General features: G+C 64.2%; 50 protein-coding genes and 2 pseudogenes (2 of these 52 cut by a window edge). 28 read left to right on the top strand and 24 right to left on the bottom strand.

The features are described 5' to 3' along the window. Nucleotides 1-290 carry the 3' portion of a DUF2254 family protein gene (locus M2437_RS02965; RefSeq protein ID WP_309247846.1) on the top strand. 163 nt of this gene lie to the left of the window's left edge, so 290 of the gene's 453 nt are visible here — the last part of the coding sequence; its start codon lies beyond the left edge, outside the window; it ends in the stop codon at nucleotides 288-290. 250 nt (nucleotides 291-540) lie between these two features. Here M2437_RS02965 and M2437_RS02960 read toward each other — a convergent pair whose 3' ends face one another. Then, nucleotides 541-1,302 carry a hypothetical protein gene (locus tag M2437_RS02960; protein WP_253389334.1) on the bottom strand — a complete coding sequence of 254 codons (762 nt, stop codon included), beginning with the start codon at nucleotides 1,300-1,302 and terminating at the stop codon, nucleotides 541-543. Between the two features lie 174 nt (nucleotides 1,303-1,476). Between M2437_RS02960 and M2437_RS02955 the strand changes: the two genes are divergently transcribed. The 6 genes from M2437_RS02955 to M2437_RS02930 all read left to right on the top strand — a co-directional run bounded on the left by M2437_RS02955 (nucleotide 1,477) and on the right by M2437_RS02930 (nucleotide 9,237). Then, on the top strand, nucleotides 1,477-1,797 hold the full coding sequence (locus tag M2437_RS02955; protein ID WP_253389333.1) for a hypothetical protein: 321 nt from the start codon (nucleotides 1,477-1,479) through the stop codon (nucleotides 1,795-1,797). Between the two features lie 314 nt (nucleotides 1,798-2,111). Continuing rightward, nucleotides 2,112-2,717 carry a hypothetical protein gene (locus M2437_RS02950; protein WP_253389332.1) on the top strand — a complete coding sequence of 202 codons (606 nt, stop codon included), beginning with the start codon at nucleotides 2,112-2,114 and terminating at the stop codon, nucleotides 2,715-2,717. A gap of 621 nt (nucleotides 2,718-3,338) precedes the next feature. Beyond that, the gene (locus M2437_RS02945; protein WP_253389331.1) at nucleotides 3,339-4,025 is read left to right on the top strand and encodes a Tn7 transposase TnsA N-terminal domain-containing protein; all 687 of its coding nucleotides are present in this window, start codon (nucleotides 3,339-3,341) and stop codon (nucleotides 4,023-4,025) included. A 12-nt stretch (nucleotides 4,026-4,037) separates the two neighbouring features. Further along, nucleotides 4,038-6,254 (top strand): TnsB C-terminal domain-containing protein, encoded by a 2,217-nt coding sequence (locus M2437_RS02940; protein ID WP_253389330.1) that lies wholly within the window; start codon nucleotides 4,038-4,040, stop codon nucleotides 6,252-6,254. Nucleotide 6,255: 1 nt separating this feature from the next. Further along, nucleotides 6,256-7,308 carry an ATP-binding protein gene (locus M2437_RS02935; protein ID WP_253389329.1) on the top strand — a complete coding sequence of 351 codons (1,053 nt, stop codon included), beginning with the start codon at nucleotides 6,256-6,258 and terminating at the stop codon, nucleotides 7,306-7,308. Nucleotides 7,309-7,317: 9 nt separating this feature from the next. Next, nucleotides 7,318-9,237 carry a TniQ family protein gene (locus M2437_RS02930; protein ID WP_277570208.1) on the top strand — a complete coding sequence of 640 codons (1,920 nt, stop codon included), beginning with the start codon at nucleotides 7,318-7,320 and terminating at the stop codon, nucleotides 9,235-9,237. A gap of 508 nt (nucleotides 9,238-9,745) precedes the next feature. On the opposite strand, the pseudogene M2437_RS02925 reads toward M2437_RS02930, so the two are convergent. Continuing rightward, nucleotides 9,746-9,958 (bottom strand): annotated as a pseudogene (locus M2437_RS02925) (ArsB/NhaD family transporter); the annotation flags it as partial. On the opposite strand from M2437_RS02925, the pseudogene M2437_RS02920 reads away from it, so the two are divergent. Further along, nucleotides 9,937-10,245 (top strand): annotated as a pseudogene (locus tag M2437_RS02920) (NADPH-dependent FMN reductase family protein); the annotation flags it as partial. The pseudogenes M2437_RS02925 and M2437_RS02920 overlap by 22 nt on opposite strands. A gap of 128 nt (nucleotides 10,246-10,373) precedes the next feature. Here M2437_RS02920 and M2437_RS02915 read toward each other — a convergent pair. After that, the gene (locus tag M2437_RS02915) at nucleotides 10,374-11,186 is read right to left on the bottom strand and encodes an IS5 family transposase (protein WP_060768287.1); all 813 of its coding nucleotides are present in this window, start codon (nucleotides 11,184-11,186) and stop codon (nucleotides 10,374-10,376) included. A 110-nt stretch (nucleotides 11,187-11,296) separates the two neighbouring features. Between M2437_RS02915 and M2437_RS02910 the strand changes: the two genes are divergently transcribed. Further along, nucleotides 11,297-11,440, top strand: coding sequence for a hypothetical protein (locus M2437_RS02910; RefSeq protein WP_277570206.1), 144 nt, complete (start codon nucleotides 11,297-11,299; stop codon nucleotides 11,438-11,440). Between the two features lie 683 nt (nucleotides 11,441-12,123). On the opposite strand, the gene M2437_RS02905 is transcribed toward M2437_RS02910, so the two are convergent. Continuing rightward, nucleotides 12,124-12,489, bottom strand: coding sequence for a PRC-barrel domain-containing protein (locus M2437_RS02905; RefSeq protein ID WP_015950041.1), 366 nt, complete (start codon nucleotides 12,487-12,489; stop codon nucleotides 12,124-12,126). Nucleotides 12,490-13,703: 1,214 nt separating this feature from the next. On the opposite strand from M2437_RS02905, the gene M2437_RS02900 reads away from it, so the two are divergent. Then, nucleotides 13,704-14,453, top strand: a complete 750-nt coding sequence (locus M2437_RS02900) for a potassium channel family protein (protein WP_253389328.1) — start codon at nucleotides 13,704-13,706, stop codon at nucleotides 14,451-14,453. A gap of 82 nt (nucleotides 14,454-14,535) precedes the next feature. Here M2437_RS02900 and M2437_RS02895 read toward each other — a convergent pair whose 3' ends face one another. Continuing rightward, entirely contained in the window at nucleotides 14,536-15,348 is an 813-nt protein-coding gene (locus M2437_RS02895) for a hypothetical protein (RefSeq protein ID WP_253389327.1), read from the bottom strand. A gap of 484 nt (nucleotides 15,349-15,832) precedes the next feature. Here M2437_RS02895 and M2437_RS02890 point away from each other — a divergent pair, with 484 nt between their 5' ends. Beyond that, entirely contained in the window at nucleotides 15,833-16,033 is a 201-nt protein-coding gene (locus M2437_RS02890) for a YetF domain-containing protein (RefSeq protein ID WP_499006455.1), read from the top strand. A gap of 354 nt (nucleotides 16,034-16,387) precedes the next feature. On the opposite strand, the gene M2437_RS02885 is transcribed toward M2437_RS02890, so the two are convergent. Together M2437_RS02885 and M2437_RS02880 are read right to left on the bottom strand one after the other, a co-directional pair. Continuing rightward, complete coding sequence (locus M2437_RS02885; RefSeq protein ID WP_003601428.1) at nucleotides 16,388-16,774, bottom strand: RidA family protein; 387 nt, start codon at nucleotides 16,772-16,774, stop codon at nucleotides 16,388-16,390. Nucleotides 16,775-16,872: 98 nt separating this feature from the next. Continuing rightward, the gene (locus tag M2437_RS02880) at nucleotides 16,873-17,973 is read right to left on the bottom strand and encodes an oxidoreductase (RefSeq protein ID WP_253389325.1); all 1,101 of its coding nucleotides are present in this window, start codon (nucleotides 17,971-17,973) and stop codon (nucleotides 16,873-16,875) included. A 105-nt stretch (nucleotides 17,974-18,078) separates the two neighbouring features. Here M2437_RS02880 and M2437_RS02875 point away from each other — a divergent pair, with 105 nt between their 5' ends. From M2437_RS02875 to M2437_RS02865, 3 genes are all read left to right on the top strand, one after another. After that, nucleotides 18,079-19,002 (top strand): LysR family transcriptional regulator, encoded by a 924-nt coding sequence (locus M2437_RS02875; RefSeq protein WP_277570205.1) that lies wholly within the window; start codon nucleotides 18,079-18,081, stop codon nucleotides 19,000-19,002. Between the two features lie 298 nt (nucleotides 19,003-19,300). Beyond that, nucleotides 19,301-19,864, top strand: coding sequence for a phospholipase A2 family protein (locus M2437_RS02870; RefSeq protein WP_056113921.1), 564 nt, complete (start codon nucleotides 19,301-19,303; stop codon nucleotides 19,862-19,864). A gap of 863 nt (nucleotides 19,865-20,727) precedes the next feature. Continuing rightward, nucleotides 20,728-21,210, top strand: a complete 483-nt coding sequence (locus M2437_RS02865) for a hypothetical protein (protein WP_253389323.1) — start codon at nucleotides 20,728-20,730, stop codon at nucleotides 21,208-21,210. A 29-nt stretch (nucleotides 21,211-21,239) separates the two neighbouring features. On the opposite strand, the gene M2437_RS02860 is transcribed toward M2437_RS02865, so the two are convergent. Then, a complete protein-coding gene (locus tag M2437_RS02860; protein WP_165301574.1) occupies nucleotides 21,240-21,386 on the bottom strand; it encodes a hypothetical protein in 147 nt (48 codons plus the stop codon). A gap of 773 nt (nucleotides 21,387-22,159) precedes the next feature. Further along, nucleotides 22,160-23,062, bottom strand: a complete 903-nt coding sequence (locus M2437_RS02855) for a LysR family transcriptional regulator (RefSeq protein WP_253389322.1) — start codon at nucleotides 23,060-23,062, stop codon at nucleotides 22,160-22,162. A gap of 116 nt (nucleotides 23,063-23,178) precedes the next feature. Between M2437_RS02855 and M2437_RS02850 the strand changes: the two genes are divergently transcribed. The 5 genes from M2437_RS02850 to atzF are packed head-to-tail and all read left to right on the top strand — an operon-like array spanning nucleotide 23,179 to nucleotide 28,537. Beyond that, nucleotides 23,179-24,135, top strand: a complete 957-nt coding sequence (locus M2437_RS02850; protein WP_253389321.1) for an ABC transporter substrate-binding protein — start codon at nucleotides 23,179-23,181, stop codon at nucleotides 24,133-24,135. Next, on the top strand, nucleotides 24,132-25,013 hold the full coding sequence (locus tag M2437_RS02845; RefSeq protein WP_253389320.1) for an ABC transporter permease: 882 nt from the start codon (nucleotides 24,132-24,134) through the stop codon (nucleotides 25,011-25,013). The genes M2437_RS02850 and M2437_RS02845 overlap by 4 nt, the downstream gene beginning before the upstream one ends. After that, nucleotides 25,006-25,785, top strand: a complete 780-nt coding sequence (locus tag M2437_RS02840; protein ID WP_015821744.1) for an ABC transporter ATP-binding protein — start codon at nucleotides 25,006-25,008, stop codon at nucleotides 25,783-25,785. The genes M2437_RS02845 and M2437_RS02840 overlap by 8 nt, the downstream gene beginning before the upstream one ends. Next, nucleotides 25,785-26,615, top strand: coding sequence for an alpha/beta hydrolase (locus tag M2437_RS02835; RefSeq protein ID WP_253389319.1), 831 nt, complete (start codon nucleotides 25,785-25,787; stop codon nucleotides 26,613-26,615). The genes M2437_RS02840 and M2437_RS02835 overlap by 1 nt, the downstream gene beginning before the upstream one ends. Nucleotides 26,616-26,638: 23 nt before the next feature. Further along, entirely contained in the window at nucleotides 26,639-28,537 is a 1,899-nt protein-coding gene (atzF, locus tag M2437_RS02830) for an allophanate hydrolase (protein WP_253389318.1), read from the top strand. Between the two features lie 209 nt (nucleotides 28,538-28,746). On the opposite strand, the gene M2437_RS02825 is transcribed toward atzF, so the two are convergent. Beyond that, nucleotides 28,747-29,790, bottom strand: a complete 1,044-nt coding sequence (locus M2437_RS02825; protein ID WP_056502726.1) for a YihY/virulence factor BrkB family protein — start codon at nucleotides 29,788-29,790, stop codon at nucleotides 28,747-28,749. Nucleotides 29,791-30,086: 296 nt separating this feature from the next. On the opposite strand from M2437_RS02825, the gene M2437_RS02820 reads away from it, so the two are divergent. Next, entirely contained in the window at nucleotides 30,087-31,052 is a 966-nt protein-coding gene (locus tag M2437_RS02820; RefSeq protein WP_253389317.1) for an SDR family oxidoreductase, read from the top strand. A gap of 175 nt (nucleotides 31,053-31,227) precedes the next feature. Here the strand turns inward: M2437_RS02820 and M2437_RS02815 are convergent, their stop codons facing one another. From M2437_RS02815 to M2437_RS02795, 5 genes are all read right to left on the bottom strand, one after another. Then, a complete protein-coding gene (locus M2437_RS02815) occupies nucleotides 31,228-32,730 on the bottom strand; it encodes an HWE histidine kinase domain-containing protein (protein ID WP_253389688.1) in 1,503 nt (500 codons plus the stop codon). A gap of 303 nt (nucleotides 32,731-33,033) precedes the next feature. After that, on the bottom strand, nucleotides 33,034-33,762 hold the full coding sequence (locus M2437_RS02810; RefSeq protein WP_253389316.1) for an SDR family NAD(P)-dependent oxidoreductase: 729 nt from the start codon (nucleotides 33,760-33,762) through the stop codon (nucleotides 33,034-33,036). Continuing rightward, nucleotides 33,759-34,394, bottom strand: coding sequence for a DUF938 domain-containing protein (locus tag M2437_RS02805; RefSeq protein WP_253389315.1), 636 nt, complete (start codon nucleotides 34,392-34,394; stop codon nucleotides 33,759-33,761). The genes M2437_RS02810 and M2437_RS02805 overlap by 4 nt, the downstream gene beginning before the upstream one ends. Nucleotides 34,395-34,666: 272 nt before the next feature. After that, the gene (locus tag M2437_RS02800; protein ID WP_253389314.1) at nucleotides 34,667-35,320 is read right to left on the bottom strand and encodes a methyltransferase domain-containing protein; all 654 of its coding nucleotides are present in this window, start codon (nucleotides 35,318-35,320) and stop codon (nucleotides 34,667-34,669) included. A 300-nt stretch (nucleotides 35,321-35,620) separates the two neighbouring features. After that, on the bottom strand, nucleotides 35,621-35,869 hold the full coding sequence (locus M2437_RS02795; RefSeq protein WP_253389313.1) for a hypothetical protein: 249 nt from the start codon (nucleotides 35,867-35,869) through the stop codon (nucleotides 35,621-35,623). 218 nt (nucleotides 35,870-36,087) lie between these two features. Between M2437_RS02795 and M2437_RS02790 the strand changes: the two genes are divergently transcribed. Further along, on the top strand, nucleotides 36,088-37,998 hold the full coding sequence (locus M2437_RS02790; RefSeq protein ID WP_238508794.1) for a potassium transporter Kup: 1,911 nt from the start codon (nucleotides 36,088-36,090) through the stop codon (nucleotides 37,996-37,998). 58 nt (nucleotides 37,999-38,056) lie between these two features. On the opposite strand, the gene M2437_RS02785 is transcribed toward M2437_RS02790, so the two are convergent. From M2437_RS02785 to M2437_RS02775, 3 genes are all read right to left on the bottom strand, one after another. Continuing rightward, nucleotides 38,057-38,518: a DUF2867 domain-containing protein gene (locus tag M2437_RS02785; protein ID WP_253389312.1), complete on the bottom strand. Its 462-nt coding sequence runs from the start codon at nucleotides 38,516-38,518 to the stop codon at nucleotides 38,057-38,059. Between the two features lie 95 nt (nucleotides 38,519-38,613). Beyond that, nucleotides 38,614-38,811 (bottom strand): SDR family oxidoreductase, encoded by a 198-nt coding sequence (locus M2437_RS02780; RefSeq protein ID WP_277570204.1) that lies wholly within the window; start codon nucleotides 38,809-38,811, stop codon nucleotides 38,614-38,616. A 69-nt stretch (nucleotides 38,812-38,880) separates the two neighbouring features. Continuing rightward, the gene (locus M2437_RS02775; protein ID WP_253389310.1) at nucleotides 38,881-39,873 is read right to left on the bottom strand and encodes a DUF6662 family protein; all 993 of its coding nucleotides are present in this window, start codon (nucleotides 39,871-39,873) and stop codon (nucleotides 38,881-38,883) included. 821 nt (nucleotides 39,874-40,694) lie between these two features. Here M2437_RS02775 and M2437_RS02770 point away from each other — a divergent pair. Together M2437_RS02770 and M2437_RS02765 are read left to right on the top strand one after the other, a co-directional pair. Beyond that, nucleotides 40,695-41,747 (top strand): alpha/beta hydrolase family protein, encoded by a 1,053-nt coding sequence (locus M2437_RS02770; RefSeq protein WP_253389309.1) that lies wholly within the window; start codon nucleotides 40,695-40,697, stop codon nucleotides 41,745-41,747. Between the two features lie 35 nt (nucleotides 41,748-41,782). Further along, a complete protein-coding gene (locus M2437_RS02765) occupies nucleotides 41,783-42,916 on the top strand; it encodes a metallophosphoesterase (RefSeq protein ID WP_253389687.1) in 1,134 nt (377 codons plus the stop codon). A gap of 403 nt (nucleotides 42,917-43,319) precedes the next feature. On the opposite strand, the gene M2437_RS02760 is transcribed toward M2437_RS02765, so the two are convergent. Beyond that, the gene (locus tag M2437_RS02760) at nucleotides 43,320-43,679 is read right to left on the bottom strand and encodes an ATPase inhibitor subunit zeta (RefSeq protein ID WP_253389308.1); all 360 of its coding nucleotides are present in this window, start codon (nucleotides 43,677-43,679) and stop codon (nucleotides 43,320-43,322) included. Nucleotides 43,680-43,920: 241 nt separating this feature from the next. Here M2437_RS02760 and M2437_RS02755 point away from each other — a divergent pair, with 241 nt between their 5' ends. Then, nucleotides 43,921-44,151: a hypothetical protein gene (locus tag M2437_RS02755; RefSeq protein ID WP_003603602.1), complete on the top strand. Its 231-nt coding sequence runs from the start codon at nucleotides 43,921-43,923 to the stop codon at nucleotides 44,149-44,151. Between the two features lie 90 nt (nucleotides 44,152-44,241). Here M2437_RS02755 and M2437_RS02750 read toward each other — a convergent pair whose 3' ends face one another. From M2437_RS02750 to M2437_RS02740, 3 genes are all read right to left on the bottom strand, one after another. Further along, nucleotides 44,242-44,514 carry a hypothetical protein gene (locus M2437_RS02750; RefSeq protein ID WP_253389307.1) on the bottom strand — a complete coding sequence of 91 codons (273 nt, stop codon included), beginning with the start codon at nucleotides 44,512-44,514 and terminating at the stop codon, nucleotides 44,242-44,244. Beyond that, entirely contained in the window at nucleotides 44,515-45,012 is a 498-nt protein-coding gene (locus M2437_RS02745; protein ID WP_253389306.1) for a YciE/YciF ferroxidase family protein, read from the bottom strand. Nucleotides 45,013-45,381: 369 nt separating this feature from the next. Then, entirely contained in the window at nucleotides 45,382-46,866 is a 1,485-nt protein-coding gene (locus tag M2437_RS02740; RefSeq protein ID WP_003603598.1) for a DUF2252 domain-containing protein, read from the bottom strand. Nucleotides 46,867-47,333: 467 nt separating this feature from the next. Here M2437_RS02740 and M2437_RS02735 point away from each other — a divergent pair, with 467 nt between their 5' ends. Both M2437_RS02735 and M2437_RS02730 read left to right on the top strand, forming a co-directional pair. Beyond that, a complete protein-coding gene (locus M2437_RS02735) occupies nucleotides 47,334-48,173 on the top strand; it encodes a formate/nitrite transporter family protein (protein WP_003603596.1) in 840 nt (279 codons plus the stop codon). Between the two features lie 67 nt (nucleotides 48,174-48,240). Next, nucleotides 48,241-49,956 carry a bifunctional protein-serine/threonine kinase/phosphatase gene (locus M2437_RS02730; protein WP_253389305.1) on the top strand — a complete coding sequence of 572 codons (1,716 nt, stop codon included), beginning with the start codon at nucleotides 48,241-48,243 and terminating at the stop codon, nucleotides 49,954-49,956. Between the two features lie 881 nt (nucleotides 49,957-50,837). Here M2437_RS02730 and M2437_RS02725 read toward each other — a convergent pair. Continuing rightward, nucleotides 50,838-52,856, bottom strand: coding sequence for a glycosyltransferase family 2 protein (locus M2437_RS02725; RefSeq protein ID WP_253389304.1), 2,019 nt, complete (start codon nucleotides 52,854-52,856; stop codon nucleotides 50,838-50,840). Next, nucleotides 52,838-54,073, bottom strand: coding sequence for an HlyD family secretion protein (locus M2437_RS02720; protein WP_253389303.1), 1,236 nt, complete (start codon nucleotides 54,071-54,073; stop codon nucleotides 52,838-52,840). Before M2437_RS02720 ends, M2437_RS02725 begins: the two co-directional genes overlap by 19 nt. 1,732 nt (nucleotides 54,074-55,805) lie before the next feature. Here M2437_RS02720 and M2437_RS02715 point away from each other — a divergent pair. Both M2437_RS02715 and M2437_RS02710 read left to right on the top strand, forming a co-directional pair. Continuing rightward, on the top strand, nucleotides 55,806-56,171 hold the full coding sequence (locus tag M2437_RS02715) for a PRC-barrel domain containing protein (RefSeq protein ID WP_253389302.1): 366 nt from the start codon (nucleotides 55,806-55,808) through the stop codon (nucleotides 56,169-56,171). A 129-nt stretch (nucleotides 56,172-56,300) separates the two neighbouring features. After that, nucleotides 56,301-57,154: the 5' portion of a DUF4344 domain-containing metallopeptidase gene (locus M2437_RS02710; RefSeq protein ID WP_253389301.1), read on the top strand. It continues 28 nt past the right edge of the window; only the first 854 of its 882 coding nucleotides appear in the window; the start codon lies at nucleotides 56,301-56,303; the stop codon falls past the right edge of the window.

The following is a 57,154-nucleotide window of genomic DNA, read 5'->3' as shown; positions in this document are numbered from 1 at the left end:
GCCCCGTTCTGGCCTGTCCGGTGACGGACTACGACGGGCTGTGCAATGCCATGTTCCACATCATCCGCCAGAACGCGGCCGGTTCGGCCTACGTGCTCGGACAGATGCTCGACGTGCTCACCCGCGTGGCCGAGGTCGAGCGGTTCAAGGAACGTGCCGCCGAACTCGCCCGCCATGCGGATCTCGTAATCGCCGCCGCACGGCGCGACGTGGCGGACCCGTCCGACTTCGCCGACCTGGAAAACCGTCACCGCGGGTTCCGCGTGACCGCACCGGTCGCCATCGCCTGACGCCCGGACGGGCGCTACGTCCCCTCGTTGGGGATGTTGAGCAGGTGGCGGCAGGCCTTGCAGTGTACGGCGTCCGACTCGTGGCGCTGCAGCCCACAGGCCTCGTCTGAGTACTTCCATGCCAGTATGCCGATAGAGAGTAAGGAGGCGCCAGATCCCGGCCTCGGACATCCGCCAGTCCAGGAAGCTTCGACTTGCCATCCAATCGTCGAGCTTGAAGAAGCAGCACAGTCGACGATGTTACCGCAGGTCAGGCCGTCCGTCGCTGTTCGGACGGACAGGGAGCGACCATCACATCGCCGTCCCAAGTCCATATCCTGAGATTGAAGCTGCGCTCCGTCGCCCAATCCACTCGAATGGCGTGATTTCGGAGACTCGTTCGATCGACTTGGATTGCAAACTCCTGGCGGACGATGCCTTCGAGTGCGATCAGGACCTTTTTCCTTCGCATCAGCGTGTCCGGTCGCGCCTCGACATCCGTGAAGGCGCCTCCATGGAGATCGAGCCGCACCTCGTCTCCGATATCCATTTGCGTCCGAGCAGCATGAAGGAAATCGGGAAGCAGATGTCCATCGTTTGCGTTGCCATTGAAACGGAGCAGACCTGCCGCCCTTCGAGTCAAGTTCCTGAAGCTGACGACGATACAACCTCGAACCTTTAGAGATTCAATCTCTATCTGTTGCTCACTCCTGAGCGCAAAGGCGAACTGACTCTTATAGACTCTGACACCGCACCCCAACAATCTGAGCCTGCGGCGATCATCTGCCACCATCTCGTCGACTACGCTCTCGTTGTCCGCCTCCGCAGCAAGCCCGTATCGCACTTTTCTGACGAGCCTTCTCCCGACTGCCGGGGCTCCGGTGGCGTCGAGCGGGGAGTGAACGTCATCTCTGAAAACGTGATAAACTACCGGTCCCTCAATCGAGGGGGCGCCGCCGCGATTCGACGTTCCTTGGATGGCGATCTGCCGACCGTCCCGTTCCTTCCGTTTGCTTCTGTTTCCGAAGGCCATGGGTCGGAGTATCCCGGATATGCAGTGTCGCGTTTCTGCCGTTCCTTCGTCATATGTTGCGACAATCGTGTGCGACGCGTTACGAGAGGCGATGCCCGATGCGGCTCCTATCGCTCGAACCGCTCTGGTCGAAGCGGCATGACTGGATCGGAGTTCAAGCACAGGCTGCGTCTTATGGGACGGACGCAGGTCGGCTTCGCATCGGAAGTCGGCGTGACCGAGAGGACGGTACACTACTGGACGAGCAAGGGCCCGCCAGCCGAGATCTGCTATCTTGTCGATGTTCTGACGACTGTTGAGATGCCGTTCGGCCCGAATATCGATCTCGTCGACGATCCGTGCGCGGCGGCGGCGTTCGCGCGGGCGACCACGCAGATCATGGACCAATTGGCGGATCGTGCCGCCCACAGGGGCGCCAAGCGGGAGTTCATTGATGCCGTGCGGCTCTGGATCGACCGGGAAACGAACGGGGCCGCGGCTGGGATCGCGGATTGAATGGTCGGCTTCCCCCGATCGTCGCTACCGGATTTAGAATCTCACGATCCAGCAATGTTGAATATTTATTTCATGCTGCGGGATTTTAATAATAATTTCCCCGATCTTCACCGATTGCCGGCTATGGATCTTTTACCTGAAAAATTTTCCTGTTACGGTCCGATCCTAGCTGATAATTGACTCTCGCCTGAGTTCCGGGCCCAAGACTACGGCCTTCTGACGCCAGGACTGATCAACATGCACAACATCCTCCATGTCGACCGTCGTTGGAAAGATCCGCGGCGATCGAGCATTACCATCGAAAGTCGATCACCATGCAGATCGCGACCTTGGATTCAAGCAAAGGCATCGATACACCCGCAATTGGCCAGCACCCCGGCTTCAAGTCATACAAGACGATCCGGCCGATCCCGTACCCGTCACGCTGGCATCGCGATTTACTGATCCAGGCCACGCTGGACCCGGGGGTCGACGAGATCGACCACATCCATCCTACCGACGCGGGCGACGGCTCCCTGAGCCTGTCCATGACCGCCAACGGATCGCAGGTCCGCGTGAAGGCCGTCCGCGACGCCGGAGGCCCATTGCGGCAACAGCCCGACGCGGACGAGATCCTGCTCACGCGATCCTTCGTTCTCGCCGAGCCCCGGGCATCCGATGCCAGGGCGGTCTGGGCGACACGCAATCTGAAGGTCAAGGTCGGCGACCGCCTCAGGATCCTAGTCGCCCTCGCGGACGGTCGGGAACGTCGCATCTCCGATCTGGTATCGTGCATCCGCGACGCCGACGCCGATCCGTTCGAGGCCATCCTGTCGCTCGCCTGCCGCGGAGTTCTTGCAATCGATCTGCGTCATGGCTTGCACCCGAATGTCTGCGTCGAGAGATCGAAGCACATGATTACGTCACGCGCATCCAGCTGACCGAGAACGCAACCGTCGCGGGTCAGGCGGCATTAACCAATAGGCAAGGAGCCGTGAGACTCCGGTTGCCACCGTTCGTCTTGCCTGGCACAGCTTCGAGACGGCCGAATTCTTTCGGAGGCGCCAAGGTTTCCGGCGCCACGGCCGACCGTGAGGTCCCAGCACACCTGAGCATTCTCCGAAGCTCGGGCGAGGCAAGGGTCGCGAAAGCGGCCTGGACCGTGCAGCCCTCGGGCAACCCGATCATAGCATCCGACGCCCTACACAAGGGCTGGGCCTTTCGCGCCTGCAGAGCCCGCAGCAACGCTGCGGTGGAGCCATGCATGTCGTGGAAGTATTTTCTGAAGGTGCGCGGTCCTGGCAGACTGCGCACCTTCAAGAGCACCCAGAGGATCTTCGGCCCGACAGCTGACAACTGCGCCGATCGATCCCGCCACCGGGGCATCCGTTGGTCACGAGCAGGCATCCCGCCCGCTCGACCGCCGAGTCGTATCCGCATCGCGGACCACTTCGGTATCTCACCTTCGGTCTCCCCTCGCAACACGCAATGCGGGCTCAAGAGGCTCGCGTCGAGGCTTTCGGCAGCGCTGGTTAACGCGCGCCTGATCATGGAGACCGACTTTGGCAATCGAACCTGTCAATCGCATCTGGGAACATGTCTTCCGGTACCCCCTGCCTTCGCTGGCAAGCCGAAAGCCGCCGCTGAAGTCCACCGCGTCGTTTCGCGGCCATACGGTCGGACTGGACGATCGTATCCGGTACTTCGAGTCCGAAGGAGAATCTAAGATTTGCGACGTCCTATCCGTTCGTCAGGATGTCGTCGAGATCGTCGAGCAGCCTTCCGCTATTCGATACATTGATCAGGACGGCAAGGATGCAAAGCACACCTTCGATTTCAGAGTTCGCTACGTCGGCGATCATGTAGATTTCCTGGCATATCGGCCGACTGAAAAGCTTACCGACGGCAGGTTCGAGAGCCGCATGCGCCTGCTTGCGGCGCAGCTCTCGCGGTCGGTGGCCGACGAGGTCGCCATCGTGACCGAAGCGGACGCCGATAACACGGACGTTTTCAACGCTAGGCTGAAGCAGGCCTGTCGCCGCGACCCGCCCTCGGATGTCGACGGGATAGTCGCCGAAATCGTGGACGGCCTTCTGGGCGCCGTCCACGTCGCCTGGATCGTCGACCGCGCGGGCACTGGCTCGGCCTTCCGTTCCGTCGTGAGGTGCATCGCGGCCGGCATTCTCGTACCGACGACCCCGGCCCGGATCACACCTGCTCTCAAAGTCCACCGCAGCAGTGGCAAGTAAGGAGTATGTGCCATGTCCAAATTCCCAACACCCATCGTTCTAATCCAGCGCCATGATCTCATCTCGATCTGTAATATAGCTTATTGTTTGCACAATAATTACCCAGATGGCTATATTCTTGAGCGGCGATACGCCCCAGATCTAAGGGAGGAGTTCTCTCATGACACCATCTGGCAGTATCAGGTCGAGGGTCGTCTCGAGATCACGCGCGGCTACTTCTGCGATACGGCGGCGGGCGCCCGCCTAACAAGCGCCTTCGGTTCGTTCGCTGATCTGCCGCGCGAAACGCAGCTTAAGGTGCTCGAGAATCAGTGGTACTGCGACGAATTCCTGGCGCTGAATGGCAGCGATCGGGATACCTATCCGAAGACGCTTAAAGGCTTCCGGGCCGCCCTCGAAATCCTGATCCCGAAGCGGACTGGGCAGTACGTCGGCGCGCGGCGCTCCGAACCCCGCAATCCCGCCACGGCACCTTCCGCGAACGGTCCGAAGGAAAGCCGCCCGAGCGGAGGCGAGGAGATCGTGTACCGCCGTCCGCCGAGTGAATATACCCTCCAGCGGAAAACGAAGCTCTATATCGCAGCCGGTCGCAATCCCCTCGCTCTAGTCGATCACTACAACAACTGCGGGCGCCGAGAGTCTCCGGTCGATCCCGAGGTTCTCGCGATCATGCCGATGTATGTCGCGGCCTATGCGGACGAGCGACGCCCTTCGAAGGCGAAGGTCTACTCCGATTTTCTCGCCGGTATCGACAAGCTGAACGTCGCGCGGGCCAACGAGAGGAAGAGACCTCTCGTCCCGTGCAGCGAGAAGACTTTCCGCAAGGCGATCAACAAGCTCGATCGCTTCGACGTGCTCGCGGCCCGAAAGGGGATCGAGGCCGCGAGGCGGGAATACGCGATCGTCGGACCGGGGGTCGAGGCGCCCTATCCGGGGGCCTTGGCCTATATCGACGAGGGCCGCCTGTCCCTCATGACGCTGCTCAAGCAGACGGGAGTCTGGGCGATGCTGAGCCCGGATCGGCAGGAACTCCTGAAGAAGAGCGGCACGCTTTGGGTGGTCCCGGTGATCGACCACGCGAGCCGCTGCGTGCTCGGCCTTTCGGTCACCCGCACGCCCAACGCTGCGGCGGCTCTAAACGCGGCTCATCTCGCGGTCATCGACAAGAGCTTCCTCGCGGCGGCATCATCATGTGGGGCGCAGTGGCCAATGCACACCGGGATCGAGACCGTCGCCACGGATTCCGGCAGTGCGTTCATATCCGACGAGTTCCGGCTGGCGCTGGCCGGACTTCGCGCGAAGCATCTGATCGGACCAGCGAAGAATCCACAGTTCCGCGGCACGATGGAGCGCCTGCTCGGAACGCTGCACACCGGGTTCGTCACCAACTTCACGGGTCGCACCTTCCACAACGTCGTGGAGAAGGGCGACTACGATGCGGAGACGCGCGCCTCGCTGGACGACGACGAACTGTCTCTCTCGCTCGTTCGCTTCATCGTCGACATCTACCACCACACTCCCCACGAGGGTCTCAAGGGCGAGACACCCATGGACGCTTGGAAGCGCCTCGTCTCGACCGTCGGGATGCCGCCGCCGCCGAATCCGAACGCGGTTCGCGTGATCTTCGGCATCCGCCTCAAGCGCAAACCGGATGCTCGCGGCATCGTTGTTCTCGGCAACCACTACCAGAGTGATGCCTTGCAGAAGTGGCGTCGCGTGAATGGCGATGGGGTGCTCCAAATGTCGCTCGATCAGTTCGATCTCGGCATGATCAGCGTCAAGTTCGGCGAAGACTGGGTGGCTGTACCTGCCGTAGACGAGATGCTGACGGGAGTCCCGCTGACGCTCCACGTGCAGGCGTTGGCAACCCTCCGGAAGAAGTTCGGTGCGCAGGCTGAAATCCATGCCGCCATCGTCCACGCAGCTCGCCGCGAACTGATGGAAACGAGCGCCGCGGCAATCGCGCGCGCCGCTCTCGGACCGACGCGCCCCGATGCCAAGCTCGTCGCCTCGGCCGAGCGCCGCCTGGGGATCACCATCAGGTCGACGGAGGCCGCGAAAGCGGCCGTCCAAGACGGGGTATCCCTTCGGAAAGCGCTCAGGTTCGCCACCTCTGCAGGGGAGAGCTCGATGCCCGTTGCGCAGGAGGTGCCGGTCCAGGCTGTCGTCGAAGCCGCGAAGCCGCTGAAGCCTCGCAAGTCCCGCTGGATCATTAAGGACGCCAAGTAGGATGGATCTGCGGAGCAAACTGATCGAGACCCTCTCGGTCCAGCGCGTCCAACTCGGTCTCCTGAAGACCTACTCGGAGACGCTCAGAGCCCGGGGCAATCCCAAGCTCGCACAGATCGTGGAGGGCGAACACCGTTCTCTCTACGGACTCGTCTATGACGCGCCGTTGCCGGCGGAGGAGTACGACGCGTCCGATCTGGTTCCGGTGCCCGACCTCACCGCACCGGTCATGTTCGTTTCTGGATATTCCGGAGCCGGCAAGTCCTTCGCTATCAAACGGTCGATCCGCGAATTTCCCCAATTTTTCCCGGGCTACCGCGTGACTGGGTCCGATTGTCCGGTGAAGACGATCGACGTCCCCTCCGGATGCACCTTCAAGGGCCTGGGACTCCACATCCTCTCGGCGCACTTTGACATGTCCCTGCCGCAGTCGCAGAGCGAAACTGTTGTTTGGGAGAAGTGCATCCGAGCCCTCCGCGCCAGCGGAACGCACATCCTCCACTTCGACGAGTTCGCACACGTCGGACGCATCAAGACAGATGCTGAGTTGAGGAAGGTCCGCGATAAGATAAAGGAGCTGCCGGACCGGATGGACTATCCGTTCGGTCTGATCCTTTCAGGGCTCCCGGAGATCGACAGGATCATTGAGGGCGACGGGCAGGCCTTCAGGCGCGTCATCGCCTCGATCGAAATTCCGGAGATGTCCGACGACGAGTTGTCCGAGTTGCCGCCCCTCATCAACGAGTTGGCCAAACTCGCCGGAGTTGCGATCGACATCGCCTTCGAGGAGGACGAATTCCTTCATCGTCATCGCCATGTCTGCCGGGGCATGTTCGGCAGAAATGTCGATCTGATCAGATACGCGATCGAAGCCGCGAAACTGTCGCCGGACCGGACGTTGCGCGTCGCCAGTTTCGCTGCAGCGGTCCACACCGCCGTCGGTTGGCCCGACGAGCTCAATCCTTACGTCTGTAACAGGTGGGAGACCGTCGACACCCTCAAGCTGTTCGATCACGGGCGCCCGGCTGACCCGTTCGCTCAAGTCGCGATATAGGGGGCCATCATGTTCCGGAAGATGCATCGCAGCATTCCACTTGGCTACGGCGAGAGTGCTAGCAGCTATGTCTCGAGGCTTGCACGACGCTACGGCGCCCTCTCGGCATTCGAGTTCTGTAGGGACATGGGAACGAGCTTCCGGGACGTTTTCGACGGTACCGAGACCGTACTTAACTCGCTTGCCTTGGGCTCTGGCGTCAGTGCGGCCGAGCTCCTTCTGCATTCCATCAGACGTACCGCCCGAAATTCGTTTGTTCTTCAAGGAGTCGAACTGCCGCTTGCAGCTTTGGAACGGACGAATATCCGTGCTTGCCCGCTTTGTATCCAAGAGGATGTCGGCCTCGGTCGGGACGCATGGGCACCGGTAGCCTATGGGCGGGGATGGTGGCAGATTTCGTCACTGAGGACCTGTGCCATTCATAGGTGTGCGTTGGTAGACATCGGTCACGAGAGCAAACCTGAGCGAGCACATGATTTTACGCTCGTCTCGAGATCAGCTCTGGGCCGGCTCCCCGAGATCGCAACCGCCGCTTCCAAGCGCGAGGCCTCACCTCTCGAACGCTATCTCCAAGCACGTCTGGACAGCCGCGACGGTTCGAACGCTTTTCTTGACGCCCTCCCCTTTTACGTTGTCGCAAAAACATCCGAAGCGATCGGCGCGGTCGACATCTTCGGCCGCGATGTCTCTTTCCGTAGTTTGAGTGGTGAAGACTGGTGGCAGGCTGGCTGCGCCGGCTTCGCAATCTTATCTGCCGGACCCTCGGGACTCGGTGCCTGGTTGGCGAGCCAGCGCGACAACTATCCTCGGAGGCATACCCTGACCCAGAAAGCTCAAGCTTACTTCGGCTCGTTCATGGGATGGCTCCGAGCCGCACCCGACTCGTTCGATCCAATTCGCGATATCGTGGCTGAGCATTGCTTCTCGACGATGCCGCTGGAGCCGGGCAGCATTGTTTGCGGTCGAGTACTGGCGAAGCGACGCATCTATTCGGTCTATACAGCATCGCGCGCTACAGGTCGGGTCGCGAGACCGTTGCGGAAGATGCTCGTTGAGATCGGCGTCGTCGACGAGCGGCCCGACCTCAGGGATCACGAACTGCTATTCCCTGCGGATGAATCGACCGAAGCGTTCCTTGCCAAGGCTGCGAATTGCCTTTCTTTAAAGGCGACCCAAGCCTACCTCGGCATCACCAGAACGCACGTCGTTTCATTTCTCGCACATGGCCTGATCCGTCCGTTCCAGCGGCCGACGACGGACATCAGCTCGTTTTCGTTCGAACAAGGTCACATCGAGGAGCTTCGTCGAACCGTACTTTCAAAGGCGAACCTCTTCGAGCGGCTCAATCCGGACGTGAGCTGGGTCAACGTGATGCAGGCCTCGCGCAGAGCGAACTGCTCACTGGCCGAAGTCGTGCAACTGATACTGAGCGACCGCTTGTCAAATATTCGAAGATTGCGCAGCGCAGCAAGTCTTCTCGAAATTGAAGTTAATCTCATCGAGGTAAAAGATCTCGTTCGAGGATCCACTCTCCCTGGTGTCACAAAGAGCTGCCTGAAGCAGCGCCTCAGGATCTCGGATGAGGCAATGAGAAAGTTTTTATCGACGGGTGTGCTGCAAACCATTGATGCCCGCCATCCCGTAAAAAGACAATCAATAAAAGTGGTGCCGTATAATACCCTTGAAACGTTCGAGCGCGAGTATGTTTTGCTGACGGCTTTAGCACGTCAGCTCTGTATATCACCCCGAACGTTAAAGATTGGGCTCGATAGAACAGGCATTGGCCCAGTATTCACTTTTGGATTGAACGGAGTAGATGCCTACAAAAGGACTGATATCGAAAAACTAAGGGGTGTAGAGATAAACTTTCGAACGGGCCGATCAAATGTTAGAATGGATAAATACGGAGACAAGGCAGTAGTTTTTTAATAATATAATACATTCAAGCAACCCCGCGGCTTCGCCCGCGGGTTTTTTGTTGCCCTTAGCTGACCATAGCGAGCGAGGTGAGGCTGGTCGCTTTCCAACGATCCAAACTTTAGTGCCTGCCGGGATCAAACTCTACCAATAATTTTCCTTGGACTTACACTAAAAATCAATATCTATCAGCTACTTATGAAACCCGTCGAACAAACTCCGCTTCCGCCCACAACTGCTGTGAATGAGGGCGTAAGTTGAGCATCGCGCGAGGCAAAAGTTGCCATGTGATGCGCTCAGTTATCGGTCTTCAACCTAGCGGGTCCTGAATCGCTAGCGAGTTGGCGGACATTTGGGACGGTACTGGCAAGGAGGGCGCCTGATCGGCGTCCTCCCCATGCTGCGGAGAACAAAACAGATACGGACCAGCTTAGGGCGGAGCGGCTTCGGACCGCACTTCGCCAAAGCTGGATCCAACCAGCAGCACCCGCGGCGTAATGATCAGGCCGACCTTCATCTACTGGTCCCAGGTGATGCGCTGGCCCTTGCTCGCCAGCACGTGCAGCCAGAGCAGGGTGGCGAGGTTGCCGCTGGGCATGAAATTCGGCCCAAGATCGCAGCCGATCACGTCGGCGTAGACCATCAGCTCGCGGGTCAGCGGCGACAGGTCCGGGGCTTGCTGGATCGAGAGCGCCCCGACCAGCACGCTCGGCATCCGGCGGCTCGCAGAGCTTCAACGCCGTGAACAGCCTGCGCATGCTCGGGCGCTGGATGCGGATGATCATCGACCCGAATCAGTCTTCGGTGACGATGGCCTACAAGGAGTTCGACGAAGCCGGCCGCAAGAGGCCGAGGCCGCTCTATGACCGGGCGGTGGATGTCTGCGAGGAGCTGATAAAGTTCACGCTGCTGACCCGCGAGCGAACGGACTACCGAGCGGATCGCTACAGCGAGCGGAAAGAGCAGGAGCCGGAGAGCCTGAAGGCGGTGGCGGCCGACATTGGTTTTGTGAAGCGGTAGGCAAGCGCTTGACCTTCCCCCTATGGGAAGGATCACAATCAAGCTGCATCCTGCGGAGGACACCAAGCCATGAAGAACCTGATTGCGAGCGCGACAGCCTTGCTACTGCTAAGAGTCCGTCCGATAAGTCATGATGCTCGCCCGAGCCTTCGGACGAGGATCATGACGGCGGCGGCGTAGAGGAAGGCCTGGGCCGAGGCGAGGGTCGCTTCCGGGTCCTTCCAGAGGCGTCGGTTGCGGCTGATCCATCCGAAGAAGCGTTCCACCACCCATCGGCGTGGATGCACGGCGAAGCCGACCTGATCCTTCGGTTTGCGCACGATGTCGATGGTGATGACGGTGGCGGTCGCGGGTCTGTCGCCGGCATAGCCTGCATCGGCGAAAGCTCTGACGATGAACGGGAAGGTCCGCCGCGACAGGCGCAGCACCGGTCCAGCCCCATCGCGATCCTGAATGTCGGCGGTCTGCGGATCGAGCACGAGGGCGCGCCCGTCCGTGTCGACCAGGGCCTGACGCTTGCGGCCCTTGACCTTCTTTCCAGCGTCGTAGCCGCGCGGGCCGCCGCTCTCGGTGGTCTTCACGCTCTGGCTGTCGAGCACGGCCGCCGTCGGCGAGGCCTCGCGACCGGCCCGCTCCCGGTCGGCCATGACCAGGGCGTGGTTGATCCGCCCGAACAATCCCTCGTCCCGCCAGCGGCTGAAGTAGCCGAACGTCGTGCTGCGCGGAGGGAGATCCTTTGGGATCAACCGCCATGCGATGCCGCCGCGCAGCACGTAGAAGATCGCGTTCAGGACCTCCCGCATCGTCCAGACAGGCGGACGACCACGCGAGGCGGGCTCTGGCATCATGGGCGCGATCACCGCCCATTCCGTATCCGTCAGGTCGGTTTCGTATCGAAGGCGCGCACGGTTATGCTGCCGGCGAGTGGTCGGGGTCCACATGGCACGTCCAGATGAGGCTTCAGCACCCTTCTGGAATCACCGCCATTCCGGCCACTCAACCCCTGCCGGACGTTATCGGACGGGCTCTAAGCGCTGCCCCTGCTCTCGCCATGAGCTGCTGCGGTGGCAGCAAGGGCAAGGGCGCGATGATGTGCGGGAAAGGCAGCATGGCGATGAACCACGCCCAGAAGGGCAAGAAGGGTGGTTGCTGCTGCGAGGGTATGAGCGGCGGCAACATGAGCAAGCGTACCTGAGCTGCGCCACGTCGTGCCCCAATCAGGCCGGGCCGACTGCCCGGCCTTTTTTGCGCGTGCCATTGGTCAAAACTCGTCCCAACGTGCACGCAGCACTCACATCTGACCGACAAAGCTGATGCACCAGCGGCGCGGCGCAGCTAGGCGAAACTTCATAATTCAAGATTTCCGGATGGCCCGCGGTAGGCGTTATCAATCAGGCACTTGGAAGGCGCAAAAGTCTCGACCGAAACTCAACTCATTGGTTCCGATTTCCACACGCTCAAGAGATTGGGCTGTGGCTATTCACAAGTCCGACTGGGGTCGAAAGCGGCCCCGGCTCAGTATTCGATCGATGAGTTGACGGCCTGCTCCTTTCCGCGCACGGCGCCCGCATCAACTTTGGGGTCTCCCCAGCGAACGTTGTGATCGGTCCGATGGATATCCTGCGCTCGATAGGTCGGTCGGCGCGAGGCTCAGGCGGTTCGCGGGTGTGCCGGGCTGCGCGAACGAGGGAACGGTCGCGCCGGCCGTAGACCGAGCGGAAAGCGTCGGGCTCATGATGGGCCTGCCGCCCGCCTTGGCTCGATGAGACAGCTTTCAGGCGGGTGGCAGACCTGATGCAGGGTAGCTCACGATCAGGTTGTCGAACTGCGGGATATCAGAGCGGCTCCTCGCGTACACAGGGACGGCAAGTGCAACCACTACAAGGGTCCTGCGTAATATTCAGCAAGCAGTTCCCACTCCTGTCCGGAAATTAGATGGTCATCGCGCCTTGAGAACTCAGGCGCGTTATGCAGCTGCTCCTCCGTGATGTTTGTGCGATAGCCTTGCAGGCCTAAATCGTAATGCAGATAATTCCACGGAATTGTGTGACTGTCTGAGCTTCCGCCAATAAATTTTCTGAACGAGGTGACTGCATAAGCGACATTGCCATTTACCTTCTCAATCACAAGGCGCTTGATTATCCCAATTTGTTTTCCGTTTGCGTCGTACACAGCAGTGCCTTCGACACGACTGCTCTCGATGAACGGGTGGCTCGGAGCTGACGTCGTATGCGCGTCTGACATAGTTCATCTCCCTTAGTTCTGCGCCAACACAGACAGTAAACGCGCACTGCCACTTTGTTGTGCCGTCTCAAGGAGCATCAGGGCCATCGGTCCGAGAATCGTGAGCCCGCCGATGAGGCACCTTGATGAGCTGGTCTCCCTCGTGTCAGGGGGGCTGAGGATGCGATCCGCCGCACTCAGTTCCGAAGCACCTTGTCCGTCGCGATAATTTCAGCCTGTTGGCCGTAGCGACCGTGTCGGCGTATGAGCACAGCGCCGGAACTTAATCCCATTGCCACATACCCGAACCTGCGATGACGTAGCCGCCGCTGACGGACCGCTTCTGCCTCGGTAGTGGACGTTCGAAGCGACCGCGGGGGAAGTCCGCAAGGGGCCATGAGTTCGCGTGCGGCGAGGACATGCTAAAGGTCCGAGTGTAGCCGGAAGCGGCCATGAATGGCTATCCGTTGAAAGTGCACCTATCGCGAACCGGCGGCGCTGGTCTTCAGCCGCATACAGAAATCGAACCGACGCCAGCGCACGGATATCAGAGCGTCAGCCCACGCAACCACAACGCAATCGGATCGTTACGATATCTCGGGGGCGTTCTCCAGTAGAGGAGCGTGCCGTGACGAGATCAGAAGCAAAGTTCCTGGATTACATCAAGAAAAAACCTGGGATGCCAGATGCCAGTGAGCTTGAGCGTCTCCGGGATCTATTGGATCGGATGCAATGGCAGCACATCTTTAGCTGGGTGGAGCCGAAGAAACCTGCACGTTCTGATTGAGAATGATGGGAGGGGCATGTGCCTTTTGGTAGGCCCCCTCCCATACCCAAACTGAACCATGCGGGACGGCTGCCTCAGGTAGCGAGCGGCCGCCCCGGCCGAAGGTCCGCTGGTGGAACGTTACCGTCTGTCTGGGATATGCCTACCGAAGGAGCACTGGTGTCGCACAGCCGCATAAGTGGCAAGCGAACTTCTGACCCCTTCCGGATAAGGGAGGCTGCTCAAGAAAGTCCGTTCAGGTCGCGGGACCTGACATCCATCCCGCTGAACGTGTCCACCAAGTGGATCGCTCCCTCGCTCTACCAGACAGCCAAACGAACGTGAACATGAGCTCGATCAACGAGGAGGCGAGGGTCGCGCACCGGATCGGGCTGCGTTCGAGGAACGTTTATTTCCCTGGAGCGAAGCGGCGGACGTGTCTCTACACATGGTGACCTGGAAGCGGAGGATGTGGGAGCTTTACGAGGGCGATAGCGACCGCGCGCATCGGTTTCGTTACGGCCTGCTCGCCTTTGACTTGACCACCCTCCTGTTCATCGTCGTGTCCTCGTTCATGCCCCGCCCCCCATGGGTCGAGGTGGTCGATATTCTCATCGGTGCCGCGGTGGCTGCCGACTTCCTCTCGCGACTGTCGATCTGTCCACGACCGGCCCGAGAGTTCCTGCGGCCGACGACTTGGGCGGACGTCGCCGCTATCGCCTCGTTCCTGGCGCCGATCGTCGGCGAAGGCGCCGGATTCCTGCGCATCCTTCGCACGCTGAGGCTGCTGCGGACCTACCAACTGCTGGATCGGCTGCGAGCAGACTTTCCGTTCTTCCGCCACAACGAGGAGGCGATCATCGCGGTGCTGAACCTCGCGGTGTTCATCTTCATCATGACCAGCATCGTCTATGCGACGCAGCATCGCACGAATCCAAATATCGCCAACTACGTTGATGCGCTGTATTTCACGGTGACCTCGCTGACGACGACGGGCTACGGCGACGTCACTCTACAGGGGACCAGCGGGCGGCTGATCTCCGTCGTCGTGATGATCTGCGGCGTGACCCTGTTCCTGCGCCTCGCCCAGGTCCTGTTCCGGCCCAACAAGGTGCGCTTTGCCTGCCCGACCTGCGGCTTGCAGCGCCACGAACCGGATGCGGTTCACTGCAAGGCTTGCGGCACGACCTTGAACATTCCCGATGAGGGCGCCGATTGAAGGTCGGAGCGGCCGCGGTGCTGTCTTAGACATCAACGTTCGATGCCGCGAGCCTGACCACCCTGAGCATCATGCACCTGCCTTACTTCGAGGCGCCAAGCTCCCATTGAACGGCAAGCGCGACTTGGAACTGCGGTGTGTTCCGGTTGAGTCCGAAGCCCACGGCTGCACCGAGGATCGCACGCTGGTCTCTCAGGCGGTGTCGCACACCCGCCTGCGCCAAGCTGTAATCTGGCTGACCCTTCTCCTGCTGCTCGCGTGCGTAGGTGATGACCAGAGCCGTGTCGCGGGTGAGAGCCCGCCCGGCTGAGGCGTTGACGAGATAGCGGGTCATGCGCTCCGCAGGGGCTGGATCGAAGCGGTGGACGGTACCTATGTTCAGGCTCACGCCGAGCGGACGCTCGCCAGCAATGAGCGTCTTGCCGAAGAGGGCTGTCGCTTCGGTTTCGTACGCCGTGCCACCCGGTCCGTAGAGGGAGCGCACGCGGCCAAGCAAGCCGACAATCGGCCAGGAGCCGCTCTCCTCCGTCAACTGGTAGAGCGCACCCAGCCGGGTCGTTCCGCCGAGAGCTGCACGCTCTTGCTCCGAGCCGGCTCCACCCACTTCGGTCGACACCGTTCCGAGGCGACGGCGCACGTCCAGGTTACCGTAAGCGCCTGTTTGGCCGATGCGGAGGTCGAGATTGGGTGACACGCCGTAGCTCAGTTCGGTCTCGGCGCCCCAGGTGCTTCGCACGCGGCCTGTCGCGGCTCGTTCATAGGATCCGACGATGGAGTAGGCCGCCTCACCGGGCGGCGTGGCGTGCGGGTCGGTGACCTCGAAGGGATCATCCGCCAGGGTGATCGGCTCGTCCTGTGCCGCAGTCGCGCTCGGAAATGCCAGTGCGGCCGCCAAGGCAAGCCCCCAGGCAGCCGTGACGGACGGAGCCCGGCATCGCACTCTGCCGCCTCGTGGTGCGTTCTTCATCGGGTCGGAGCTTACCCTTAAGCACCCAGCTGCGCGATGGCAGGATCCGATGACCCGAGGCGGTTGAGCGTTGCGGAGGTCTTGATGCCCGATTGGCAGGCACTGTTCGTGCCGGAGCACTCCCTGCTGGAGATCGCCCTGCGCGGCACGATCATGTACTTGGCCCTGTTGCTCGTCATGCGGTTTGTCATGCAGCGCCAGGCGGGCGCCGTGAGCCTGGCCGACCTCTTGGTCATCGTGCTGATCGCCGACGTCTCGCAGAACGCCTTCTCGAACGAGTACAAGTCGCTGACGGAGGGGCTCCTGCTCGTCCTGACCATCGTTGGCTGGAACTACGCCATCGACTGGCTGGCCTTCCGCGTTCCTGCCTTTGAGCGCTTCATCACGCCCAAGCGCCTGCCGCTTGTCGTCGATGGCCGCATCTGCTGGCGGAACATGCGCGCGGGAGATGATCACGCACGCCGAGTTGATGAGCCAGCTTCGCCAGCAAGGCATCGACGATCCCGTCCTCGTTCGGCTCGCCTCGCTCGAAGGCGACGGTTCCATCAGCGTGATCCGCCAAGATGATGAGGAGCCGAACGGCAAGCCGGAGGATCGACGTGCTGTAACGTGAGGCGGCGTGCAATTCGGAAAGGCTGTCGTCGACGGATAGACTGCTACGCGTAGATCGAGCCTCATTGACGTATCAACTTGGCCGAGCGCCTGCGAAGCGCGCTCGTACAGCAAGCGTTGCATCCGATTGGGCTTGCGTTCAGTCATTGGGCCGGAGTGCGCAACGAGACGAATGCCCGCAACGGGCCGCAACCAGCGGTTCAGCACTTTACCGATCCAAAGTCGGCTTTTAGTGCAGAGGCGATTGAGAGATGTGTGAAATGCGATTCGGCAGACGTCATGGCCTACATAAAGGTCTGCCGAAGTCGTGTTTCATTGGAGTTGCGGCCGCAACACACAGTCCGGATCGGTGACATCAGGGAGTGTGGACGGCCGCGATAGCCTCGATCTCGATCATCGCCGCAGGATCGTAGAGCGCCTTAACCTCCGCAATCGTGTCGGCTGGATAGGGTTCGGAGAAGAACTGTCGCCGCAACTCGACCACATCCTTGAAGTGGCTCATGTCGGTGACGAAGATCGTCACTTTGACGACATCCTTCAGGCTCGATCCACCGGCCTCAAGTGCGCGGCGCAGGTTGGCGAAGGCCTGTTCGCCCTGTGCCCGGAAGCCGCCCTCGACGATCCTGCCGTCATCCGCGGCGCCCGCTTGGCCAGAGATGAAGAGCAGGTTTCCGTAGCGGATGCCCTGCGAGAGCAGGAACGGCGCATAGTTGTCCGGTTCGGTGACCACACGTTCCAACATCGTCTATCTCCTGTCGCTGCGTTATGGCTGCGGGCCGTGCTGGAAATATCCGCGGTCCGGCGACGGCACACGCATGCGCCGATCCGCGGAAGCGCGTGTCAGGCCGCGAGCTCGCTCGGCTTGATGTTGGCGATGGGCCCGAGGATGGCGGGGTCGAACGCGGTCACCTCCCGCTCGGCCCGGACGCGGTTTGGGAAGTCCGGGTTCGCGAGCGCGGCCTTGCCGAGCGCCACGATGTCGGCCCCCGCGGCCATCACCTCCTGCGCCCGCGCCGCATCCTGCACGCCGCCGTTGGCGATCAGCGTGACATGCGGTGCGTAGCGGCGAGCCAGGGCAACAAGGCTGTCGCGACCTCCCTCGAAGGCAGGCTCCCACACCTTGTGCTCGGTGACGTGGAGGTAGCTGGCTCCGGCCTCGGCGAGTGTGCCGAAGATGGCCTCGGCGTCCTGCTCGCGACCCGCCCACTTGTGGCTGAAGTCGTTGACCTTGCCCTGCGAGATGCGCACGCCAACCGGGATGCCGGCCGGGACCGTGGCCCGAACTGCATCGAACACGGCGCGCACGAACGTGGTGCGCCGGCGCGTGTCGCCGCCCCACCGGTCGTCGCGCCGGTTGGCGCAGTCGGTCAGGAACTGGTCGATGAGGTAGCCGTTCGCGCCGTGGATCTCGATGCCGTCGAACCCGGCCGCGACCGCCCGTGCCGCCGACGTGGCGAAGCCTTCGATGGCGTCCGCGATCTGCTCCTCGGTCATGGCGGCGGGCATCGGATAGGAGCCCTTGCCGTAGTAGAACTCCATCTGGTGACCCTTGGGCTGCACGGCCGAGGGTCCGACGGTGGTGTCGCGAAAGCGGTTGCCCTGGCTGATCGCACCCGCATGCATGAGCTGCGCGAAAATGCGCGCGCCATGCCGATGCACGGCGTCCACCACCGGTCGCCAAGCCTGAGACTGTGCCTCGCTGGTAATGCCGGGCTGGCGGAGGTAGCCCTGGGCAAACGCCTGGTCCGTATAGATGCCTTCGGTGACCAGGAGCCCGAAGCCGCCACGGGCGAAGCGCTCGTAATAGCGGGCCATCGTCTCCGTGGCAGTGCCGTCCTCGGAAGCGCTCACGCGTGTCATCGGAGCGACCGCCAAGCGGTTACGAAGAGTCAACCCGGTTATATCAGTGGCGGTGAAAAGGCCGTTTGCGTCCTTGCTCATGTTCGGCTTTCGACCTGCTCTCGCTGCTCGTTTGACAGCCAGATAGCTGCATGGTCGGCCATTCAGTAGCCGTGATGGACGATAAGCATTTTATCGGTCAGTGATATGCCGATGAATCTCTCGGATGTGGCCCTGTTCTGCGCCATTGTCACGACCGGCAGCCTCTCGGCCGCCGGGCGGCAGGCGGGACTGTCTCCGATGGCGGTCAGCCGGCGCCTTGCAGCACTGGAACACGAGCTCGGGGTGCGCCTGATCCACCGCACCACGCGCTCCGTCGCGCTGACAGCGGACGGCGAGACGTTCCTGCCGCTCGCTCAGACGATGCTGGAGGCGCAGGAGGCGGCGACGGCGGCCTTCTCCGAACAGCACGAGGGCTTGAGCGGGGTCCTGCGCGTGACCGCGCCCCATCGCATCGGCCGGGCTCTCGTCGTACCCCTGGTCGTCCGGCTGATGGCCGAAAACCCGCGCCTCAAGGTCGACTTGACCTTCTCGGACGGGATCGTGGACATCGTGGCCGCCGGTATCGACGTGGCGATTAGGGTGGCAACCCTGCAAGCGTCCGAGCTGGTAGCCGTTCAAGTGGCGGACAACCCACGGATCCTGTGTGCCGCGACAGCCTATCTCGCTGCGCACGGATGCCCCGAGCGTCTCGCCGACCTCGACGCACACGCCTGCCTGACACTGCACGCGATGGACGCCTGGACGTTCCGCCAAGCCGGGCACCCCATTGCCAAGCGCATCAAGGGCAGACTGGCCGCCAGCAGCGTCGATACGGTGCATTCCGCCTGCGTCGCCGGAGTTGGGCTCGCGTTGCTGACCTATTGGGATGTGGCACAGGACTTGGCCAATGGCACCCTCAAGGCCCTAACCCTCAACGATGCCGAGCCGGAGCAGCTGGCCATCTGGGCCGTGCTCCCAACCCGGCAACACATGCCGGCGCGCGTGCGACGGTTCATTGACGGGCTCAGGTCCGCGTTGATGGTGTCTCTTCCAAACGTACCGACATCAGAAAGCCTCTTCTCATCCTGATGGACGGGTCAGAAAGCCTGAGGGGCGGGAACCGTTGCACGCACTGATCTCGGCGGCGTCCCAGCAAGAGATCCTTTCCGCCCAGACGCGGTCGGCGGAACGATTTGGCCCTGTTCCCCGTCTCTGGTTGACGCTCGTCTTCCTACCGTTTCGCCTCCTGCGCGGGCCCATACGGCGTCGCCCCACGGTCGCCGCCTCTCCATGACCGCGGCGGGACGTTCCCCGGAACGGTAAGGTTGAGCTTCGAGTTTAGGCGGCGCCAATCCGGGGGGCTTCCTTGAGACCATCTCTTCTCGCAATGTTGGGGCTGCTGCTTGTGGCCGACCCGAACACTTCCAGCGCACAAGGCGTTCAGGAAGTACCCGCCGCGTCCGTCGAGGCGGACGAACCGCGCCCTGGGCCGCCTCCTCCGTTACCGGACATTTCAGACCCGAACGGCCGGGCCGGCGAGGCCCTGAACGAACCAGGCGAGCGCTCCGGCATCCCGAAGGCCCTACGCGCCTCGGGCTCCAAGGCGGGCGGGCCAGCCAACGACCTCAACTCGAGCGGCCGGGCCGAGGCACCGGCACCGCCGAAAGGAAACCTTAGCCGGGTCGTCGCCGGGAAGGAGCTGTTCCACGGGAACTACTGCGGAAAGGGCCAGCGGGGCGAGGGTCTGCCGCCGACGGACGACCTCGACGCCGCGTGCATGCGCCACGACGCCTGCTACGACACCGCCGGGTACAGCTCATGCGCCTGCGACGCGACACTGAAGCGGGACGCAGCCATCGTCTCGGATAGCCCAAGCGTATCGCTCGAAGTCCGGCGAAGGGCCCTTAGCGTCATCGAGGCGGCAACCGCGATGGACTGCCGCGCGCCGTGACCCCGGCCGGGTGATTGGAGCTGCAAACCAATACTACTCAACTTTGGACGCCTGCCATCCGCCGTCGCCGGAACCGAAATTCTTCGTCAGGTGTTGAATTCCGAGCCCTCATTCACTTTTAGCATAAAGACTGCAGATGCCTGCTTTCTCAAAGCCACGCCTTATGATTGCATTAGCATTTGCGGCTGGAGCAGCTTCCACTGCAGCCTTTATTGCAACCGGGACTGACAGAACTATGGCTCCACAGGAGGGAACGGAAGCAAGATTGCCCGCCTCGGCCATTGCCTCTCCAGCTGAGTCCGGCTTGGGTAGCTGGGTAGATCCCAATCAACCCGCTACAACGAAGCATGCCGCCGGTGTTGTCTCGCCGAATCTGGTATTCCAAGCTGACGCTCCAACAGAGGAGCCTCGAGATGTTCCTGATCAAGCGAACAAGCTGGCATCTAGGCTTGCTGTACCCGTGCCTCCCCGCAGACCAGAGCATTTCCGCATTATCGCGAACTCAGCCGATCGAAATGCCCGTACGCTTGTAACCGAAGATCGCGTCAGAAAGATTGTTGTTCCCAATCAAGCTGATAGCACTCCTCGAAACAAGAAAGCGGTACAATTCAGCGTACAGCGCCATGCTGGAACTAAGGAGGATACGGCCAAAAGAGAGATACCTGAGCCCAGGCAGCACGTCACCTCGACTCAGCCTAACGGGGTGATGCAGTGGCTCATTGAGCCTTCTCGCTTCTAAAACGGCAATTCCCCCGACAGATGCTGCTGGAGCGAGACATATAAGGACGGCTCGGCGCCTCAACGGCGTCCATCAATAAGTGCAGTCTTATGGATTATTCTTCAGATGTTTAGCGGAACAGCGGATGAAAACTTACAAGTTGATAGCGATTCTGGCTCCGTTTGCTGCATGGTCGTCCTCCGCTCAAGCCATCAGTCTGGCTGAGATGCGGGAACGCACGGCAGTCATTGCCAGCCGCTATCTCGAAATTTGGTCTGCCAACAATGCGAGTCCGATTTCAGGCGTGCCATACATGTACGGACCAACAGTGGTTTTCTACGGCAAACGGTATACTCAGGCCAATCTGATTGATGAAAAACGGCGAGCTATACGTCAGTGGCCGGTGCGGAAATACGTTCATCGACCTGGAACACTCAAGATCGACTGCAATGCATCCACACTGAAGTGCGCCGCGCGTTCGACGATTGATTTCGACGTGGGCAATCCTAGCAAGGGCACGTCCAAATCTGGCTCAGCTAAGTTCGATTTGGGTGTCTCCTTCGCTGACCGTCATCCTGTTATTCTCTACGAGGGTGGGAGCCTAAACAGCCAACGTGCCGGCAGATAGGCGTTCACGGCTCGAAGAAGCAATGGGCCTCAGACCCCCCGGAAGATCCCGATCAGGATGACCGTGAGCAGCACGGAGATTAGGATCGAGCCGAGACAGCCCAACCGGTTGGAGAAGAAAAAGAACATGCCCGGAATACCGCTGCGGACAGCAGGTGGTTCCGTGAGGATCAGCAACAGTGGCAATCAGGCTAAGGCCGGGGTCGCTCGAGTCTGGTCCGTTCGCCCAAGCAACAGCTGTCGGTCCTCAGGTTACGGTTCTTTCGTCCGAAAAGCGCCACTTCCAGACCTTCAAACATGGCTTCTGGAATGGCCGCTCTTGTCACGCACGCTGCCACTGCCCGGAATGTTCAAGCCGGGAGACGCGAGATCCTGATGTCGTGACCGCCGCTCAAAGGTCCGCTTCTTCCGACCAAGCGGACGTCTCGGCCGGCAGGCTTGAGGGTCTGCCAGGGGCCAGGAGTTCGCCTCCACCTTGTTCAGCTTTGCGCCGTTCGCAGACCCTCGGCCTTGCCCTCTAAAGGTCCGCTCATGATCCAAGTCCGGACCTTATCCAGTTCTGGGGAGCTGTATCTTCAGCTGATCAGACAGAGGCTCGCGGCTCGACACAGACCAGGCCGGGGCGCAGCGAGTCTCCGGCGCAGTCCAAGCAGCAGGCGCGCTGCTCGGGAGCCTGTCGGCAGGGCTCGACGCAGGGGCCGTCACGGTCAGCAGCGGCGTGGCCGCGGGCGTCCGCACGGGCGGGGGCCCGCTAATCCTCTACCGCCTCGCCGGTACGGCGCTCCACGGGGCCGAGGCCTGCCGGCGCAACCAAACCCGCTACGCATGTTGGCCCCGTGCCGAGGAGGGCAGCAAGTCCGCGACATTCCGTTCCGAGCCGGCTCACCGCCTCGGCAATCCAACGATCACGCCGTCCTAACCCACCCGGCTTTGACATCCTCGAGAGTCGGTCAGGCTGTGGTCACCTGACGGTTCAGGCGTGCGGCGAGTTGGTCGGCGAATTTGCTGGCGGCGACCGGGAGCAGACGTCCGCGCAGTTGCGCCAGCACGACGCTCATCGGTTCGAGGTCGCGGGCATCGATCAGACGGCTGCGCAGGCGCGGATCGTCCGGAATGCCGCTCGGCACCTGGAAGCTGACGACATCCTCCCGCAGGACGACGTTGCGCAGAAATTCCAGCGATCCCGATTCCACGGTCGCGCGCATCTCGACCCCGCGCCGGGCGAGCGCCTGCTCAATATGGTGGCGGATGGCGAGCGAACGGTCGGGCAGCGCCAGGGCGTGGCCGAGACAGTCGCGCAGCCGGATCGGCCCGTCCTCGGAGGCCAGGGGATGGCTCGCCCGCATGAGGGCGCACAGGGACTGACGGCCGGCATAGAGCGCATGCAGCTCTGCCGAGGGCGGCGGCTGGAGGATGAGCGCGAGGTCGGCCTCGAACGAGGCGAGGGCGGCCACCGCCTGAACGTGATCGCGCACCTGCACGGTGAAGGCGACTTGGGGAAACTGTGCCCGGTAGGTCTCGACCTCCTCCGGGATCATCCGGGTGACAAAGGCTTGACTGCAGGCAAGCGCCACCTGGCCTCGGCGCACGCCGGAGAGATCGGCGATCTGCGAGCGAACCCGGTCGAGGTCCGCGGCCTGATCGCGGATGTGCCGCGCCAACAATTCCCCCGCCGCGTTCAGGCGCATCCCTTGGGCAAGGCGCTCGAAGATCGGCGTTCCGAGCTCGTACTCGATGTCCTGGATCTGCCGGGTCAGCGCCGAGGGCGTGATGTTGAGGCGCTCGGCTGCCCGCCGGATCGATCCGCTGCGAGCGACCTCGGCCACCGCGGTAAGGCTGCGCAGATGCTTCATCCCGGTCCTCCCGCACGGTGTTGCCAAAAATTCAACAGCGCCGTCAAGAATTAGCACTTCCCGGCAACAGTCCTGCTTCCTAGGCTCATGGCATCGGTACATGCAGGAGCCGCCCGATGATCGACCGCCGCAGCCTCCTCGCCGGTCTCGGAGCCGGCCTCGTCGCGAGCTCACTCCCCGGCCGCGTTGCGCGGGCACAGTCCGCTCCGACCGTCATCCGGATGGGCTCGCTCAAGCTCATTCACTCGATCGCGCCCCACTTCTACGAGCGCTTCACGCCCGAAGGCGTGCGGGTCGAGGTCATCCCGTTCGAAAGCCCGACCGAGGGCAAGAACGCCGTCGTCACGAAGTCGGTGGATTTCGGCATGTTCGGGCTCGCGGCGGCGACGCTCGGGGCCGCGGCGGGCGAGCCGATCGTCGTGATCGCCTCCACCTGCAACCGCGGCATGGGGGTGATCGCCCGCAAGGATTCCGACATCCGGACGATCAAGGACCTGCGCGGCAAGCGCGTGGCGATTTGGCCCGGCAGCACGCAGGAGGTGTTCGCCCTGGAGCGGATGCGCATGGAGGGACTGTCCGTGAAGGACATCACCCCGGTGCGCATCTCCTTCTCGGAGATGCACCTCGCGCTCGCCCGCGGCGACGTCGATGCCTATGTCGGTGCCGAGCCCGCCCCCGGCGTCAGCCTCGCTTCGGGCATCGGCCAGCTCGTCGAGTACCCCTACGGCACCGAGATGGGCTCGCTCAACATGGTGTTCGGCGCCCATCGGGACACGCTGGCCGAGCGGCCCGACCTAGTGCGCACCATGCTGCAGATCCACCGCAAAGCCACCGAGTTCGCGGCCAAGGACCGGGAGGCGATGATCGCCATGGCGGTGGCCAAGCTGGGCCAGAAGCGCGAGGCGCTGGCGATCTCGGCCCCGAACGTCGAACTGACCTGGAAGCTCGGGCCCGACGAGGTGCGGCAGGCCAAGATCTATGCCGATCGCATGCTGGCACTGAAGCAGATCAAGCGCCTTCCCGAAGACGGCTTCATCGACACCCGCTTCGTTGATGCCATGAGGGACGCGTGAGCGCCGCGATCGAGGGCGCCGCCCTCCCCGCCGACTTGCCGACCGCCATGCCGGCTCAGGGTCCGAGCCCAAGGCCGAACGCTCCGCTCCGCAACCTTCTCGACCGCTTGCGCGGCCCTGTCCTCGCGCTGGTGGTGCCGCTGGCGGCCCTCGCGCTCTGGCACTTCGCCACCGCGAACCGGCCCTACAGCCTCGTCCCGCCTCCCGCCGAAGTGTGGCTAGCCCTGAGCGACATGGCGTTCGGCGGGATCAACGACGACGCCTTCAGCGCCACTCTCTGGTCCCATCTCTGGGCCTCGCTGTCGCGGGTCTATGGCGGCTTCGCATTGGCCGCCGTGGCAGCCCTGCCGCTCGGGCTGATGATCGGGCGGGTGCCCCTGGTCCGGGCGCTCCTCGATCCCGTGCTGCAGATCCTGCGCCCGATCCCTGTCACCGCGTGGCTGCCGCTGGCCATGATCCTGTTCGGGCTCGGGGCCACCTCGGCCTTCTTCCTCGTGTTCCTGGGCGCCTTCTACCCGATCCTCGTCAACACCGTGTTCGGCGTCCGTTCGGTGGAGCCGCGCCTGTTCGAGGCGGCCGCGATGCTGGGCTGCACGGGTCCCGCCCAGTTCCTCCGGGTGGTGCTGCCCGCCGCCCTCCCCTCGATCTTCACCGGTCTGCGGCTCGGCCTGGGCTTCGCCTGGGTGGTGATCGTGGTCGGCGAGATGACGGGCGTCCAGACCGGCCTCGGCGCCGTCATCATGGAGGCACGCCAACTCTCGCGCACCGAGATCGTGATCTGCGGCATGGGCGTGATCGGCGTCGCCGGCTTCGTCTCGGACTGGATCGTCATGCGCATCGGCCGCCGCCTCCTCTCGTGGAGCCCCTCCCATGGCTGAGCCCACCGTTCCCATTCTGACGATCCGGGACGTCTCGAAGACCTACACGGCGCAAGGCCGACGGACGGAGGCCCTGCGCGGCGCCGGCCTCACCGTCCAGCGGGGGGAGTTCGTCTGCCTGCTCGGCGCCTCGGGCTGCGGGAAGTCGACCCTGCTGCGCATCGCTGCCGGCTTCGAGGCGCCGAGTTCGGGCCAGGCCCTGATGTGGGACAAGCCGATCGCCGGTCCTGCGCCGAGCCGCGGCATGGTCTTCCAGGATTACGGCCTGTTCCCCTGGCTCTCCGTGCGCGACAATATCGGCTTCGGCCCCAAATCGCGGGGCCGCCCCGCGGCGGAGGTCCGCGACACCGCGCGCCGCTATATCGATCTGGTCGGTCTCGGCCGCTTCGCCGACGCCTATCCGCACCAGCTTTCGGGCGGCATGAAGCAGCGCGTGGCCATCGCCCGGGTGCTCGCCAACGAGGCCGAGATGGTCCTCATGGACGAGCCGTTCGGTGCCCTCGACGCCATGACCCGCGAGCGCCTCCAGGACGAACTCCTCGACCTCTGGGCCCGGACCGGCCTTACCGTGCTGTTCGTCACCCACGCCATCGAGGAGGCGATCTTCCTCGCCGACCGGATCGTGATGATGTCGCCGGGGCCGGGCCGGATCGAGGCCGTCCACACCGTCGACCTGCCGCGGCGCCGGGACGTGTCGAGCCCTGCCTTCAACGATCTGCGCCGCATGCTGTCGGCTCAGCTCCACAGCCACCACGCGCCGAAGGCCGCCTAATGGCCGCGGCCGATGCCGTGCACTGGCGCGACCTCGGCCGCGCCGGGCTCACCCGGGCCTACGACAATTCGGGGGCAGTCCGGGACAGCGCTGCCCTCGTGGCGGGTTGGCGCGTCCGCAGTGCCGCCTTCCGCGAAGGCAAGGCGGGGCAGACCTTGGCCTACGGCCCCGGCCCGCGGCAGGCCCTCGATCTCTACCGGTGCGGCGCGGCGGGGGCGCCCTGCCTCGCCTTCATCCACGGCGGCTACTGGCAGCGCAACGCCCGCGAAGACTTCACCTGCATGGCCGAGGGGCCTCTCGCCCTCGGCCTGGATGTGGCGCTGGTGGGCTACACGCTGGCGCCGGAGGCAAGCCTCACCCAGATCGCAGGGGAGGTCGGGGCGGCATTGCGCCTGCTGCGGCAGAAGATCGGACTCTCGCGCCTCGTCGTCGCGGGCTGGTCGGCCGGTGGCCATCTCGCGGCGCTGATGACAACGCTCGCCGCCGACACAGTCGATGCCGCCCTGGCCGTGAGCGGGATCTTCGATCTCGAACCGATCGCTGGGACCGCACTCAACGACGCGCTGCGCCTCACCGATGGGGAGGTCGCCGAGCTCTCGCCCATCCGCCGCCTCGCTCCGGACGGGCCGCCCGTCTCGGTGATCTATGGCGGGGCCGAGCTGCCCGAGCTGTGCCGCCAATCCGAGGATTACCACGCCGCCCGCAGGGCGCTGGGCCTCGCTGGCGATCTGCACGTCGTGCCGGGAGCCGACCATTTCCGGGTGCTCGACGCCCTGATTGCGCCGGACGGCCCAATCGCCCGAGAAGGCGCCCGCCTCGCAGGCCTGTGACATTTAACGACGAGGACGGACCCGTGCCTCCCTTCCCGACAATCTCCGCCCTGCACGCGGCCTACGCCAGCGGCCTCGGCCCGCGAGAAGTCCTGGCCGAGACCTACCGGCGACTCGCCGCCATCGACGATCCGGGTATCTTCCTCACCTTGCTGCCTGAGGCAGAGACTTTCGCAGCCGCGGCGGCGCTCGGGCCCTTCGACCCGACCGAAAAACCGCTCTGGGGTGTGCCCTTCGCGGTCAAGGACAATCTCGACGTCGCCGGCCTGCCCACTACAGCGGCCTGTCCGGACTTCGCCTTCGTGCCGTCCGAGACCGCACCTTGCGTCGCGCGCCTGCTGGCCGCGGGTGCGATCCTGATCGGCAAGACCAATCTCGACCAGTTCGCCACGGGCCTCGTTGGCCTTCGCACGCCCCATCCGGCCCCGCGCAATGCCCTGAACGCCGACCTCGTGCCCGGCGGGTCGAGCAGCGGCTCGGCGGTAGCGGTGGCGCACGGGCTCGTCGCCTTCGCGCTCGGCACCGACACGGCGGGCTCCGGGCGGGTGCCGGCCGGCCTCAACAACGTGGTCGGGCTGAAACCCTCGCTCGGGTCCGTGTCGAACCGGGGCCTGCTGCCGGCCTGCCGGACGCTCGACACCGTCTCGGTCTTCGCTGGCACGGTCGCGGATGCCGACCGGGTGTTTCGGATCATGGCAGGCTACGACGCGGCCGATCCCTACTCCCGCGACCTACCCGTGCCGACCCAGCCACCCGGGCTGCCGCCGGGCCTGCGCGTCGGCATGCCGGATGCCGCAAGCCTCCGCTTCGGCGGCGATCCCCTGTCGGAGGCTGCCTTCGTGGCGGGACTCGACGACCTCGCTACCCTCACCGGACGGCCCAATGCAGTCGATCTCGCGCCGATGTTCGCCATCGCCGCGCTTCTCTACGACGGCCCCTGGGTCGCTGAGCGCTATCAGGCGGTCCGTCCGCTCATCGAGAGGTCACCGCAAGCGCTGCACCCGACCACCCGCGCGGTGATCGGCCGGGCCACGGCCTTTACTGCCGCTGACGCCTTCGCTGGCCTCTACCGGTTGGCCGAGCTGCGCCGGGCTGCCGACGCCCTGTGGGAGCACATCGACGTGCTGGTGGTGCCGACCTACCCGCGGCCGGTCGCCTGCGCCGAACTTGAAGTCGACCCGATCGGCCCCAACAGCGAACTCGGGACCTACACGAACTTCGTCAATCTGCTCGACCTCTGCGCGCTCGCGGTGCCGGGCCGCTTCCGGACCGACGGGCTGCCGGCGGGCCTCACGCTGATCGCGCCGCGCGGCCGGGACGGGCTCCTCGCCGCCTTAGGCGCCCGCCTTCACGCGGCGGCCGGCGTCCCGATCGGCACGAGCGGGGAGTCGGTGCCGGTGCCGGAGGCCGGGCCGGCGAGCGCGGGCCCAGACGAAATCGAACTCGCGGTGATCGGCGCGCATCTCTCGGGACTTCCGCTCAACCGCGAGCTGACCGGCCTCGGGGCACGCTTCCTCCGGATGGGCGCCACGCGGCCGGATTATCGGCTCTACGCGCTGCCCGGCGGTCCGCCCCGGCGGCCGGGCCTGTTGCGAGTTGCGGCCGGTGCGGGCGCGAACATCGCAGCCGAAGTCTGGGCCCTGTCGCCGGCCGCCTTCGGCCGCTTCGTGGCCGCCATCCCGGCCCCACTCGGCATCGGTACCCTTCACCTCGCTGACGGCACCAGTCCCAAGGGGTTTCTAGTTGAGGCCGAGGGGATCGCCTCTGGTACGGACATCACCCGATACGGCGGCTGGCGGAGTTACCTCGCCGCACAGAGCGACGGAGCGGACCGCCCACCACGGTTGAACACCGGTCCCTCCACGTCGCCTAGCGTTCGCGCGCTTTCTGCAAACCGGTGCGCTTGCGCTGGATCTCGTTGAAAGGCCCAGCCGATCTGCTCACGACTTGAGAGTTCCGCACTCACCCGCGAACGACTGAGAGGCCGCTTTCGCGGCTCAACCGGACCTCAACCGGCCCCGTCGCAAATGGCTGCTCGGGGTCAGGAATGAGCATTCGGTGTATTTGGCGTTAAGCAGGAGGTCCGTGCGACCCAACTCACCCCTGTGAACGGAACCGCCCGGTACGTGCTTCAATCCTGGGCCGGACCGACGGTGTCGGCCGTGAAGGCTTGGCGTGATCCGAGGGGCTTGGGTCGCCCCGCGGTGCTATCGCGGGCAGTCTGGCGCTCCATCTCGGCGTTCAGTTCCGCCCCAAGCAGCACGATGACGACGGACAGCCAGATCCACGTCATGAATCCGACGCCGGCACCGAGCGATCCGTAGACACGGTTGTAGCTGTCGAAACTGGCCACGTACCAAGAGAACAGAACAGAGGTGCAGACCCAGGAGAGAGAGGCGGCGACGCTGCCCCAGCTGACCCAGCGCCATTTCGCCTCTCGTCGGCTCGGGCCATAGCGATAGGTCAGTGACAGGCTCAGGCTAACGAGCAGCAGGAGGGCAGGCCAGCGCAGGATGCGAAGCGCTGTATCGGCAAGTCCGCCCAAGCCTATGCGGCTCAGTACGATCGGTAGGATCACCACCATGCCGGTCGACGCGAGAACGAAGACGATGCCGGTCAGGGTGAACAGGAAGGTGGTTACGTAGAAGCCCACCAGCGATCGCTTCTCGCGCTCTCGGTAGATCACGTTGAGCGCATCGAACAGCGCGCTCACCCCCGAGTTCGCACTCCAGAATGCAATGATCATGCTGAGCAGCGAGGCGGTGCTGAGAGCACCCGTACTCTGCCGGGCGATGCGGACGAGTTGCTCCGACAGCAGATCGAGCACGCCGTTCGGCAGAACGCCTGCAAGCAGGCTCAGGTGCTGTCCGATCGCTGTCGGGTCCGAGAACAGGCCGTAGAGCGAAACGATCGTGGCGAGCGCGGGAAAGACTGCGAGCAGGGCGAAGAATGCGACACCGCCCGCCGTCGCCAGAACCCGATCGCGCTGTAGGGAGAAGACGACCCGCCAGAGGATGTCCCGCCAGCCTAGAGCCGGAATGTCGGAGGGCTGATCAGCCGTGCGGCCACGGTTGGGCTCGCGTGATCGGGTGAGCGCGACGCCGATGCTCCGCTCGTCAGGCCCTCGCGTGCTGACGGATCGCCAATCCTCGCCTTCCGCCTCGTCCTGCTGCATGAGGCGCCTCTTCGAGCCTGCAACGGCCCAAGTTCATCAAGACCGAGCCATAGGCAAGCGCTGCCTCTGTGGAGCGCGGTCGAGCACGCGAAGACTCCGGCTCTCGAACGGATCTTGCTCCGGTGGGTTGACCGCATGTTGGCTGCGCGTCGTTCGCCCCACAGCGGCACAGCAGAGCGCACCGGTCCCCCGGCACCCACGCGAGCGATGATGGCAGAGATCCGAAGGGCCCTGGTTGCGGGCGCGAATGGCATCATCGGCAAGGCGCTGATGCAGGAACTTGCGGCAGCGGACGGTTGGCACGCGCGTGCCCTCTCGCGTCGACCGCACGGATCGAGCGGGGACATCGCGGCGATCTCACCGATCCACACACGACCCGCGCCGCCCTCGCACAGGCCCGAGATACGACGCATCTGTTCTACGCCGCGCTCGCGCCGCATCCGAGCCTCGCCGAAGAGGATCGGGTGAACGGCGCGATGCTGCGCAACCTCCTCGACGGGCTGGACGCCGTCGGCGCGCCGCTGGAGCGCGTGGTCCTGTATCAGGGCGCGAAGGTCTATGGCGTCCACCTCGGGCCGGTTCCTGCACCGTTCTACGAGGACGAGAACCCGCGCCACATCGGGCCGAACTTCTACTTCACGCAGGAGGACGTGTTGCGGCGTCGGGCGGAGCGCGGCGGTGCGGCGTGGTCGATCCTGCGCCCCGACGTGGTGGTCGGCGACGCGGCCGGTAACGCCATGAACATCGCCATGGTGATCGGCGCCTACGCCGCCCTGTGCCGTATGGAAGGGGCAGCGTTCCGTTTCCCTGGTCCCACGCACGTCTACGAGGGCGTGTTCGCCCAGGTCACAGATGCCCGCGCCCTTGGCCGGGCAAGCCTTTGGGCTGCGACGGCGGACGCCGCGCGCGGCGAGGCCTTCAACTACGTACACGAACCTTTCCGGTGGCGGCGGGTCTGGGAGAAGCTCGCCGCCTCGCTCGATCTGCTGCTCGGGCCGCCGGTTCCCATGCGCCTCGCCACCCACATGGCGAACAAGAAGCCGGCCTGGGAGAAGCTGGTGGCTGAACAGGGCTTGAGCGACATGCCCTACGAGCGTGCGGTCGGCTGGGGCTTCGGCGACTTCGTGTTTCACAGCGACTTCGACCTCGTTTCCGACATGGGCAAGATCCGGCGCGCTGGGTTCGGCGAGAGTGTCGACAGCGTCGAAGCTCTGGTGTCCGCCATTCGCCGCCTGCAGGAGGCAAAGGTGCTGCCGCGCTAGCGGCCTGCCCCCGGTTCGCTGTCGCTACGGCGCCTCTAGCGCTCGCCGCACGCAGAAAGATGAGTCTATGCGCGTCGGAAACTTGAGATGTCCGCAGTGGATCGGAAGCGGAAGCTCGATGCGCTCGCGATGAACGTCCAAAGCTGACGTGCCGGCAAGTTTGCCGCGGAGATCTTCAAGGCCGTTTCTTCGCGCCATCGGTGAGCGGTAGGTCGATGACACAGCGCAGTTGAGCCTCACTGAGTTCGTAGCTGGTGCGGGCCTTCAGTGCGTAGGGCAGCGCCTTCTCGATCAGGTCACGCCCGTAGCCCCGCCGGATCGGACTGCCTTCCTGGGGCCGGCGGATACCCTCTTCCTGCCAAACCAGCGATAGCCGCCGCTCTTCGTCCTCTCCCCTGTAGGTATCCCAGCTCACCCAGAGCCTCCCCTGCTCGTTGGCGAGAGAGCCGTACTTGCGCGCATTGGTGGCCAACTCGTGCAGGGCGAGAGCGAGTGTCTGCACGCTGACCTTGCGCAAGCGGACCGGCGGCCCCTTCAGCGCCACTCGAGCCTGCATCGCGGCAGCCCCGAACGCGTCGAGCTCGATCTGGATCAACGCCTGGATGGTGATCGGCTCCTTGTCGGAACGTGAGAGCAGACCCTGCACCCGTGAGAGCGCCGCGAGACGGTCGTTGAACCGGTCGCAAAACTGCTCGGTCGGACCAGTCTGGGTCATCGTTTGCTGCGCGATCGAGCGCACCACGGCGAGAAGATTGCGGGTGCGGTGCTGCAGCTCATCCACCAACACCGCTTGACGCTGCTGCAGCTCATGCAGATCGTGGATGTCCGTGACCGCTCCGTAACAGCGATCGATCTGCCCAGCGGCATCCCGTATCGGCTCAGCACGGACCATGAACCAGCGGTAGATGCCATCCTTCCCGCGAATGCGGTATTCACGGTTATACGGCCGTTCCTGATCCATAGCGGCCCGGAAGCCCGTGATTGTGTACTCGCGCTCGTCTGGGTGGATCACCGTTTGCCAGCCATAGCCGAGAGCCTCCGGTTCAGATTGGCCGGAATACTCGTACCAGCGCTCGCTGAACCACGTTGCTCGACCGACAAGGTCACTGCTCCAGAGAAAGCCGGGAACAAGGTTGGCCAAAGCCTGGAACCGTTCCTCGCTCCTGCGCAGCGCCGTCTCAGCGCGCTCGGCGATCACGCGACGGAGCTCCATCTGTGACATGGCCTGCCGGGCGAGGGCCTCAAGGCTGCTGGCCTGGTTATCCGTGAGGCCTTCCGGCCGCGGCTTGGTGTCGATGACGCAGATCGTGCCGAAAGCGACACCGTCCGAGGTCACCAGTTGTGCTCCGGCGTAGAACCGGATGTGGGGTTCGCCCGTGACGAGAGGATTGCCGGAGGTCCGCGGATCGAGCGTCAGGTCCGGGATCACAAAGAGTCCGGCCTGCTTCAAAGCATGACGGCAGACCGATTGCTCGATGGGCATTTCGGAAGGGGCAAGGCCGATGCGTGCCTTGAACCACTGCCGATCTGATCCAACAAGGCTGATGAGTGCGACAGGCGCCTCGCAGATCCGCGAGGCGAGGAGCACAAGGTCGTCGAAGGCCGGCTCTGGAGCCGTGTCTAAGATTGCGTAGCGGCCCAGTGCGTTAGAACGCGCTGTTTCCTCCAGATCAGGCATGATCGCGTCCGCCAAGGCCGCCTCTTCCAATGAACATAAAAGGACGGCGGGGCGCGATTTGTTTCGCCTTCAGCGAGCGCAACCGCTTCCCGCGGTATCGGCGGCGTACGTCGTGCGCCGAGCAAAGAGGCGCATCGCTGAAGCGCCTCGCGATCAACACGTTTTACGCCCGTTCACGCGTCAGCAGCGGACCGACTGCCGTGCGAGAGCGAAGGTCCGGACGTGTCGCATGTCGTAAGCGAGCCCGGCTCCAGACGATCGTACGGCGCCGCCCCAGGGCATCCGTTCGCGCCGAGACCGCGCTCAGGCGGGGATCGGCGAGCCGTCCCAGCCGAAGACGCCGCCGGTGTCGTCCGCGCTGAGGCCGTTCAGTACGCGCAGGAGATGCGACGCGCTCTCCTCGGGAGAGAAGACGCCGTCGGCCGTCGGGGCCGGCCGGAAGGGCCGCGACAGGCCGGAGGCGACCGTGCCCGGATGCAGGCCCACGACGATCGCCTCCGGTCGGCTGCGGGCCACCTCGATCGCGAGCGTTCGCAGAATCTGGTTCAGCGCCGACTTCGAGGCGCGGTAGGCGTACCAGCCGCCAAGTCGGTTATCGCCGATCGATCCGACCCGCGCCGACAAGGCCGCAAACACGCATCGCTCCCGTTGCGCCAGCAGAGGCACGAAATGCTTGGCGACGAGCGCTGGGCCGATCGTGTTGACGGAGAAGACGGTGGCCATCGCGGTGGGATCGAGCGCCTTGACCGTTTTCTCGGGCGAGACGCCTGTCCGGTGAAGAAGGCCGGTGGCGACGATGACCAGGCCGACGGGTCCGGCCTCGCCGACCCTGACCGCCGCCGCGGCAACCGTCGCCTCGTCGGTTAGGTCGATCGGGAGCGTTCGCACACCCTGCGGAACAGACGATGCCGAGCGCGAGAGCGCGAAGATGGGCGCGTAGGCAGCAGACTCGGCGAGCGCGCGGATCAAGGCCCCACCTATGCCGCCGGACGCACCGACGATGACCGCGCTGGTCTGGCGTGAGGCGGTCAAGGCGTGAACTCCCTGTCAACGGCGGAGCCTCGGTACCCTCGGTGAAAGATCAGACTGAGGTTGTTGGCCGGCATCGGGACGCGCTCGACCAAATGCAGATCGTGTGCCCGGCCGGCCGCCGCGACCGCCTCGAGATCGCGGACGCCCCAGGAGGCATTCCTCGCGCGCAGGCTGTCGTCGAACGTGGCGTTGCTCGGTGCGGTGTGGGCGCCATCCTCCCGAAAAGGACCGTAGAGGTAGAGGATCCCCCCCTCCGGGAGCGTCGCTTCCGCGCCAGCCATCAGCCCGATGCTCGCGTCCCAGGGGGCGATGTGGATCATGTTGATCGCAATAACCGCGTCCACCCGTGTCACCGGCCACGGCTGACGGGTCGCGTCGATCGCCAGTGGCAATCGGATATTCGCCAGCCCGGCGGCGCGGGCGTGGGCGACGATACTGCGACGGGCCGCCTCATCCGGATCGCTGGGCAGCCAGACAAGTGCGGGTAGCGCACGAGCGAAGTGAGCGGCGTGCTCGCCCGACCCGCTCGCGATCTCGAGGACAAGGCCGCCGGGCGGGAGAACGCGCTTGAGGACCTCGACGATCGGGGCGGCGTTGCGGGCCGCGGCCGGCGAAAACAGGGCATCGGACATGGGGCTCTTTTAAGGGGAGCCGATGCCGACCGCATGCCCTTTCGTGGCGGCACGCCTGCTCGGAGGCAACGACACGACTTCAGCTCGAAGCGCACAGCTGCGGCGCGGGCGGATGCGGGTGCGATGCTGATGGCTTCCAAAACGGAGTTCCATCATGCCTTCAGCCAGCGACACCACGCGCCGACCGTGGAACCTCGGCCGCCTCATCGGCCCCAAGCCGCCGTTTAAGCCCACGTGGTGCTTGTTGTACCGTTCCCGAGCCGAATGGCCCGTCATTCCGGTGCGAACCAGCCGACCGCAGCCGTCACCGGATCGCTCAGGCCACCATCTGGGATCAGGACCCGTGTTTCGGTTCGCGCAAAACCTGCGCGTCGCAGATACAGATCGACGAGCTGCGCGTGCCCCCTAGCATCGAGAGCCGTCCAGATCGCGACAGCCTTGGTCGGGAAACAGCGGTTCGAGAAGCTGACGATGACCGGCGATCCTGGGCGGAGCACGCGCGCAACCTCGGACAGCACCGTCACCGGTTGCTGGAGGTACTGCACCGACACGCAGATCAGCGCCGCGTCGACGCTCGCGCTCTCGATAGGGAGATGCGGGTCGGCATTCAGATCTTGCACGAAGCGTCGTGTCAGCCGTGGGTTGGCGTCGAGTTCGCGCTGGTTCAAGCCATGGCCGATCACCGCCGCGAAGGCTTTCTCCGGGGGAAGGTGGCTGACCCAACTCGACATCATGTCGAGGATGATGCCGCCCGAGGGGAGTAGTTCGGCGTACAGGCGCGTCACCGCGGCAATGGCCGGCTCATCGATATGCGTGACGAAGCGCGGCTCCCTGTAGAAGCGGGAATCGGGCGAGGGGTCACGTTTCGTGAAGGCCTCGGCTGGCAGCTCGGGCAGTTCGGGCGAGGAGATCCGGATTGCAGACACGGTGAGAGCTTACCGTTGAAGCTGCCGATGATGGTGCGCCAACAGATGCGCAGCCGACTTGGTTCGAGGTGGTGCGCAGAGCCTGATGCCGCAGCTTCAATGCCGACTCAGTGAGGCCGCCAAGACCGGCCCGCACATAGACGGTAGACTCCGTTGAGGGGGGCAGCCGCCGGATCGCCGGCGCCATCGTGTCGCGTGTCGTCACCGCCCCGGAACGCGTGGCAATCCCGTACGGGACGTGTTCGCTGTCCTTCGACACAGCCGGGAACGCCCGAGCGGCGCGCAGTGCGTTTGTTTCCGTCAGCCACCGCCCGGCTTCGCCCCGCAGCCGCGACACGGATCGGTCCGTTCCGGCACCTCCCGGCCCTGTTCCACCTTGCCTGGGCGACGAGCCGCACCCTGACGCTCGCCAGTATCGGTTTGCGCCTTGCCCGCGCGGCCATCCCTGCCTTGATTCTCTATGTCGCCAAGCTCGTCGTCGACACGATCGTGACCGGGCAGGCCGGTGCCGCCGCGCCGGCGAGCGTGTCGGATTGGCTTGCCGATCATCGAAACTTTCCCTGGGATCCCGGCAGTCGGCTGGGCGCGGGGAGCGAAGGTCCGCGGCCGCAGCAATGGTTCCTCGGGTGTCCGAGCCAGCCCTCGGGTGGCATGTGGGAATGGTGTGGCTTGCCCGAGCAAGATGCTTTTGCCGCGAACGAACCGAGCCGTTTGGCCGTTGAAGGCCGATCCTGGCGGGAATTGCCCGTGTTCGGAGGAAGCGTCGGATGTCGGGTTCCACAACTGAACTCTCGGCCTTGCAGACGCCGCCGTCGGCCGATGCGGGCCACGGCTCCAAGACGAGCTTTTGGGCGCTGACCCTCGGATCCGTTGGCATCGTTTACGGCGACATCGGGACCAGCCCCCTCTACGCGCTGAAGGAATCCCTGCACGCTGCCGCAGGCGGGGGGCACGCCCCGACGCGCGACATGGTGTTTGGCGTCGTCTCGCTGATCCTGTGGGCCCTCATCCTCATCGTGACGCTGAAGTACGTGCTGCTCGTCATGCGCGCCGACAACGAGGGTGAAGGCGGCACGCCCTCCCTGGTGGCGCTCGCCCAGCGGGTGCTCGGCCAGTCCGGCAGTTTCGTCATCGTGCTCGGCATGGTCGGCATCGCCCTGTTCTACGGCGACGCCATCATCACTCCGGCCATCTCGGTGCTGTCCGCCGTCGAAGGGTTGAAGCTCGTCACCCCGGCCTTCGAGCCGTACGTGCTACCCCTCAGCCTCGCTATCCTGATCGGCCTGTTCGCGGTCCAGAGCCATGGCACGGCGCGGGTGGCGACCTTCTTCGGGCCGATCACGGCATTCTGGTTCGTCGTCATGGCGCTCGGCGGCCTCAGCCATCTCGCCGACGACCTGAGCATCCTGGCGGCCTTCAACCCGGCCTACGGCGTCAGTTTCCTGCTCAACCATGGCACGGCCGGCCTGCTGGCGCTGGGTGCCGTCTTCCTCGCCGTGACCGGCGCCGAGGCGCTTTACGCCGACATGGGCCATTTCGGCCGTTCGCCGATCCGTGCGGCATGGTTCGGCCTGATCCTGCCGGCGCTCGCCCTGAATTACCTGGGACAGGGCGCCATGCTGCTCGCCCATCCCGAGCGCATCGAGAACCCCTTCTTCCTGCTCTACCCGTCCTGGGCCCTGCTGCCGATGGTGCTGCTCGCCACCGTGGCGACCGTCATCGCGAGCCAGGCCGTCATCACCGGCACCTTCTCGATCACCCAGCAGGCCATGCAGCTCGGGTTGCTGCCACGTATGCGCGTGCAGCGGACCTCCGAGACCGAGAAGGGGCAGATCTACATTCCGCGGGTGAACTGGTGGCTGCTCGTGGCCGTCGTGTTCCTGGTGGTGCTGTTCAAGTCGTCGAGCGCGCTGGCGGCGGCCTACGGCATTGCGGTCACTGGCGACATGGTCATCACGGCGAGCCTGCTTTTCATCGTTGCCTGGAAGGCATGGCGCTGGTCACCCGTGCTGGCGGCCGTGGTCATCGCTCCGTTCCTGCTCATCGAGTTGGTGTTCCTGTCCGCCAACGCGCTCAAGCTGCTCCATGGCGGCTGGGTGCCGCTGACCATCGGGGCGGCCCTTGTGACGGCCATGTGGACCTGGCGGCGCGGTTCGGCCCTGGTTGCTGAGGAGATCCACCGGCGCCGCGTTCCCCTGTCGAACTTCACGCGCATGGCCGAGACCGGCTCGGTCCTGCGGGCACCGGGCACGGCCGTGTTCCTGACCGGCTCGCCGGGCGACACGCCGGGGGCCCTGATGCACAACGTGAAGCACAACCACGTGCTGCATGCCCGCAACGTCATCCTGCACGTGGTCACCGAGGACCTGCCGCGGGTGCCTCAGGCGGACCGCGTGACGGTCAAGCCGCTCTCGGACGTCTTCACCTGCGTGACGGTGCGCTTCGGGTTCATGGAGCTGCCGGACCTGCCCCGTGCCTTGGCCGCAGCCGGCTTCGACGCGAGCAACCTGTCCTACTTCCTGACCCGGCGGGTCCTGGTGCCCTCGCCGGAGACAGGCATGCCGGTCTGGCAGGATCGGCTCTACATCGCCATGGCGCGCGCGGCGACGGACGCGTCCCGCTACTTCCGCATCCCGGTCGACAGGGCCGTCGAGATCGGCGCCCGGATCGACATCTGAGGACACGGCTCCTCATCAGGGCGGGTCAAAGTGCCGTTCGGGACGCGCGGCGGCGCATTCAGCGCATCCCGGCCCTTGCCAGGGCGGAGCGGACGACGCGTACATGCCCGGGGTGGATGGCGGCGAGGTAAGCGCGCCCGAACAGGTTATGGCAGCGGACCACGCTGGTGGCGGTGAGGTCTTCCCGTCCATCGTCGCGCGTGACCAGAAGCAGCGACAGGCGGAAATCGAGGTGGCGGTCGTCCTCGCCGAGCACGATCTCCCGGTCTGAGCGCGAGAGCACGGGGAAGAAACCGATCCGGTCCCGTCCGCCGGTCTCCAACCGGGTCCGGATTTGGCCCGACGTCCGCACCCCGAAGGGGCGCACGGCCCCGTCGCGCAACCACATGGCCATGGTGACCCAGGCTGCTGGGTTCGAAAGCGCATCCTCGGCAAGCCTGGATAAGTCGTGCTGCCCCGGCCCGGGCAGCCTCACCGCGAAGGCATCGGCGAGGTCGGCGCCAGCGTACCAGGAGGCCACGGCGCAGTCGGAGGGCAGCGGGACGGGCCTGACGTCGGTTCGCTTCCGCGATGCCGGGGAAATAGAGGGCATCATGCGAGGCTACCGCGATCCGGTCAGAGCGTCGACACCGACCCGCCGTCGACGCGCAGGTTCGTCCCGGTGACGAAGCCCGCCCGGTCGGATGCGAGGAACACGACGGCGGCGACGACTTCCGGCCTGCACGGGCGGCTGAGGCCAATGTTCAGGCGGAACGCGGCGCGGGCGTGGGTCGGGCTGTTGATGGCCGCCTTGGCCATGGAATAGATCGGCACCGCTGCCAATCAGGCGCAGACGGTGGCCGCCAATTCGAAGGTCAACCTCGGTGCCGAGGCGAACCCGAGTTAGAACTCCATGCCAAACTTGACCCGGACGTTGTGCCGCTCGAACTGGTTGAGCCCAAGGGCACGGCCAGCGAGGGTCGGATCTGCATCCCGACCCCAAACCTGCCCCGCATACGCGGCTGTCAGCCAGATCTTCTCAGTAAACCTATGATGCAGGGCGGGCCCCACAGTGAGCGCTTCGCTCTCCAGCTGGTTTAGGAAAATTCCCTCATATCCGCGTAGGTAGCGTACTTCCGGACCGAAATACGTGTTCTCCCCAATCCGTCCCACCAGGACGTTCGACCACAGGAATGTCGAGGAGCGGTAGCCAGGACCACCACCCCGCTGGCGGCCAGCGGCGGGCTCGAAGCTGATGTTGCTGCCGTACCAGAGCTTGTCCGGCACCACCTGAACGTCGATCTGGAGCAGGCTCTCAATGTCGAAGATGTTGGCGCCATTGCCTTCAACGGGCAGGATACGCGTGAATCGGGGACGCACCTCCAGGGCGAGCCCCAATGGCTGCTCCTTCGTACCTTTCAGGAACTGGTACTTCACCTCCATGGAGACACCGTCGAAGGTGCCGTAGGATTTGTCGTCCAGATCCACGATGTTGCGTTGCCGCCGCAGCGTGCCGAAAGCGCTGAATTCAATACTCAGCTTGTCGATGGGGTTGAACTGGTAGGCGAACCGCGTATCGAGCACGCGATAAGTCGATGGGCCAGGACCGTCTCTGCGCTTGCTGACGCGTGTGACGGTATCGATTACGACTTCCTGTTCACCCTTCTCTCCGGCATCAGCGCCCTCCGTGAAGCCGAACAGGTGCTCGGTATCGACGTCCTTCTGGTCGGACTTCTCCGCCTTCTGATCCTTGTCTGCACTGCCTCCAGGCGAACCATTCTGTTGCGTCTGAGGCTTGTCGCTTGGTTTGGCCTGAGCAGAGGACGGAATGGCGAGAGTGAGCAGTACGCCCGCCACTACCGAGACGTGTAGAATTGGCCTGTTGCTTCCGGTCATGATCCTGCGAGGGCCTTGGGTGGGCAGTGCTCCAGCACGTCCGCTTAAAGCCGATGCTGGCCGATCTGCCTGCTGCTAAAATGCCACTTGCACAAAAACTCATGACGTCAGGGGATTATGCGGCCAGGGATGATCGTACCAAACGTCCGCAGAGCGTCGGGAGCGGCAATTCCGGTCTAACGAGTTGAATGTCGGCTGCTGGCGCAGAGCCGACGTTCAGCATCCGCGCGCTGAACAGCGGCTTTCCACCCTAAGCGGCCCCCAACGTTCGCCGCAGGAGCGTGATGAGCTTGCGGTGGTGCTCGTTCTCATCCTCGCCATGCGGGTTATGGTCCTGGCCCGCCAACAGATGCACTTCCGGGGTGTGCGTTGCCCGCAGCAAGGCGTGTTCGGCTCCGCGGGAGACCACCGTAGCGGCAGACTGTGAAGCACAGCCAAAGCCTCGGCCGTTCGGTCCGGGGCGACATCTCGAATGTCGCCCGCGTTCCACACCTCACCGCCGACCGAATAGCCGAACGGGATGGCCAGGAACCCGTGAGCCGCCTGGATGGCAGCCGTCAGAGAGCTGCCACCTCCGCCAGCCGCGGCCCGGGAGATCGCTCGAGTTAGAATTCGTACGCCGCCTGTTGGGAATATGCGCCGCTATTGGCACTTAGGCCCATGCGGTCAGAGCGGGCGTTTTCTGCTGGCGATTGTCATCGGTGAAATGGCTGCGACGACGGCCGCCCGCGGTGTGCGCCTCCTCACCGCGTTCAGGCCGGCAAGTGCCTTAGCCAGCGACGTGTGTCGATGTCGCCACCGTCTCAAAGAGGCAGGCCCCTGTGAGGGAAGACGCAATTCCGCGCCTCGGCTACAGCCGGCGTCGCTTCACGGCCATGGTCGTCGGCGGCTTCGCGACAGGCGTGGTCACGCGCGCGATCTGTCCGGCCGAGGCGGCTCCCGAGGACGTCCGTATCGCCGATCTGGACTGGGTCGACGCCCGTCGCGACCGCCGCGTGCCGGCGCGCTTGTACTGGCCGTCGCCCGGGGTACCGGCGGGGCCTGTTCCCCTGATCGTCTTCTCGCACGGCCTCGGTCAGTCGCGGACCGGCTACAGCTATCTTGGGCGCCACTGGGCGGCCAATGGCTACGCGAGCCTTCACGTGCAGCATGTCGGGAGCGACGGCAGCGTCTGGGCCGGCAATCCGTTCGAGGTTCTCGATCGCGTGAACGTGGCAGCGGACGAACGCGAGGCCATCGCTCGGGCCGCCGATGTGAGCTTCGCTCTGGACCGGATCCTCGACAAGGACAGCGCCTTCGCCGCGTTCATCGACCGGGCGCGTATCGTCGCCGCCGGCCATTCCTACGGTGCGAACACGACCTTGATCGTCGGCGGGGCGCGCGTTGTTCGCGAAGGGCGGACAATTGATCGTAGGGACATGCGCTTCAAGGCCGGCATCGTCATCTCGGCGCCGCCCTTCTACGGCGAGCGTGACCTGCATGCCGTGCTCGCGGCCATCACCATCCCAACCTTCCACGTGACCGCGACTGCGGACGTCATCGCGTTGCCCGGTCGACGGTCGCCCGTGCAGGATCGTCTTGAGGTCTACGAGGCGGTCGGGACGACAAGGAAGGCGCTGGCGGTCTTCCAGGGCGGGTCGCACAGCATCTTCACCGACCGGCTGCTGACAGGCGGAGTAACGCTCAATCCGCAGGTGAAACAGGCGACCGCGGAAGGCGCGCTGGCCTTCCTCGACCTGGCATTCCGAGGCGACCCCTCACCGTTGTCGTCATGGAGCGAGGCCTGGAGCTCGCTCCTCGCCGTGGCGCCCACAGCTTACCTCGTCCCCGAATCGTCGCGGCATCCATCACGCCGATATCGTCCCCGCTCGTAGCGGTTGCACCAACTCTCGCCCCGCTCGGACGGTTCATGTTTCACCTGATCTTCGGTCTGCCCTGCCTGTACGTCATCGCCAGGGTGCTGTGGCCCCTGCCTTGGCCGTTCGCGCTGAAGGCCTGCGTTGCGATCCTCCTGCTCATTGCATCCCAGTACCACCTGTGGAGCCGCCTCTCCTCAGGCTCGGTGTTCTCACCCGAGTTTCCGCGCGCGTTGGTCATCCTGTTCAACTGGGCTTTCGGCGCCATCTTCCTGTTGGCGGCGATGCAATTGGCGCTCGATGTCGTGGCGTTGGCCAGCAAGCTCGTGCCCGGAGGCGGCTGGCCGCTGCCGACGACGTGGCGCTACGCCGAAGCAGGTCTGGCCATGCTTCTGTCGGCGGTCGCGGTGCAGCAGGCCGTGCGGGTGCCCCCGCTAAAGGATGTCACCGTCGAGATCGAGAACCTCCCGGCCGGCTTCGACGGCTATACCCTTCTCCAGCTGACGGACCTGCATATCAGCCGCCTGTTCCCGGCGAGTTGGACGCGCGAGGTCGTGGCGCGATCCAACGCGCTCGGTGTCGATCTTATCGTGGTCACCGGTGACCTGATCGACGGATCCCTTGCCACCCGCCGTGCCGACGTCGAACCGCTGCGTGATCTGCGGGCCCCCGATGGGGTCTGGCTGATCCCCGGCAACCACGAATACTTCTTCGAGTACACGGCGTGGATGCGCCACTATGCCGAGTTGGGCATGGCCGTGCTTGCGAACCGGCACACGGTCCTGAGGCGCGGTGATGATGCCGTCGTCCTGGCGGGCGTGACCGACCTTTCGGCCTCGCATTCCGGCCAGCCGGCCCACGACCTCGATGCGGCGTTGGCCGGTGCTCCGGTCGGCGCCCCGATCATCCTCCTCGACCATCAGCCGAGGGATGCGGCCAGGGCGGCCTCGAAGGGTGTGGCCCTGCAACTGTCGGGTCACACGCACGGCGGGATGATCGTGGGCCTCGATAGGCTGGTCGCACGGGCGAATGGCGGCTTCGTCTCGGGCGCATATGCGGTTGGTGGTATGACGCTCTACGTCAACAACGGCACGGCGCTGTGGCCGGGCTTCGCCCTGCGATTAGGTCCTCCGTCCGAGCTGACGCGTATCACGTTCCGGGCCAGAGCTCGGCCTCGCACGAACTGACGGAAACCAGGTCTGGCTCCGCCTTCAGGGTTCGAAGAAGCGGCTCGCCCTCGAAACACGGCCATCGCGTCAGACCACCAGACCGGTCTGCGTCGCACCTCGCACCCATCATCTGGGGAAGATCGCTGCGACGGCCCCAGCCCGACGCCGAGGGCATCGAAGGGGGAAAACTCATGTCTAGCAAAAGAGTAGATAGCGCGCCCGAAAGGATTCGGCACGGCACAGCTTCGGCAAGAACGCTTGCGTGCCTTAGTCGGACATCACAAAGACATCCTCCGAGGCACGCGCTTACGGGGCTTGTGCGGAAGAGGCGGAGAATGTCTTCCTCATAGCCGCTGACGAGCTCCGGCTGAGACCGTCTTCGTCTGGCTCGGCAGCGGCTGCGATCTCTATCGTTATTGCGCTACAAACGTGAAGAGTTGCGGACTGGCGAGCGTGGTTTAACGACCGGCCTGGATCTGAGAGCAGGATCGCTGCCGCCCAACATCACGGCTCTCAGTTCTTCGAGGCTGAAGTCTGCGAGGTTGGCTGCCAGATCGGCGCGCACCCGTTCGAGCAAGGCCTCGTTGCTGGCGCCATGGATCATTGCATCGATCAGCACGTCAGCGTAGGCGCGGCTCGTCCGAGCATCACAGCCGAGTTTCCGGATCGCGAAATCGGCCAATGCTTGGGCGCCAGCGCGGCGGTTCAGAAAGCGTCGTTCCTCGCCGATCACAAATAAAAGCTCTTCGGCGCGTTCTCTTTCCTCGAACGATCTAAGCATCTTCTCCCTCCACAACAGGTCGGCGGATGCGAGCGTGCGAAGATCGCAACATGCGGCCAATCACGGCGAAAGCCAAGAGAAATCGCCTTTACTGCCAGGGCGGCCTCCGAGGCGTTGGCGAACTCAAATCATGGCCGTGCCACGATGGCGTGAGTAGCTAGACTCCGCTCGCGGTAGGAAGCCGTGAGCGCGGGCGTTCTGTCACAGCGCGGAAGCAGCCATCGCCGACCATGTTGAGGCCATGCGACCTGCACCCTTTACCATCGTCATATCCGGCAAGCGGTACGAGTGCCGTGTTGCTGGGAACACTGAAGCCGAGGCCGCCGATACGGCCGAGCACATCCTGCATCAGCTCCGACAGGAGGAGCGGGTTTGGCCCGGGCAGGTCAACATCGAGTGCGAGGATTTCGAAGCGGCAAAGCGCCTTGCCGCGTACTTCGCCACCATCACCGTCGAACCCGACCTCAAGTGAATTCTGCCGCGATGCGGTGTGTCTGGCCCGCAACCTGGTGCGAGAATGGTGAGGCTGCCCTCACGGTCTGGCCGGGTTCGGAGCGCCTCATCACCCGATGGACAGCCCGTTGTCATCTATGGATCCATGGAGGGCGCGTGCGTTGATCAATTCCCTCGTCGCGATCTTGACCGTCTGGCCTTGCAGTTCGAGCGCCCTCACCCGCTGACCGCGCGCGATCGCGTGCAGCGCCTCAACGTCGGAGTCGTCGGGGATCTCTGAGGCCAGTTGCGCAGCGTCATCCGCCGGCCCCTCCAGGGCGAGCGAGGTGCAGGCAAGTTCCGCTCGGTGAAAGCGCTGCCGCTTGGGCGGCAGCGCTCTCAACTACTTCGTGGCAACCTGCTGCAGGCCCTCAGCCAACTGGCTGGCGAACTCATCGCCCTTGTAGATCTCCGAGACAGCCTGCTTGAGCTTCTGCTCGTCCTCGGACTTGGCAAGCGCCTTGGCGTAAGCGGCCGCTGATCCAAACCCAGCCAAACCGTAATGCGCCATGCGCTGGTACTGGGCGATGATCACCACGTCCCGAAGCTGGCCATCCTGCGGGGCTTCTTCGGACGCGTGCTTACGCGCCTCGGTGACCAGCCCTTCCATGCCCTTGCAGTGCTCCGGCTCAACCTTTCCTCCAGCTTGCTCGATCAAGCTCTTGAGAATGCCAGTGTGCTTGTTGATGCCCTCGACCGATTTCTCAAGCATCTGCTTCAGCTTGGCGTCGCTAGCCTTCTGACTGAGCTGTTGAACGGTACGGGCCATCTGGTCGTTAGCAGACCAACTATCTTTCAGTTCATCGAGGTATACATCTTGCAGGCTGCGGGGTGCTGACATGAGGAACCTCCTTGAGCTCCTCCGGCCAACCTCCAACTTCTGCCGACGTTCCTAACGGAGTTATTGTCGTTCGTGCCGCAAATGCCTGAAACCACCTTTTCCGCCCGTTCTGGCCACGTGCAGGGTTAGGGGCTGGCAGGCGGTCACCGTCCTGGCAGAGGTTATGGGACACCTGCTTCTGGAGAAACCAGCCTCAAGCCGCGGCTCGGGGACATCAACCCGCGCGCTTGGCACTCCAGTTGCCAGCTGCACTCCACAAAGCCGCCGGACGTGCGCCATGTCCCGACGCCGTTACCTCTGATGTTAAGGCGGGCAGAAGCCCGGTTCAGCACACCGGGCGATGGAAATGTCGGCCGCTCTCTTCCTCCATCACAGATGCGGGTCATCCGCTGCCGTGAGGCGACCTTCAGCTATCGCGGCGCGAAACATCTCGTAGTCGGCTGCATTCCGATCACCATAGGCCTGCGCCCAATCAGCAAGGGCTTCACGCAGGTCGGCACGCCCATCGTGACCGAAGTAGCCCGCGATCGCCGCCGCATCCCCGGTGCGAGCATGCGCCTTCGCCAACAGTGCACCGTACGCGTGCGAGAAGTACATCAGCGAGCGGCCCGCCATACGACTGAGCGGGATCTCGCCCTTCATGTTCTTCATCTGACGCACGTAGAATGGGCGGCCATCGATGCTGGTCCAGCCGAGCAGCGGGTCTCCCACTGCCTGCAGCAGGCGCTGTCCGTAGATGACGCGTTCGCCCTCGTGGCTCGCGTAGGGCTCGGGCATGCCGCGCAGATACGGTGCGCTTGCCGGTCGCACGGCTTCCTTGACCTGGAGGAAGAGCGCATCCTGGTCCGAATTTCCGCACAACAAGGCGACATAGGCCCGCGTGCCGACGCTACCGACGCCAACCACTCGGTGCGCGACATCGACGACGTGGTAGCGGCTCAGCATGAACCGGCGCTCGCGCGGCAGCGTCTCGGCGTAGCGTTCCAGTCCGGCCGTGACGCTCTGGCGCGTCGCTTCATCGACGCGGGTGAGGATCGGCGGCTCCTCGCGGAAGCGCCAGCCACCATCCGTGCGCCGCTCGCCGACCCGATCGAGCAGGCTCTGATTATTCTTGCGTCTGGCCTTCTCGACGGCTCGGAGCACCACGGCCTGCGACTGGGCATCGATTTCAATGCCGATGAAGTCGAGATCATCAGCGCGCGCGGCCTGCTGCCAGACGTCCAACGATCCGCGCGGAGCGAGATCGTCCATGGCGTGCTGGTAGCCCGCGGCGGCGCTTTGGACCGCCTGACGCCGTTCAGTTACGGGCACGGCGGCGTCTCGCGCCGCGACCTCGATACTCGCGCACAGCCGTTTAAGATCCCATTCCCACGGTCCGACCGTGACCTCATCGAAATCGTTAAGATCCAGAACGACGTCGCCCTGTGGAGAGCCGAACAGGCCGAAGTTCGATAGATGGGCGTCACCGTTCATCACGACGTCGATCGCGCCGCGCGGTCCCTGAGCCAGATCCCAGGCCATGACCTGCGCTGCCCCGCGCAAGAACGCGAACGGCGAGGAAGCCATGCGGGCCACCCGCAGCGGGATGAGGTGTTCCTGCCGGCCAGCATGCGCCCCTTCGATGAGCGAGACCGGGTCGGGTCGATCCGCGTCGGCGCCTAGGATGGCATGATCGGCGTGGGGAAGGTCGCGTCGCAGCGTCTTGCCCGCGGCTCGACGCTTATCCCACGGCTCGACTCCGGTGCGCAGGTCAATGTGCGGGAAGTCGGCCAGCGGCTCCAGCACGACCTCTTCAGCAGCCTCGATGATCGCGGCCTGCTCGCCCGATCCTGGTGCTGTGACGTCGTGATCCATCGTGCGTTCCGTCGTCAGGTCCGTCCGCGATGAGCCGCGGTCACTCCGCTTACGGCTTGAAGCGGTTGTCCCGCAACGCGACCGAACAGACCTCTTTCCACGACATCCGCCTCTAAAAAATAAGCAGCCCTCGGCTCGGCGATCGAGCGCGTGCGCCCCTCCTCAGGGATTGATGGCGGACGGGTGAGCTTCGGCGCGGCGGACCGGCGCCGAGCGGCAGGACGCCCGGTCTTGAACGGCGGAAACGCGATCGTCGGCGGAGAGCCGCCCGAACCGTGGCGTCGGCAAGGGCGTCGCAAGGCACGCTGTGCTGCTCAAACGGGCGTGGATCTTGCTGAGGCGCGACCGACCGGTGCGGGCAAGGCTCGCGCCGGCGGGTCAGACACCACGTCGGACCGGAGGCGCCTGGAGATCCGGGCGGGGACTCGTCGAACCCAGCATCTTCCGGCCGCCACAAGGAAACCAGTATGGCTTACCTCGCGCCCTCCGAATTCGTGACCAAGATGGTCGATGCCGGAGAATCCAAGATTTTCATGGCGACCCGCGACACCGTGATCCGCGCCTACATGGCGGGCGCGATCCTGGCGCTTGCCGCGGTCTTCGCCGTCACCATCACTCAGCAGACCGGGATCCCGATCCTCGGCGCCGCCCTGTTCCCGGTCGGGTTCTGCATGCTCTACCTGCTGGGCTTCGATCTTCTGACCGGCGTCTTCGTACTGGCCCCACTGGCGCTCCTCGATCGACGCCCGGGCGTGACCTGGGGCGGGGTGCTGCGCAACTGGGGCCTCGTCTTCCTCGGCAACTTCCTGGGGGCGCTCACGGTGGCCTTCATGATGGCCTTCGTCTTCACCTTCGGCTTCACTGCGCCGGCCGACAAAGTCGGCGAGTTCATCGCCCATGTCGGCGAGCGCCGCACCCTCGGCTATGCCGCCCACGGCGTTGGCGGCTGGTTCACGATCTTCATGCGCGGCATGCTCTGCAACTGGATGGTCTCGACCGGCGTCGTCGGCGCGATGATCTCGACCACGGTGAGCGGCAAGGTCATCGCCATGTGGATGCCCATCATGGTGTTCTTCTACATGACCTTCGAGCACTCGGTCGTGAACATGTTCCTGTTCCCCTTCGGCCTGATGATGGGCGGCAACTTCTCGATCGGGGATTACTTCTTCTGGAACGAGATCCCGACCGTGCTGGGCAACCTCGTCGGCGGCTTGGCCTTCACGGGGCTCACCCTCTACACCACCCACGTCCGCACCGCGCCGAAGCGCACGGCCGTGCAGGGCGAGGCGCGCCGCCTCGCCGCCTGATCCGTGCTTGACCGGACAGGGACCCGCGCCGCAAGGGCACGGGTCCCTGTCCCTTAAGTCCTCCCCGATGCCGAACGACCTCAGGCTCACGCTCGGCCAGCACAGCGCGGCGGGTCGCAAGCCCCACAACCAGGATTTTCACGGGGCACTCATCCCCGGGCAGCCGGCTCTGGGGCTCAAGGGCGCGGCCCTTGTGATCGCGGACGGGATCGGCAGCAGTGCGGTCAGCCACGTGGCCAGCGAGACCGCGGTCAAGAGCTTCCTCACCGACTACTATGACACACCCGACACATGGTCGGTGAAGAGCGCGGCGCAGCGCGTGATCGCGGCGGCCAATTCCTGGCTCCACGCTGAGACGCGGCGCAGCCGGCACGAGCCCGACCGCGGCTACGTCACCACCTTCAGCGCCCTCATCCTCAAGGGCCGCACCGCCCACCTCTTCCACGTCGGCGACGGGCGGATCTGCCGGGTTGCGGGCCGCTCCTTGGAGCAGCTGACCGAGGATCACCGCCTCGTCCTGTCGGCGGAGGAATCCTATCTCGGCCGGGCACTCGGCGCGGGCGGACGCGTGGAGATCGACCATGCCAGCGTGCGAACCGAGCCCGGCGACGTCTTCGTCCTGACCACCGACGGCGTGCACGAGCACGTCGATCCGGAGACGATCGCTGGCCTGATCGCGCGCCATGCTGCCGATCTGGACACGGCTGCCCGCGAAATCATCAGACATGCCTACGAAGCCGGCAGCGCCGACAATCTCACCGCACAGATCGTGCGCATTGAGGCAGCACCCGAGGACGGGCCGGCCGATCTAGCGGGCCGCGTCGCGGATCTGGCGCCCGCGCCTCTGCTCGATCCACCGACCGATTTCGACGGCTACCGGGTGCTGCGCACGCTCCACGCGAGCCACCGCAGCCACGTCTATCTCGCGCTGGATTCCGACACCGGCGCGACCGTCGCCCTCAAGGTGCCCTCGACGGAAGCACGCGACGACCCCGCGCAGCTGCGCCGACTGGTCATGGAGGAGTGGATCGCCCGGCGCATCGACAGCCCGCACGTGTTGAAGGCCCAACCGCAGGCGCGGCGGCGCAGCCACCTCTACACGGCAATGGAGTATGTTGAGGGACGCACGCTGGCGCAGTGGATGCGGGACAATCCCGCGCCGGACCTCGAGACCGTGCGCAGCCTTGTCGAGCAGATCGCGCGGGGCCTGCAGGCCTTTCACCGGCGCGAGATGGTGCACCAGGACCTGCGGCCTCAGAACGTCCTGATCGACGCCGCCGGCACCGTACGGATCATCGATTTCGGCGCGACGCGCGTGGCGGGCGTGGCCGAGCTCGCCCCCGAGGAACCGGTGCTCGGCACCCAGCAGTACAGCGCGCCCGAATACCTTGCCGGCCATCCCGGTACATCCGCGGCGGACGTCTTCTCCCTCGGGATCATCGCCTACCAGATGCTGACCGGACAGTTGCCCTATGGCGCGGCGGCCGCCCGGGCATTGACTGAGGCGCGGGCGCGGCGCCTGCGTTACGTCCCAGTCTCGGCCGTGCGGCCGGGCCTGCCGATCTGGGTCGACGGCGCCCTGCGCAAGGCCGTCCACCCGAACCCGGCGCTGCGCTACGAGGCGCTGTCGGCCTTCACCTACGACCTGCGCCACCCGAACCCTTCGCTCGCCGGAATGCGCCGGGCGGCTTTGCTGGAGCGCAATCCGGTCTTGTTCTGGAAACTGGTCTCGCTAGGGCTCGGGCTCGCGCTCCTCGCCCTGCTGGTGAGCCGAGCGGTCTGAGCACGCTGGCCGACGCTTCTCTCCGCTTTGAACCGCGCGTTCCGCTTCGCGGCCGGTGGATCGTTGATCGCAACGTGCATTGAAGCGAGTGAAGGCACGGCAGCGAGCACGAAGTTGTGGGGCTTCTTCGTCTGAACCTAGTCGGACATCGAGCGGCGATCGAGCGGACCCAGCGCTACATCGGAGATTGGTGGCGGACGGGGGGCTAGGGACGGGCGGAGCGGCGCCGGGGTGATCGTGCGACCCGACCTTCACCCCTTAATCGTCCCGCAGAATGGGTGCCGAAGGCTGGCGATCAGTGGGCGGAGGCCCGTCTACCTAAGGCCTACCCTCCAGTAGGCGTCGATACCGGACTTGCCCCATCTCGGTTCGCCGCGGTGGGGTTTTTCACGTGCCTACCCATGCAGGGGCGCTACGCAGCACATGAAGGGCCAAGCCTCCTAGAACGACGCCGGCACCGATCAGCACGAGGATGTCGCCGAGTGTCATAGGTTGTTTCATGGCTGCTGTTTGCAGCCAAATGCACCCATCGATCTATACAGGCAGCCGCACGGGGCACTCTCACGCTCTGCCGACAGCACATGGTCCCGCGTGGATTAAATCGTAGAGCCGATACCTTGCCCGATCGCAGATTGCCCGACCAAGGCCCCCGCCGCGCGGGGCTTTTCGTTTTTGGCTCGAAGCAGACGCTCCGCTTACGACCTATGGCATTCGTGCGGACACCCGTCAGCGCTTCCCGCAAGCGGTCATCCGTCGGCCATTCGGCAACTTCGGCTCGGGGTGGTGAGCCATCATTGGGTTGTCACCCAAAAGCCGACATTCGGTTTTGCACCTATCCTGGCCATCAGGCGGCCTTCAGCAGCTCCTGAGAAAAGATCGGCTCAGGCCGGATCATAGGTGCCACCTCGTCCGAACAGGCGGCTCCAGAGGCCCCCGACGACGGCCGACTTGTCGATGTCACGGATGTCCTGCGAGTACTGGCCGGTGTAGAGTCGGACAATCATCACGTCGCGGCAGGCGCCCTCGAGATTGTAGGAAAATCGGACGCATGCGGGGCTCCGACGCCTGCCCGGGGTCACGCCTTCGACCGTGGCTTCAAGGTGCGGGAAGCGCTCCATCTCGATCCAGATCTGGTCGCCGGGTCGTAGCTCGGGATCGGCCGGGAAGGATGCGATGCCTCGATCGAGCGACAGATTGACGATCCGCGCGTCCAAGGCGCGGTCCGCTGCGACGATGCGGGCCGGCTCGTCTGTTGCGAAACTGTCAAGGAGCGGACGCGATTTCTCGAAGCAGATCAGGGCCGCAACCAAGAGGACGAGGATGTTGAGGGCGGCCCAGTAGGCCGAGACGAGCGAGAACTCACCCTCGCCGATGCGCGACCATTCCGGCACGATGTTGATGACGAGGCCGAGCGCGGTGACGGCAATCCAGAAGGCGATCGAGAAGAAGGTGTAGGCATCGAAGGCGTTCTCCTCGTTGCCGCTGCCCTTCGGCGTCACGCGAAACGGCACGCCGAACGGCTTGATCACGCTGGAGACCACAACGGGCAGCATGCGGAACGTCGCGAAGGTGCCCACCGCGCTCGACACCAGTGGCAAGTAGCGGGTCGGCGTCAACCAGCCCATCAGCAGGAAGTAGGCCGTGAGCACGGGCAACTGGTAATAGACGATGTCCTGCGAGCCGGTGAAGTACAGCGGTGCCGCGCCGGTCCAGAGGTAGACGGCCGGTACCACGAGGATCACGAACCGCGTCGTGTACTGCATCAGCCACGACAGGGGCAGGAACATCACCCGCTGGAACAGGTTCAAGCCCGGCCCCCGCAGCGGGCCGTTATGCAGGTAGATCGTCTGGATGCCGCCGCGGCACCAGCGGCCCCGCTGAACGAAGTATCCCTTCAGGTTCTCCGCCGCGAGACCCATCGACAGACGCTCGTTCAGGTAGCGGGTCTTGTATCCCTTGTTGAGCATCGCGAGGGTCGTGAGGAGATCCTCGGTGATCGAGTCGTGCGGGAAGCCGCCGATTACATCGAGGGCCGCGCGGCGGGCGATCGAGCAGGAACCGCAGCAGAAGCTCACGTCCCAGGCATCGCGGCTCGCGGCCATCTCATCGAAGAACAATCTCTGCTCGTCGGGCCAGACCTTTTCGAGCGAGAGGTTCGACTGGACCGGATCCTTGTTGAAGAAATGTTGCGGGGTCTGAACGATGCCAATCGTCGGGTCCGTGAAGAAGGGCAGCGTGCGGCGCAGAAAACTGCGGTAGGGCACGAAATCGGCGTCGAAGATCGCAATGAAGTCGCCTGAGGAGACCTTGAGGCCGTTGTTCATGTTGCCGGCCTTGGCGTGGGAATTGTCCGGCCGGGTGACGTGGATCGCGCCCTTCTCCTCACAATACGCCTTCAACCAGTCGCGCTTCTTGTCGTCGAGGACATAGACCTTGAACTTGTCCCGCGGGTAGTCGAGCGCGAGAGCCCCGACGATGGTCCGCTCCAGCACGTCGAGCGGCTCGTTGTAGGTTGGGATGAAGAGATCGACTGTCGGCAACTCCGCCTCTGGGCGTGCGAAGAAGGCTCGCTCCAACCGGCTGGCCTCGGCGCTTCGGTCGACCGAGCGGCTCATCACCACAAGGAAGAGCAGGATGTCGGCGAAGGCGCCGAGTTCCACGAAGAAGACGGCCCAGGTCCAGATGAGGGCGAAGCTGCCGTCCACAGGATGCGGCAGCACCGTGTGAAAGAAGCGCCAGAGGAGGTAGCGCACGGCCACCGCGAGAACGAAGGCGCAGGCGATGCTCCGCGCCCAGGTCTTCTGCCGTGGCCAGTTCGTCACGAAAAGATAAAAGAAAGCCCCGACGAGGCAGGTCGGCGCGAGAGGAGCGAGGTTGAGCTCTAGGAGATGCTGAACCACAGGCTCTTCACCCAGTTGACGAACGGCAGAGTCGCTGCGGATCGTGCAAACCGGACTTGCACGGTGCGGCCCACATGGCAGAAGTTCTCGTAGTCGGTTTGCATCGCATTCTGATCGAGGATCAGTCGAATGCGGGCATTCTTGCCTCTGCTCTTGGGCGGAATGGCCGCAAGCGTCACCTCCTCGACGGCCGCGCTTGACCCACGGACCGAGTTCACGCGTCCGGCAATGACGTCGGAGGTTCCGAGCAGCCGCACTTCTGCGGGATCGCCGGGCTTGATTTGATCATAATCGACTTCGTCGAGCAGGATGTCGACGAAGAGATCCCGGCAGTCGAGCAGGCGGGTCAGCTCATTGCCGACAATCACGTTCGAGCCGCCGACGACGTTGTTGCGCCAGATCACACCGCGAAACGGGAGCCTTATGGAGGCACTCGACAGCCTGTCGTTGCGGTTGCGTTCGATAAAAAGCTGTTTCTCCAGTAGCTTAACACGTGCGCGTTCGATCTTAGCCTGGGCCTCGACGTTGGCGAGCTGAATCGTGACTTCGTCTCCACGTTGTTGCGAGTACGGCACATCGTTACGTCCCTCGCCCACGAAGGTGCCACGCTTCAAAGCGTCGAGCTGCTGGTTCAGCCGATCAAGTTCAGCTTTGGCGATCGTGCCCTCGTTGCCGGAGGCGACGGCTGCGGCCCTCGCCGCTTCGACTGAACTGTTTGCGACCACACCGGTCGCACCGAGGGTCTGCTTGCGGCTGAGGTCGGCCTCTGCCGAGACACGGTTGGCCTGGGCTGTGCTGATCCGTTGCTGGCGGATGATGATCTCCTGCTGGATGCTTTGCAGGCTCGCCTTCTGGTAGTCGCCGAGCCGCGCGGCGAGTTCCTTCTTGAGAGCCGCGAGCTGACCGGTCTGCGCGTCGAGCGCCTTCAGGCGTTCGAGCGCGGCGCCGAGGTCAGCATCGAGTTGCGCTTCCGCCGTGCGGGCGATGCGATCGTTCGTGATTTGGAAGATCTCGGCTTCCTCCGGCAGCGCGGTCCCGACCTTGGGAGGAGTCTCGGAAACGACGCCCTCGATCGGCGCCGACACCACGGCGAAGCGCGCGTTTACTGTGCCATCGAGGCTCGTATATCCGGTCAGGCCTGGCAGCATTACGACGACTGCGGTGGCTAGAAGCGCCAATCCGACAAGGATGCGAACAGCACGAGTGTTCCAAAACATGCCCCATCATCCTGATACGGCGTCTCGGCGCCTTATTGGTTCAGGCGGTTAGCTCAAGCGAATGGAATGATTTGCTTGTTGCTCAGACACGAAAACGCTCACTGCGCCGGCATGGATCCTTGGGATCGCACGATGGTTGCATTTTCCTAAGCGAGATTGGTACGCTTTTACTCGCGCGGGGGCCGCGCCTGGGCCAGTCTGCTGAGCGGCGCAGTCCAATCCTCAACGACCTACTCTGGTTTCTACGGACGAGCGCATTGTGGAAGGATCTGCCAACGTGTTCCGGTTCCCGTCGGAGCCGTGGTGAGCCAATTGCATCGCTGGCGCCAAGCGGGCGTGTTCGAACGGGCTCCGCAGCACCGGCAGGCACAGGCGGATGCCTGCCGTGATTCCGACTGCGATCTTGCGAGAGTCCGCCCAGGTACTTCCTAAACATGAAAGCGAACGGGCAACTTCCTGCCGAATTCATTTGTTTCGAGCTCATTAGCCGGTCGGAAAGCGGACATTCTGAAGGTCTGAGCAGGGTCGCAAGCAGCGGTCCGGGTCCGGTGAAGCCAATGTCGGCTTCTGTTGCAGAGAGCCGTCATCCGAGGCTGGGCTTATCGGCAGCAGCGGGTTCCTTCTGAAGAGCTCCTCAACCCAAGGACCTGTCATGCCCGAAGTCGCTACCTCCCAAACCAGAACCCGCGTTCCTTGGAACCGTGGCCGCAGTGTCGGCCCCAAGCCGCCGCGCGTAACTGCACCCGGTCTTGGGCCGTCGATCGAACGGGAGGTCGTTAGAGCGGCATTCTATCGACGGTCGGAGCTTCGGCGCATTAAAAAATAAAGACTGATAGTACACATTCCATGCCCTCGCGGATAAGACCGCGAGCGCATTTGCTATGTCTCGATCGAGATTCTCTGCGGGCGCGAGCAATTTATACTTTCTTACATTGGAGGGTGCGCACAATTTTCAATCAAGTCAGCGTCATAGACCCGGACTCCTATCAGCTTATGCCTAACGCCAAAATGTTGGACTACCAAAAGATACGCATTCTGACCTCTAGGCTAAACATCAGCAGAGCCTAAAATAAACTAACGAGATTGGGGCGGCCGTGAATCAGTCGCCCCAACAGCGAACGGAACAAAAGGGGTGCGGCAATTTCCACCCCTTCGAGGACGCACTTGCAAGCGCAGCGATGGGCTGCGGATGCCATCGTTGTATCGGCCCGATACGGATCGCGCGGCTGGTCGGTGGCTGCGGCAGTAGTTCGACGTACACAAGTGCGAGCCGCTCTTGATGGCACATAGAATGAAGAAATCGCTCGCGGGCAAGGTACTCCGGCAGTCCCATAAGCGTGACCACGATCGAGGTGTCGGAACCCACGTGCAGCCAAGGACAGATCACTAGGGCCTGCGCAATTTTTTCGTGCAAGTGCACCAAAAAGACGAAGTGCAACTGCGGATGAAGTACAGCCCGGCTCAGCGCCTGGTAGGCACCTCTTGGTGTCCCATCCGATCAAGCAAAAATCTATACAAAGGGCCATTTGACGGCTGGAGGATGCCGCCATGCCCGGTTCCGTCAGGCTGCGCGCCGACAGCTGCTCGAATCGGGCAGCTTCAACCGTGTATTCTGGTGCCCTTCGCCGCTGGGTGGGCATGACGCCCAGCGCATGGCGGAAGGTTCAACGAACGGGGTGAAGCGCGACGAGAAGCACGAAGAAGCTCGCTTGCGACGGAAGAGGGAGAGCGGATGCAGCAGCACCTTCCTGCCTGGGCCTGCGTCCTCGTGATGCTCGCTGGCGAGGCGAGCGCGCAGGAAGCCCGATCGCCCCTGCTCGACGCGGCGGACTCGCGCATGCAGATCGGCGCCGCCTCGCTCGTGCCAACGCTCCGCCGCCGCTGGCTCTATGCTGATCACAAGCTCATCGTCGGGCGCGTAAAGGATGTGCGGGTCTCGGCCGACGGGACGACGCTGATCGCAGTGGTGGCCCGCCGTCGCTGGCTCGGCGGTGGGGAGGTTGGCATCCCGGTTCCCCTCCTGCGGCAGGCGGACAACGACCTGACCGTCAGCGCCACACGCGAGACCATCGGGCAGCTTCCACTCTTCAAGCCGTGAGAGCCGAGCGTTGATGACTCGCTGCTCGCGGCGCTGGCGGCGTACCACTACCAGCCACATCGGCTTCCGCTGCGTTGTCGCGAGGAAGCCATTGCCCGATGATGCAAACGCCATGCAGGGCTTCCCACGATGAGTCTGGCCAACCTGGAATGGCTGATGGGGACGCGGATGCCGGTCCGTGCTTGGCGCATCGGCATCCTCTTGGCGGCAACCGTGCTTCCGGCGAGCGCGTCGGCCGGTCCGAGCGGACGCGACGGCGGACGCATTCGGATCGTCTACGTGGCACCCAAGACGGCCGCCTACCGTGAGATCTACGACGCCATGCGCGAGCGGAGAGTGCTGGAGCGGGTCGGCGCCATCATCGGTCTCGTCAGGCTGCCCAATCGACTGACTTACCGGCTGGCCGAATGCGCCGGCGAGCGCAACGCTTGGTACGCGCCCGAGAACCGGAGCGTGACCGTCTGCTACGAGCTCCTCGACAGCATCGTCCAGGCCGCACCGCGAACGAAGTCACCGGCCGGGGTGACCAGGCAGGATGCGATCCATGGCCCGGTCTTCCAGATCCTGCTGCACGAGAGCAGCCACGCCTTGTTCGACCTCTTGCAGGTGCCCATCCTCGGACGCGAGGAGGACGCCGCTGACCAGGTCGCCTCGCTGATCCTCCTGCACCTGTCGCCCGCCGATGCCCGCAGGGTCGTGAACGGGAGCGCGTACTTCTTCGCGGCGACAGCCAAGGAAGAGCCAATCGACAAGGGTGCCTTCGCCGACGTGCACGGGCTGTCCTGGCAGCGCTTCTACAATCTCGCCTGCATGGCCTACGGCTCGGACCGGAGACGGTACCGCGCCATCGTGGCCAAGGGCTACTTGCCGAAGGAGAGGGCCAAGGGCTGCGGCGAAGAGTACGGCCAGGTCGACTTCGCTTTCCGGACACTCATCGGATCTCACCTGCGCGTGCGACCCGCGGGCGGCCAGCGGCTGCGGCG

Origin of the sequence: Methylorubrum pseudosasae (genome assembly GCF_029504475.1) — a bacterium.
Classification (GTDB): domain Bacteria; phylum Pseudomonadota; class Alphaproteobacteria; order Rhizobiales; family Beijerinckiaceae; genus Methylobacterium; species Methylobacterium extorquens.
Note: the sequence above shows the minus strand (reverse complement) of the source record. Positions and strands in the feature narration are given on the sequence as shown.

Excerpts from the sequence above, each read along its gene's own strand:
- M2437_RS02790 (WP_238508794.1), top strand. The coding sequence starts at position 36,088 with ATGTCGGGTTCCACAACTGAACTCTCGGCCTTGCAGACGCCGCCGTCG.
- M2437_RS02715 (WP_253389302.1), top strand. The coding sequence starts at position 55,806 with ATGCAGCAGCACCTTCCTGCCTGGGCCTGCGTCCTCGTGATGCTCGCT.
- M2437_RS02930 (WP_277570208.1), top strand. The coding sequence starts at position 7,318 with ATGTTCCGGAAGATGCATCGCAGCATTCCACTTGGCTACGGCGAGAGT.
- M2437_RS02850 (WP_253389321.1), top strand. The coding sequence starts at position 23,179 with ATGATCGACCGCCGCAGCCTCCTCGCCGGTCTCGGAGCCGGCCTCGTC.
- M2437_RS02865 (WP_253389323.1), top strand. The coding sequence starts at position 20,728 with ATGAAAACTTACAAGTTGATAGCGATTCTGGCTCCGTTTGCTGCATGG.
- M2437_RS02910 (WP_277570206.1), top strand. The coding sequence starts at position 11,297 with ATGAGCTGCTGCGGTGGCAGCAAGGGCAAGGGCGCGATGATGTGCGGG.
- M2437_RS02950 (WP_253389332.1), top strand. The coding sequence starts at position 2,112 with ATGCAGATCGCGACCTTGGATTCAAGCAAAGGCATCGATACACCCGCA.
- M2437_RS02730 (WP_253389305.1), top strand. The coding sequence starts at position 48,241 with ATGCCGAACGACCTCAGGCTCACGCTCGGCCAGCACAGCGCGGCGGGT.
- M2437_RS02775 (WP_253389310.1), bottom strand. The coding sequence starts at position 39,873 with ATGACCGGAAGCAACAGGCCAATTCTACACGTCTCGGTAGTGGCGGGC.
- M2437_RS02955 (WP_253389333.1), top strand. The coding sequence starts at position 1,477 with ATGGGACGGACGCAGGTCGGCTTCGCATCGGAAGTCGGCGTGACCGAG.
- M2437_RS02745 (WP_253389306.1), bottom strand. The coding sequence starts at position 45,012 with ATGTCAGCACCCCGCAGCCTGCAAGATGTATACCTCGATGAACTGAAA.
- M2437_RS02735 (WP_003603596.1), top strand. The coding sequence starts at position 47,334 with ATGGCTTACCTCGCGCCCTCCGAATTCGTGACCAAGATGGTCGATGCC.
- M2437_RS02935 (WP_253389329.1), top strand. The coding sequence starts at position 6,256 with ATGGATCTGCGGAGCAAACTGATCGAGACCCTCTCGGTCCAGCGCGTC.
- M2437_RS02875 (WP_277570205.1), top strand. The coding sequence starts at position 18,079 with ATGCCGATGAATCTCTCGGATGTGGCCCTGTTCTGCGCCATTGTCACG.
- M2437_RS02720 (WP_253389303.1), bottom strand. The coding sequence starts at position 54,073 with ATGTTTTGGAACACTCGTGCTGTTCGCATCCTTGTCGGATTGGCGCTT.
- M2437_RS02870 (WP_056113921.1), top strand. The coding sequence starts at position 19,301 with ATGTTGGGGCTGCTGCTTGTGGCCGACCCGAACACTTCCAGCGCACAA.
- M2437_RS02960 (WP_253389334.1), bottom strand. The coding sequence starts at position 1,302 with ATGGCCTTCGGAAACAGAAGCAAACGGAAGGAACGGGACGGTCGGCAG.
- M2437_RS02740 (WP_003603598.1), bottom strand. The coding sequence starts at position 46,866 with ATGGATCACGACGTCACAGCACCAGGATCGGGCGAGCAGGCCGCGATC.
- M2437_RS02835 (WP_253389319.1), top strand. The coding sequence starts at position 25,785 with ATGGCCGCGGCCGATGCCGTGCACTGGCGCGACCTCGGCCGCGCCGGG.
- M2437_RS02840 (WP_015821744.1), top strand. The coding sequence starts at position 25,006 with ATGGCTGAGCCCACCGTTCCCATTCTGACGATCCGGGACGTCTCGAAG.
- M2437_RS02915 (WP_060768287.1), bottom strand. The coding sequence starts at position 11,186 with ATGTGGACCCCGACCACTCGCCGGCAGCATAACCGTGCGCGCCTTCGA.
- M2437_RS02755 (WP_003603602.1), top strand. The coding sequence starts at position 43,921 with ATGCGACCTGCACCCTTTACCATCGTCATATCCGGCAAGCGGTACGAG.
- M2437_RS02765 (WP_253389687.1), top strand. The coding sequence starts at position 41,783 with ATGTTTCACCTGATCTTCGGTCTGCCCTGCCTGTACGTCATCGCCAGG.
- M2437_RS02760 (WP_253389308.1), bottom strand. The coding sequence starts at position 43,679 with ATGCTTAGATCGTTCGAGGAAAGAGAACGCGCCGAAGAGCTTTTATTT.
- M2437_RS02795 (WP_253389313.1), bottom strand. The coding sequence starts at position 35,869 with ATGATCGGCAAGCCAATCCGACACGCTCGCCGGCGCGGCGGCACCGGC.
- M2437_RS02940 (WP_253389330.1), top strand. The coding sequence starts at position 4,038 with ATGTCCAAATTCCCAACACCCATCGTTCTAATCCAGCGCCATGATCTC.
- M2437_RS02885 (WP_003601428.1), bottom strand. The coding sequence starts at position 16,774 with ATGTTGGAACGTGTGGTCACCGAACCGGACAACTATGCGCCGTTCCTG.
- M2437_RS02905 (WP_015950041.1), bottom strand. The coding sequence starts at position 12,489 with ATGTCAGACGCGCATACGACGTCAGCTCCGAGCCACCCGTTCATCGAG.
- M2437_RS02815 (WP_253389688.1), bottom strand. The coding sequence starts at position 32,730 with ATGCCTGATCTGGAGGAAACAGCGCGTTCTAACGCACTGGGCCGCTAC.
- M2437_RS02880 (WP_253389325.1), bottom strand. The coding sequence starts at position 17,973 with ATGAGCAAGGACGCAAACGGCCTTTTCACCGCCACTGATATAACCGGG.
- M2437_RS02900 (WP_253389328.1), top strand. The coding sequence starts at position 13,704 with ATGTGGGAGCTTTACGAGGGCGATAGCGACCGCGCGCATCGGTTTCGT.
- M2437_RS02825 (WP_056502726.1), bottom strand. The coding sequence starts at position 29,790 with ATGCAGCAGGACGAGGCGGAAGGCGAGGATTGGCGATCCGTCAGCACG.
- M2437_RS02890 (WP_499006455.1), top strand. The coding sequence starts at position 15,833 with ATGGCCGCATCTGCTGGCGGAACATGCGCGCGGGAGATGATCACGCAC.
- M2437_RS02805 (WP_253389315.1), bottom strand. The coding sequence starts at position 34,394 with ATGTCCGATGCCCTGTTTTCGCCGGCCGCGGCCCGCAACGCCGCCCCG.
- M2437_RS02855 (WP_253389322.1), bottom strand. The coding sequence starts at position 23,062 with ATGAAGCATCTGCGCAGCCTTACCGCGGTGGCCGAGGTCGCTCGCAGC.